The organism is Caballeronia sp. LjRoot29 (assembly GCF_964252755.1).
Classification (GTDB): domain Bacteria; phylum Pseudomonadota; class Gammaproteobacteria; order Burkholderiales; family Burkholderiaceae; genus Caballeronia.
Map to the genome: position 1 here is coordinate 113,060 of NZ_CAXUPU020000004.1, position 57,671 is coordinate 170,730.

A 57,671-nucleotide genomic window follows, 5' to 3' on the forward strand; every position below is an offset into this window, starting at 1 on the left:
GTTTTCAAACCCTGCGCGGCGAGATGCAAGGCGCTCGACAGACCGGTATAACCCGCCCCGACAATCAGCACATCGGTCTTGATGGAGGTATCGAGCGGCGGGGTATCGACGGCCGGTTCCGCAGTCGCGGCCCAGAGAGAGGGCGGCAACGGTCGTGCAACTTCAACAAGGCTCATGGTGGATATTCAGGTCGAAGGCGCATCGGAGGAGGTGAGCACCCGGCGCAGGAAATCGCGCGTGCGAGGATGTTGAGGACGTTCGAGCAGATCGGCTGCGGCGCCTTCCTCGCAGATCGTGCCGTCGTAGAGAAAGCACACCCTGTCGGCCACTTCGCGTGCAAAACTCATTTCGTGCGTGACGACAATCATCGTCATGCCGTCGTAGGCAAGTTGGCGCATCACGCTCAGGACTTCGCCGACCAACTCGGGATCGAGAGCAGAGGTCGGCTCGTCAAACAGAATGGCCTTGGGCTCCATGGCGAGCGCGCGGGCGATCGCCACGCGTTGCTGCTGTCCACCCGACAGCTCCGACGGATAGGCATCCATACGATGCCCCAGCCCGACCTTGTCGAGCAGATGACACGCCTTGTGGCGGGCTTGCACCCGGTCTTCTTTTTTCACGAACACCGGGCCTTCGCAGACATTTTCCAGCGCGGTACGGTGAGGCCACAGGTTGAAGCGCTGGAACACCATGCCTACTTGCATGCGCAATTCGTGAATGTGTTTCGAGCGGGCATCGACTGCATGGCCGTCCACGGTGATCGTGCCGGCGTCATGCGTTTCCAGGCCGTTGATGCAACGCAGGAGCGTCGATTTACCCGACCCCGACGGGCCGATCAGACAGACCACCTGACCCGCTTCAACGTTGAGGCTGACGCCCTTCAGCACTTCCTGATCGTGGAAACGCTTATGGATTGATTCGACCTTGATCATCGTTTCCCCTTGAGGCCGAGGCGGCGTTCGAGGCGGCGCAAGCCATAGACGAGCGGCAAGCTGAGCCCGAGGTACAGCAACGCGACGAGCGTGAATACCGTCATGTTCTGGAACGTCGACGATGCGATCAATTGTCCGGCACGCGTCATCTCAGCGACCGTGATGGTGGAGGCGAGCGACGAGTCTTTCAGCATCATCACGAGCGTGTTGCCGTAGGACGGCAGTGAAATCTTGAACGCCTGCGGCAACACTACGCGCCGCATGATCAGCGCGCCGCGCATGCCGATGGATTGCGCGGCCTCTATCTGCCCGTGATCGATCGCCTGGATGCCCGCACGAAAATTTTCGGCCTGATAGACGGAATAAGCGATCCCAAGCCCGATAAACCCCGCCTGGAACGCTGACAAACGCACGCCGAGATCGGGCAGCACGAAGTAGATATAGAAGAGCTGGACGATGATCGGCAGGCCGCGGATCACGTTGATGAACGTCGACGCCGCGTGCGAGGCGAACTTGTTCGACGACACGCGCATCAGCGCCAGCAGGAGCCCGAGCAGCGTGCTCAGGATGAACGAGCAGAAGGTGATCTCGATCGTGACGACCGCGCCTTTCAGCAGGATCGGCAGGAACTCGATGGCGTTCTGGAAGAACATGGCTCTATCCTCTATGTGCTGAGGATGTCTTTATTCCACCTGCCATTTCTTGATGATCTGCATCAGGGTGCCGTCCGCCTTGATCTTCTTGATGCCCGCGTTCAACTGGTCAAGCGTGGCCGTGTCGCCTTTGCGGACAACGAAGCACACCTGTCCCACCACTTCCGGCTGATACTCCTTGACCAGCCGCAATTGCGGATTCGGGTTGTGCTGAAGCTGGTAGGCAATGATCGGATGGTCGCCGAAGCCGGCCTTGATGCGCCCGAGCGCGACGTCGCGCATGATGTCGGCGACCGAATCGTAGGTACGCACTTCCTTGAAAATGCCCTTCTTGTTCAGCGCGTCGACGAACGCCGTGCCCACTTGAGCGCCGACCACTTCGCCTTTGAGCGAATCCATTGTCGGGTATTTGCCGGTGTCGTCGGCGCGCACGATGAGGCCTTCGCCATACGAATAAACGGTGTCAGAGAAGTCGACGACCTGCTGGCGCGCAGGCGTCTTCAGCATCGCGGCCGAAATGATGTCGATCTTCTTGGTCGTCAGCGACGGAATTAGTGAGGAGAACGTGGTTTGTTCAATGCTGACGTCAAAGCCTGACGCCTTCCCGGTCGCGGTGATCGCATCGACCAGCAAGCCCTGGATCGAGTTGGACTTGACGTCGAGGAAGGTGAACGGCACGCCCGTGGCAGTGGCTCCGACCGCATAACTAGGGGTGGCGGCCATCGACCGCGCCGGCGCGCCCGCGAGCAGCAATCCCGTTACGAAGACACAGGCGAAGCGTTTGACGAACTGGTACATGAGGCTCTCCACTCATTAGGAAGGAACAATTGGACAGACCAATCGAAAAATCGTTTATTGACGTTTTGAGTATCTTATTCGAGACAATAAAATCGTCAATCGAAATATGCGTATCGATATTCGATATGATAGTGTTGCATAATGATCTCGAAGCGTGAGCCACACAATTGGGTGAATCCATGAAGCGAAGCAAACCGGGCGTTCAAACGGACGTGCCTGCAATCACCGACGATGCACCCGACGCACTGTTTAATCAGTCGGTGGAGAAGGGCATTGCGGTGCTGCGCGCATTCAGCGCACAGCGGCGGACGATGACGCTTCCCGAAGTGGCGGAGGCGACGTCGATCACGAAGAGTTCGGCGCAGCGGATGATCTACACGCTGGAAAAGCTGGGGTATGTGAAGAAGCATCCGCGCACGAAGCGCTACCAGCTGGCGGCGAAGGCGATGCAGATCGGCTTTAACTATCTGGCCGCGGATACGCTGATTGATGTTGCCAATCCGTTCCTGTCGGAGCTGACAAACGTGACGGGAGAGACGACCAATCTGACGGAGCCTGATGGCGTCGAGATGGTGTATGTCGCGCGCTTTGTATGCACGAAATTCCTGCCGATTCACATGCCGATCGGCAGCCGCATCCCCATGTATTGCACTGCGTCAGGAAGGGCTTATCTGGCGGCATTGCCGGAGGACGAGTCACGTGCGCTGCTGGAGCGGAGTGACCGTGCGACGCATACGCAATACACGGTGACAGATCTCGGCGAGATTGATTTGCGGCTGGCGCAAGCACGGCTTAGCGGGTACGCGCCGAACAAGGAAGAGTTGTTTATCGGCGATATGACGATTGCCGCGGCCGTAGTTGATGGGGAGCGGCGGCCGGTGGGATCGGTGCATGTTGTTGCGCCCACGAGCCGCTGGACGCTCGCCGAAGCGGAACTGCGCCTGGCGCCGGCAGTCATTGATTGCGCGCGCGGAATCAGCAATTCGATCCGCACGCTGGGATAAGAATTTCGTTCGCACTCCACCAACAGAACCTCTCGACCGGGCGCGAACGAAATCAAGCTTTCTTCAATAGCCCGGCGGCGGAGGCGGCGGCATTCCCGGAGGCGGTGGCGGGGGCGGAGGCTGCGTCGAATAAACGCCCTGTGGCGGCGGTGCGCTCATCATGCGCCCACGCATTGGCACCCGGTCACCATTCGCATACATGCACTGCAGGTACGCGTAGTCGTAGCGGCGCTGCACGTCATAGGCCGAACCTTGTGCGTTAGACGCGCCAAACATGCTGCCGGCCAGCAAACCGGCGCCGGCACCCACCGCTGCGCCCGAACCGCCGCCGAACGCCGCGCCTGCTGCCGCGCCCAGCGCCGTACCAACCACCGCACTGCCCACCGCGCTATTGGTCGTGGATTGATTGGCCTGGTCGCCACCCACCTGTCCATAGGCGAACTGACGACATGAACCATCGTCTGCGCGGAACTGGTCGAAAGTCTTGCCAGTACCGGGGAGGGCCATCACGCTCGGTCCCGATGGCACGACGGCGCAACCGCCCAGAATGCCTAGCGAAACCCCCATTGAAACGAGTAATACAAGTCTTGGATACTTCATGACGCTTTGACCTTCCGTTCAAGAATTACTGAGAGTTGCCTGGTTGCGGCGCGACGGGGCGCCAGCCGGCCGGGCATTCCTTCACATATGGGTAATACGCTTTCGATGCCTCGCAGTAGTACCAGGAACCTCCTTGCTGTCCTGAGACATCAGCCGACGGGCCCGGACCCTGCATGGGTTCTTGCACCTGTCCCTGTTCGACATAATTGACCGGCGGAGGCGCCGGTACTGTCACGATTGCTGGCGCGTAGGGGTAGTAATACGGAACCGGCGCGACCGGGTAGTAATAAGGCACGCCCACCCCAACACCCACGAAAACCCGTGCATTCGCCGGCCCGCAAATGCAGGCCGCGGTTACTGCCACCGCCGCCAGCGGTAGCCAAGAATTCAGGCGTTTCACGACATTTCTCCCAACCTGGTTTGACGACAAGCTCCCTGACCCTTGCTTCGTACTCTTTCTACCATAAGCAGTTATTGGACCGACTCGAATCAGTGCATTAAGGGAGCACAACTGAACGCTAATTCAGTTGAACACGAAGTACCATTACAGACGTTACGCGTCATTTTTCCGATCGTTACAAAACTGCGTTTTATGCGTCTATTCGAAAGATATCCGACAGCGTTAAGTAATATGTTTTGGGTGAAAACCAGTCGGAAAATCATTTGTTTTTTCGCGCGGCGGCGCGGGTTGCAGGCATTCGCTTAAGCGATCCAGCAGCACGGGTCTTACAACTGACAACGATTATCTCGCCCGATAATTCCCGATGCGTAGTGTTGTTTACATGAGACGCTGAATAGCCTTCAGGCACAAGCGAGCGATTGGATAGGGAGAACGTGCTGATGCAGCGACTAACGCTGCTGTGGAAGACGCAAGACCGCGACGCCTTCTGGCGCCGGTAAAAAAATCGCTAGCCGAGGAGAGCGCAAAACGCGATAAAGCTGCGGCGCGGCAGCGGTTAGCCCGGCGATCCGCAGGCCAATGCTCCGCAGACCGCCGTTATCAAAGCCATGCGTTCGCGCTTACTGCCGCGTGCCGGCCCTAATTGCTTCAGCGAACCGCTTGACGTAGACCGAGGATGCATCGCTGATTGCCCAATACACCATGCCGTCCTGGCGCCACTCGACCAGCGAATATCCATCGTTGGATTGCGTGGTCAGAGGCGTGGACGACGGTCCGCTTTTGCCATGATCTTCAGGGAAGACATACAAATCGATCGGATGCTTCAGGTACCGGTAGATCATCACGGCAACCGGGCGATGATCCACGTAATCGAGCCGGCCGCCGACCAGCGGAAAGCCTTGCGCCTGCGGATCGACCACCGGCGGCGCATAGTCGATGCGGCCGTTGAACCAGGGCTTGACCGTGTGCTGATCGGTGGACACCACATCTATCGGGCGCTCCGATATCAGCGCCCGCACATGGCTCGATACGATCTCCTGTTGCAGGTCACCGCCACGGGTTGGCTGCTGGGTCCAGAGCAGCGTCAAGAAGACCAGCGAGCACAAGCCGATCCCCGCGACTCCTCCGCCGACGAACGGCAGTCCTGACATATGCCAGGACCAGTTCCAGGGCGACGGACTTTTCTTCGCTGTTTCCGCTTTCAACCGGGCTTGTACCTGCGCACGCAGGGATTCCGGAGCCCGTTCGTAAAGCGAGCCGTCACGCAGCTTTTCAGCGAGCGTTACATTGGACGATAAGTTGGATCTAGTTTCCACGCTTGGACTCCTCGGGACCGGCGGGTGGTTTTTTGACCAGACGTATTGCCTGCTGTTCCGGGCCGCCTTGCGCCGCTCGTACCGCCGCGCACAACAGGCGGCGCGCACGCGAAAGCCGCGACATGACGGTCCCCATGGGTATTCCCGCCACCGCCGCCACGTCCTTGTAGCTCATGTCTTCCAGCTCACGCAACACAATCACCTCACGATATTCAACCGGCAACGTAGCCAGCGCGCGATGCACGAGTTCGGTCTCGTCCTGCCGCACGGCGAGTTTCTCCGGATCGTCGCCGCTTTCATCGGCCCAGCCGGGAAGCTGATCGTCGACATTGAGCGAGTCGTCGTAGGGCGTGGCATCGGCGCGGTTATGTTGCCTGCGCCACTCGGTGAACCACGTGTTGCGCACGATCGCCAGCAGCCAGGCGCGCGGATTGTCGCCCTCGTAGCCATCGAAGAAACGAAAGGCTCTCAGGAAGGCTTCCTGCACGACGTCGTCGGCCTCCGTAGGACTGCCGCTCAACCAGCGGGCAAGGTTATACGCCGCGTCCAGATGCGGCAGCATCACCGCGTCAAAGCGATTCGGCGAGGGCTTCGCCATCGGTACTCTCCCTGGCAACCGATGTTGCCGCGGAACGTAATGAACAGGCGTCACGCGCTCATGCGAATGACGGGTCGCCGGTCGGCGCAGACCACGGTATTGCGGTACCGAAGCACCACGATGCAAGAGGCCGGCTCTCAATTGACCTTACCGGCCGGCTTCCCGATTTATTCCCGATTATGGGAGTTTGGCGAAAAAATTTACCGGGAATAAAGCGATGAACGCCTGAGTTTGGTGGGCATGGAGCGATACACACCGACGTGCAACTCCGTTTTGTACACCCACCCATCAGGAGCCGTTCATGCCCGACCTCGACAAGAAAATCCTACCACCGGAACCCCTCACGGAACACGGCGCCAGACGGCGCACCGCCCTGACTTGCATGGCGTGGGCCGGTGCGGGCATGCTGTGGACCATGAACGGCGGCGTGCCGGGCTCGAAGCTGATCAGCGGCACTGCGGAGGCCGCCGAAGTCAATCGTCATGCGTTTAGCTTCGTGCAGATCAGCGACAGTCATATCGGCTTCAACAAGGATCCGAACGTCGACCCGGCGGGTACCTTGAAAGAAGCCGTCGACAAGATCCGCACAAGCTCCGAGAAGCCCAAGTTCATCATTCATACCGGCGACATCAGTCATCTGTCCAAGCCCGACGAGTTCGATACCGCCACGCAGATCATCCAGAGCGCTGGGCTGGACGTGCACTACGTTCCGGGTGAACACGATGTTCTCGTCGACGACGGCGGTTCATATTTCGAGCGCTTCGCCAAACCGGCGGACCCGAAGTGGTACAGCTTCGACCAGGGCGGGGTGCATTTCATCGGCTTGACGAATGTGCTGGATCTGCGTGGCGGCGGCCTGGGATTTCTCGGCGATGAACAACTGACGTGGCTGAAGAAAGACCTGCAGGGGCGTACGAGCAGCACGCCAATTGTGGTGTTCGCGCATATCCCGCTTTGGTCTTTGTATCCGCAGTGGGGCTGGGGCACCGATGACAGCGCTCAGGCGTTGAGCATGATGAAGCGGTTCGGCTCGGTGACGGTGCTCAACGGCCACGTGCATCAGGTCGCGCAAAAGGTTGAAGGCGAGATCAGCTTTTACTCCGCGTTGTCGACCGCGTTCCCGCAGCCGGCGCCGGGCACGGCGGCAGGCCCCGGTCCGATGAAAGTCCCCGCCGACACGTTACGCAAGATGCTGGGCGTGCGTTCGGTCAACTATATCCCGGGCAAGGCTGATCTGGCCGTTGTCGACACGCGGCTCAGTGCATGAGCGCCAACGTGAACAAGTGGAGAACGGTGATGACAATGCCTGCGTCGCGGCGTGTGGGAATGGTTAAGCGGGTCGCTAAAACGATCACCGCATTGTGGGTTGCAATCGCACTGACGGCTGCGCCCGCATTCGCCGATACAAAACCGGCCACCGTGGTAATCGACAACTTTTCATTTAGTCCTGCTCAGTTGTCGGTTGCAGCCGGGTCGACCGTGACGTGGGAGAACCATGACGATATGCCTCATACCATTGTCGATGATGCAACGCCACGCGAGTTCAAATCGGCGCCGCTCGATTCCGGGGACCACTTCTCACAGACGTTTACGAAGCCCGGCACATACAAGTATTTCTGTTCGATCCACCCGCACATGACGGGCACGATCGTCGTGAAATAAGGGGCTATTGTTGTAGACCGAGCCGGTACCACGTGACTTGCCGGTACGGCTCACCGGGCCGCACGATCACGCTGCCCGCGTCCGCCATGTTGACCTGATTCGGGAACGCGCCGGCCTGGAGACAGAGGCCGGCGTGCTTGCCGTAACGCTGTCCATGCCGTCCCACGATGCCATCGAGATGATTGCCGGTGTAGAACTGAACACCGGGTGCGTTGGTGCCCATCGTCAATTCGCGGCCGCTGCCGGGGTCGTAGAGCCGCACGACAGGTTTGAGCGTCTTGCCGCTTTCGCCCACGACATAACAATGATCGAAACCGCCTGCGCGCGCGAGCTGATCGTGCGGCCAGTCGAGGCGTGCGCCAAGCGGAGCGCTGGCGCGAAAATCGAACGCATGGCCCGCGACCTGCGCGCGGCCTTCAGGGATCAGCGCGTCGTCGACTTCGAAGAACGTGTCGGCATCGATGGAGATGACGTGGCCGCGGATATCCGCGGTTTCATCGCCCGACAAGTTGAAGCACGCGTGGTTCGTCAGGTTGAGCGGCGTAGGCGCATCCGATACCGCCTCATATGCGAGCGTTAGCGTGCCGTCGTCGTCGAGCGTATAGCGCAATGTAGTCGATACGTTGCCAGGGAAACCCGCGTCGCCCTCCGGGGACTCATGGGTGAGGACCAGTGCGCCGTCTACTTCCTGTGCGTCCCACAGTGCGCGATGAAAACCTGCCGCGCCGCCATGCAGCAAGTTGTGGCCTTCGTTGCGATCGAGGGAATACGCGACGTTATCGAGTGCGAAACGCGCGTTCTCGATACGGTTTGCCCAGCGTCCGATCACGCCGCCCAGATAAGCATGGCCCGCGAAATATTCGGCAGGCGTGTCGTGACCGAGCAGGACATCGGCCACGCGTCCCGCGCGATCGGCGGTATTCCACGAGACCAACGTGGCACCGAGATCGCTGATTGCGACGCGCATGCCGTGCACATTGCGCAGCGTGAACAGGCGCGCAACATCGCCGCCGGGCAGCGCTCCCCAGCGTTCAACACTGACGCGCGCGGAGCCGGGGCGGAGAGGGGTGGGCATATCGGCGAGGTACATGAAGAGCGGGATCAGCCGGGTTGTGCACAGGGCGCGACCGGCAGGCGTTCCTGATATTCGCGCGGCGTGCAGTCCAGCTCGCGACGGAACACGGCGTACATGTATTGCAGCGACGTGAAGCCGCAGCGGATGGCTACTTCGGCACTCGATAGATCGTGACGCGCGAGGAGTTGCTTCGCGATATCGAGTTTGTGGTTCAGGATCTCCTGGTGGACGGTGCAGCCGAGTTCGCGGCGGAAGTGATCTTCCAGCGACGAGCGCGACACGCCGACGTAATCGGCCACTTGTTCAGTCTTGATGCCTTGACACCCGTATTGCCGGATGTAGTGCCGCGCACGCATGACATAGGGGCTTGAGACCGGTTGATGCTTGGTTGATTCAAGCACGTTGATACCGACCGGCGGCACGAGGATGCGCCTGCCGTGAAAGCGTGCGCCGCCCAGCATCTGGTGCAGCAGATGCGCTGCGGTCCGGCCCATTTCCTCGGTTCCCTGGATCACGGAAGACAGTGGAATGCGGGTGAGCGAGCGCGTCAGCGGGTCGTTGTCTATGCCGATGATGGCCACTTGCTCAGGCACGGGAATACCCGATATGAGGCACGCCTGCAGCAGATGCCGCGCGCGGGCATCGGTCACGGCGATCACGCCCACGGGCTTCGGCAAGCTCTCGAGCCACGAGGTCAGTTGCGCGCTTGCCTGGCTCCAGACTGGTGCGCTGGTGGGCAGGCCGCGATGGATATCTGCCTCCAGCCCATCGGCTGCCAGCAGCGCCTTGAAGGCCAGTTCTCGCTCTTGCGCCCAGCGGTTTTCGGGCGCTTCGGGCAGGCTGTAAAGCGCGAAACGCTGCAAGCCGGCGCCGATCAGATGCGTGTAGGCAAGCGACATCAGCTTTGCATTGTCGGTGGCGATATACGGCAGTCTGGCGGGATAACACGCCGGGTCCGCATAAGACGAACCTACGGCGACCACAGGCAATTGCGAATCGCCGAGCGCTTCGGCGACGGCTGGATCGTCGAAATCCGCGATGATGCCATCGCCTTCAAAACGTTCGATGCCGTTGAGCCGGCAGCGAAAATCCTCCTCGAGGAAGAGGTCCCATGCAACGCGCGTGGACAGCAAATAATTGCCGATGCCGGTAATGACCTCGCGGTCATACACCTTGTTCGCGTTGAACAGCAGTGCGATCCGGTGCGAAGCCTGAGCGGTCTGTGGTCGTGTCATCGGGCTCCAGGGGACTGTACGTGCCGCTGCGTTGCGATATCCACAATCGTCTCCGTTGCGGCGCAATATGCGCCTGTTATTTTTCGGGTGTTTTTAGTGTTGCTGATTTTAGGCCCGTGCGCCGGCTGACCGCTAGCCTGATTTTCACTTAGCGGTGTTGTGATATTGGGGGCGTTTGGGTCGGTTTGTGGGGGGCAGGGGATTTGGGTCAGCGGTCGGGGTCAATGGCGGGTTGCACGGGTTCTGCGTTCGCGGTCTGGTTCATTGCCGGGTTGCTGCTTTCCAGGTCTTCCCGCATTTAGTGTTGGCTTATTTCTTTACCACTATTAGCCACTGCGCGTGGCGGCGCGTCATTTCTTTGTCCAAAGCGACAAAGAAACGAAGCAAAGAAAGCGCTTTTAAAACACGCTACCCTAAGTGTCCACAGCGTGCAGTTTTCATTCATAGGTGCCCCAAAAGCACGGTGCTCGCCAGAGCCACGGATGTGTGAACCCCTCTTTCTCCGAACACGGATACCCCACGCTTCGCCACCAGTGACTGAACCTGCCAAGGAGCACCCCGCGCTATCCGCCTAGAACCATCCTCCGAATTTGTACGCATCCCGAACGACGACGCTAACCCACCTTGAAACAAGGCCTCCAAAATGCGTGGGGCCATACCTAACGAAAACGTCTATGCACCGGCCAACCGAGTCACCGCAATTTGAAGCAGTAAATGCACGTCAGGCTGTGATCCGCGAAGCTGGCCACGCGCCTCTGCTGCGCAGGCCACTCAACCATGCTCCTAAGAAACAAAGCCTCAAAAGCGCGTGAGGCCGTGCCGGTTTGTGGAACACTGGTGCTCGCCCGAGAGCGTACGGGGCGAAGCGTTTTACTGTCAGGATTCGCGAGAAGGAGGGTTTCACACATCCGTGGCTCTGGCGAGCACCGTGCTTTTGGGGCACCCATGAATCAAAACTGCACGCTGTGGACACTTAGGGTAGAGCGGTGAAAGCGTTTTCTTTGCTTCGTTTCTTTGTCGCTTTGGACAAAGAAATGACGCGCCGCCACGCGCAGTGGCTAATAGTGATAAAGAGAAAATCCGACTCTCGCAGACCACTAACTGTGAAAGCAGCAACCCGGCAATGACCCAGACCGCTAACCCAGAACCCGTGCCAACCCCAGAACCCGCGCACCCCGGCATAAACCCCAACCGCTAACCCAGCAACCTACCACTCCAACACTCCCCGACCGCCCCCCATCAAGAAACACCATGAACGCTGGCGGATTTCGCAATTGCCCACCCATCGACGATGCTGGCAGCATGGTGTCACATCAAAAAAGAAGGAGACGCCATGTCATATTTCGAACATCTGCCGGCCGTGCGGTACGAAGGCCCCGAGTCCAACAATCCTTTTGCCTTCCGTCATTACGACCGCGACAAGCTGGTACTCGGCAAGCGCATGGAGGATCACTTGCGGCTGGCGGTCTGCTACTGGCACACATTCGTATGGCCCGGCGTAGACATGTTTGGGCAGGGAACCTTTCACCGCCCGTGGCAGCAACCCGGCGACCCCATAGAACGAGCCCATGTAAAAGCCGACTCGGCGTTCGAGTTTTTCTCGAAACTGGGCGCGCCGTACTACACCTTCCATGACACAGATGTGTCACCCGAAGGTGACAGCATCAAGCACTACGTGAATAACTTCAAAGGCGTGACGGACTATCTGGCGGCCAAGCAGGAAGAGACAGGCATCAAGCTGTTATGGGGTACGGCGAACCTGTTCTCGCATCCGCGTTACGCAGCCGGCGCAGCCACCAATCCGAACCCAGAAGTGTTTGCGTTCGCGGCCACCCAGGTATTCCAGGCGCTTGAGGCCACCCACAGGCTCGGCGGCGAAAACTATGTGTTATGGGGCGGCCGGGAAGGATACGACACGTTGCTGAACACGGATCTCAAACGCGAACGCGATCAGCTTGGCCGCTTCCTCAACATGGTGGTGGAGCATAAGCACAAGACGGGTTTCAAAGGCGCCTTGCTGATCGAGCCGAAACCGCAAGAGCCGACCAAGCACCAATACGATTACGACGTCGCCACGGTCCACGGTTTCCTCGCGCAGTTCGGCTTGCAAAATGAAATCCGCGTGAACATCGAAGCGAATCACGCAACGCTTGCAGGACATTCGTTCCATCACGAGATCGCGACGGCTTACTCACTCGGCATCTTTGGCAGTGTCGACGCAAATCGAGGCGATCCGCAAAACGGCTGGGACACAGACCAGTTTCCGAACAGCGTCGAAGAGCTGACCCTGGCGCTCTATGAAATCCTGCGACACGGCGGCTTTAGCAGCGGCGGCATGAATTTCGATGCCAAGGTACGGCGCCAAAGCGTAGCGCCGGAGGATTTGTTCTTCGGGCACATCGGCGCCATCGATGTCATCGCCATCGCGCTTGAACGGGCAGCCACGCTGGTCGAAAACGACAAGCTCGCCGAGTTCAAGACCCAGCGTTATGCGGGTTGGGACACGGAATTTGGCCGCAAGATACTGTCGGGCGGTTACTCTCTCGAATCGCTGGCGATGGATGCGCTGGCACGCCGTGTTAACCCTCAGCATGTAAGCGGGCAACAAGAGCAACTCGAAAATATCGTCAACCGGGCTATATACAAGTAACCCGAACAAATAGTTAGTAAAACCAACGACCGCGAACATTCGATTCGTGGCGCAAGCAGCAGGCGCACGCAGTAGGTTCCGCCGACGTCCCTTCTCTCGCACATGCGTTGCCCTGACCGGCCGCGCAGGGAGACGTATCGGCCCGTCAACCATAAAAAAGGAGTGAGACATGAAGTCTGTGAAGCGGTCTGTGAAACGCCGTGCCGTACTCGGGACGCTGGTCTGTGGAGCGATGTTCGCCACGCTGACCGTGCTTCCTACCCTGGCTCATGCGAGCAAGGACAAGCCTGAAATCGGCTTCTGTATTGACGATTTGCGAGTCGAGCGCTGGTCGCGTGACCGGGATTATTTCGTGGCCGCCGCCACGAAGCTGGGCGCCAAGGTATCCGTCCAATCCGCCGATGCCAGCGAGGAACGGCAGATATCGCAGATTGAAAACCTGATCTCGCGCGGCGTCGATGTCATCGTGATCGTGCCGTTCAATTCGAAAACCCTCGGCAATGTAGTGGCCGAAGCGAAGAAGGCGGGCATCAAGGTGGTGTCGTATGACCGCCTGATCCTCGACGCGGATGTGGACGCCTATATCTCCTTCGACAACGAGAAGGTCGGCGAAATGCAGGCGCAAGGCGTATTCAATGCGCAGCCCAAGGGTAACTACTTCATGCTCGGCGGCGCACCCACCGACAACAACGCAAAGATGCTGCGTGAAGGGCAGTTGAAGATATTGAAGCCGGCCATTGATCGCGGCGACATCAAGATTGTCGGCCAGCAATGGGTGCCGGAATGGAGCGCCGCGACCGCGCTGCGCATCACGGAAGATGCCCTGACCGCGAACAACAACAAGATCGACGCCATTGTGGCGTCCAATGACGGCACCGCAGGCGGCGCCATTCAAGCGCTGGCCGCGCAGCACCTCTCGGGCAAGGTGCCTATCTCCGGACAGGATGCTGACCTGGCGGCAGTCAAGCGCCTGGTGGACGGCACGCAGACCATGACTGTCTATAAACCGCTGAAACTGATTGCGGGCGAAGCGGCCAAACTGGCGGTGGATCTGGCGAAAGGACAGCAACCGGCCTTTAACGCGAAATACGACAACGGCATGAAGCAGGTCAACACCGTGTTGCTGCAGCCGACGCTCCTGACCAAGAGCAATGTCGATACCGTGGTGAAGGACGGCTTCTATACGCAAGCCCAGTTGGCAGGGAACTAAGTACTCTGCCGGGTTATGCCGGGCGTGAGGGCTCCTTAACGTTCAACGTTTAACGTTTAACGCTTACGTTGGGGCCTTCACGCTGATTCACTGTCCAGGATAAAAACCGCATGGCAAACGCGCTGCTGGAAATGCACGGCATCGTCAAGACGTTTGGCGGTGTGAAGGCGCTTGATGGTATTGACCTCGTGGTCTCGCCCGGGGAATGCGTCGGTTTGTGCGGCGAAAACGGCGCAGGTAAATCGACGCTGATGAAAGTGCTGTCCGGCGTCTATCCGCACGGTACGTGGGAAGGAGAAATTCTCTGGGAAGGTAAGCCTTTGCAGGCATCGACTATCCGCGAAACAGAGGATGCCGGCATTGTCATCATCCACCAGGAATTGATGCTCGTGCCGCAGTTGTCCGTCGCGGAAAACATCTTCCTCGGCAATGAGATCACGCTGAGCGGCGGCCGGATGAACTACGCCGCCATGTATCAGCGTGCCGACGAATTGCTGCGCGAACTGAACATCAGCGGCATCAACGTGGCTCAGCCGGTGATGAACTATGGCGGCGGCCATCAGCAACTGATTGAGATCGCCAAGGCGTTGAACAAGCGCGCGAAGTTGCTGATCCTCGATGAACCATCGTCGTCGTTGACAGCGAGCGAAATCCGCATTTTGCTGGACATCGTGCGTGATCTCAAGAAGCGGGGCGTGGCTTGCGTGTACATCTCTCACAAGCTCGACGAGGTGGAAGCGGTCTGCGACACCATCACGGTAATCCGCGACGGCAGGCATGTCAGCACGCAGCCCATGAAGGATCTGAGCACCGACAAGATCATCGCGATGATGGTCGGCCGCGAGATCAAGAACCTGTTCCCGCGCGAGCCGCACGACATTGGCGAAGTGATCTTCGAAGCGCGTCATGTGACTTGCTTCGATGTGACCAACCCGCGGCGCAAGCGCGTTGACGACGTCTCGTTTTCGCTGCGCAAGGGCGAGATTCTCGGCGTTGCCGGACTGGTCGGCGCAGGGCGCACCGAGCTGATGCAGGCGATCTTCGGCGCGTACCCGGGCGTCAGCGAGGCTGAGGTTTATCTGAACGGCAAGCGCCTCAAGATCAAGACCCCCGCCAATGCAATTGATGCCGGTATCGGCATGGTGCCTGAAGACCGCAAGCGTCACGGCATCGTGCCGCAACTGGGTGTGGGGCATAACATCACGCTGGCCGTGCTAAACCGTTTTGCAAAGGGCGGCCGCATAGATTCCGCTGCCGAACTCGACACGATCCATACAGAAATGAAGCGGCTTTCCGTGCGTGCCGCGACGCCAATGCTCTCTATTGCCAGCCTTTCCGGCGGCAATCAGCAGAAGGCCGTGCTGACCAAGATGCTGCTGACCGACCCAGAAATTCTTATCCTCGATGAACCCACGCGAGGCGTCGACGTAGGCGCCAAGTTCGAGATCTACAAGCTCATGTTCGCGCTGGCCCGGCGCGGCGTGTCGATCATCGTGGTGTCGTCGGAACTGAACGAAGTGCTTGGCGTGAGCGACCGCGTGCTCGTCATAGGCGAAGGCCAGCTGCGCGGCGACTTCATCAATGAAGGGCTCACGCAGGAACACATCCTGGCGGCAGCCATCCGCGCGACCCCACAGACAAACTCTTTTCAAGCGAGCGTCGCATGACTCCTGACGTCACCTCGTCGCCTAAACGCAGCGCCACCGGCAGCTCCAACTCCACATCCGGGCAGCGCTTCAAGCAGCTTTTCACGCGATACAAGTTGCTCGCATTGCTACTGGCTGTCACGGTCATCTGGATCTTCTTTTCCTTCCTCACGGATGGCGCGTTTGTCACGCCACGCAACCTGTCGAACCTGCTGCGGCAGATGTCGATCACCGGCATGCTCGCGTGCGGCATGGTGTTCGTGATCATCTCGGGCGAGATCGATCTATCGGTTGGATCGCTGCTCGGACTGCTCGGCGGCGTGGCCGCCATTCTCGATGTCTCGCATCACTGGCCGATCCAGTTCACGGTGCCGGCGGTCATGCTGCTCGGCATCGCCATCGGCATGTTCAATGGCTGGTGGTCGACGTATCTGCGGGTGCCATCGTTCATCGTCGGGCTTGGCGGCATGCTGGCTTATCGGGGTGTGCTGCTCGGCGTGACTGGCGGTTCGACGATCGCGCCGGTGTCCAGCAATCTGGTGTTCATCGGCCAGGGATATTTGCCGCGCATGGCGGGCAATGCGCTGGCTGTCGTGCTGTTTGCGTTGCTCGTTTCGCTCACTGTGCGCCAGCGTCAGAACCGTCTGCGTTACAAGCTGCCGGTCGTGCCGCTGTGGCAGGACGGCGTGAAGATCGTAGCGGCGGGGCTCGTGCTGGTCGCGTTCGTGACTACGCTTAACCGGTACGGCGGTATTCCCGTACCGGTGTTGCTGCTGCTCGCGTTGCTCGGTATTTTCACCTATATCGCTACGCAGACCGTGTTCGGCCGACGCATTTATGCAGTCGGTTCAAACCTCGAAGCAACGCGTTTATCCGGCGTGAATACGAACCGAGTGAAGCTGATGATCTTCGCGTTGATGGGCCTGATGTGCGCGCTTGCCGGACTCGTCAACACGGCACGGCTGGCGGCCGGGTCGCCATCGGCGGGAACGATGGGCGAGCTCGACGCTATCGCCGCGTGCTTTATCGGCGGGACGTCCATGCGCGGCGGGTCAGGGACCGTCTATGGCGCGTTGATCGGGGCGCTGGTCATGGCGAGCCTGGACAATGGCATGTCCATGCTCGATGTGGATTCGTATTGGCAGATGATCGTGAAGGGCGGCATCCTCGTGCTCGCGGTATGGATCGATGTCGTGTCGGGCTCCAATCAGCGTTAGGGTCAACGTTAAGATTAAAGATAAGGTCAGCGTCTGAGGGTTTCCGCGGACGGTGCTTCTTGCGCTCAAGTGTCACAAAACTTGGCGCATAATTCGAGCACCGAACGCGCCAGACCGGGAGACGACATGCTGACCAAGAGCGAAGAACGCGTTGCGCACCTTCTCACCGACGTAGTCGACTTTGCACGGGGACGGCTTCCAGAGCCCGCGTTCAATGTCGTTGAGCCCCTCCTGAGCCACTACTACGAGCTTGCAGACCCAGAAGACGTCCAGAGCCGCGATATAGCCGATCTCTACGGTGCGGCCATGGCGCATTGGCAGACGGCGCAGAAATTCACGACGGGCCGCGAGGTCCTGCGGGTCTACAACCCCAACCTCGAACAACACGGCTGGCATTCCGATCACACGGTAGTCGAGATCGTCAACGACGACATGCCGTTCCTCGTCGACTCGGTCACCATGGCGGTCAACCGTCTCGGTCTCGCGATGCATTCAGCCATTCATCCGGTGTTCCGGGTCTCTCGCGACGCAAGCGGGGCGATCACGCGCATTGCGCTGGGACACGTCGACAACGGCGATCCGCAATCGCGCCTTGAATCGTTTATCCATTTTGAAGTGGACCGTTGCGGCGAAGCAGCAAAACTCGACGGGTTGCGCAGCGACATCGCGCGCGTACTGGGCGACGTACGTGCATCGGTTGAGGACTGGCCGAAGATCGTCGAGGTCGCGCGTGCAACCATAGGTGAGATGAAAGCGCGCGAGACGAGCGCGGACGGCGTGGAAGCGCGCGCGTTCCTGGAGTGGATGGTGGCGGATCATTTCACCTTCCTCGGTCACCGCGACTATGAACTCATCACGCAAGACAACGGCTTCGCGTTGCGCGGTGTGCCGGGCTCCGGCGCGGGACTGTTGCGTGAAAGCCTGCGCCCGTCTTCAGCTGATAACACCACGCCTCTGCCTCCAGCCGCCGCGGCCATCATCAACGGCACCGCGCCGATCTTTCTCACCAAGGCCAACTCACGCGCGACCGTACATAGGCCGGGTTATCTGGACTACGTTGGCGTGAAGCGCATTGGCGCGGACGGCAAGGTGATCGGCGAGCGGCGGTTCATTGGCTTGTACACGTCCACTGCGTACCTGGTTCCTACGTCCGAGATCCCGATCGTCCGGCGCAAATGCGCGAACATCTTCAGGCGTGCAGGGTTTCTTGCGAAGGGGCATCTGCATAAGTCGCTAGTGACCGTGCTCGAACAATATCCGCGCGAAGAACTCTTCGAAGCGGATGAAGACGACCTGTTCGATATCGCGCTCGGCGTGCTGCGTTTGCAGGAGCATCAGCGCACACGGTTATTCGTGCGGCGCGACCGGTTCGACCGCTTTGTTTCATGCCTTGTGTTCGTGCCGCGCGACAAGTTCAATACGGACTTGCGCAAGCGTATCGCGAAGGTGCTCATGGAGGCGTTCAACGGCAAGAGCATCGAGTTCACCCCGCTGTTGTCAGAGTCTCCACTCGCGCGCATCTACATTACGGTGCGCTCCGATAAAGGCACGATCCCCGAAGCCGATACGCGCGAACTCGAGCAGCGGATCGTGCAGGTCGCGCGCCGCTGGCAGGACGATCTGGCGGATGCGTTGATCGACAGCTTCGGCGAGGAGCAGGGCAACCGGCTTCTGAATCGATATGCGGATTCGTTTCCGGCGGGTTATCGCGAGGATTATCCGGCTCGCACAGCAGTACGCGACATCGAACTGATCGAGCAGACGCAAGTGAGGGAAGGCGGTCTGGCGATGAGCCTTTACAGGCCGATTGAAGCGGGACGCCGGGCGTTTCGATTCAAGGTGTACCGCGTGGGCGACCCGATTGCGTTGTCTCATAGCCTGCCTATGCTGGAGCATCTCGGCGTGCGTGTAGATGAAGAACGGCCGTACCGGATCGAACCGCTAGGCGCGCCGCACGCGTGGATACACGACTTCGGCCTGGAGCTTGCCGACGACGTGGAATTCGATATCGATCGCGTCAAGGAGCTGTTCGAGAACGCGTTCGCCAGCGTCTGGACGGGTGAAGTCGAGAACGACGGATTCAACAGACTGGTCCTGCGCGCGCAACTCGGCGCCCGTGACGTGACTATCCTGCGGGCTTACGCGAAGTATCTGCGGCAAGTGGGGTCTACCTTCAGCGACGCCTATATAGAACGCGCGCTCACCGGCAACCCGGCGATTGCGCGCAAGTTGCTTGAACTGTTTTTGGTGCGCTTCAATCCAGCGCTTCCCGGGGTGGTCGGTGATAACCCTCAAAGCCGTGAGCTTCGCGACACGCGCACGGAACACGTGCTGGCCGAAATAGAAACCGCGCTCGACAACGTACCGAATCTCGACGAAGACCGCATCCTGCGGCAGTTCCTTGGCGTGATCAACGCGACCGTCCGAACCAACCACTTTCGTAAGGATGCCGAAGGTAAGCCCAAGCATTATTTGTCGTTCAAGCTCGATCCGTCGATGGTGCCGGGTCTGCCCGAACCCAAGCCGATGTTCGAGATCTGGGTCTATGCGCCGCGCGTTGAAGGCGTGCACTTGCGAGGCGGCAAGGTGGCGCGAGGCGGCTTGCGATGGTCGGATCGGCGAGAAGATTTTCGCACTGAAGTGCTCGGCCTCATGAAAGCGCAGATGGTGAAAAACACCGTGATCGTGCCGGTAGGATCGAAGGGCGGCTTTGTGGTGAAGAACCCGCCGCCGGTCACGGATCGCGAGGCATTCGCGCGCGAAGGCGTGGCGTGCTACCAGATGTTCCTGCGTGGTCTGCTCGACGTGACGGACAACCGCGTGGCCGGCGTAATCGTGCCGCCACCGGATACCGTGCGTCATGATCCCGATGACCCCTACCTTGTTGTCGCCGCCGACAAGGGCACAGCCACCTTCTCCGATTATGCGAACGCCATCGCGCACGAATACGGCTTCTGGCTCGACGACGCATTCGCGTCGGGCGGGTCGGTAGGCTACGACCACAAGAGAATGGCGATCACCGCGCGCGGCGCGTGGGAATCGGTCAAGCGCCATTCGCGCGAGATGGGCGTGGATACGCAGACGACCGATTTTTCGGTGGTTGGCATTGGCGATATGTCAGGCGATGTGTTCGGCAACGGCATGCTGCTCTCGCGCCATATCCGCCTGATCGCGGCATTTGATCATCGTCATATCTTCCTCGATCCGAACCCCGATACCGCAGCCAGTTTCAACGAACGCGAGCGGCTGTTCGCGCTGCCGCGATCGAGCTGGGCGGACTACGATGCCTCGCTGGTTTCGGCCGGAGGCGGAATATTCCCGCGCACCGCAAAGACCATTGCACTGTCGCCGCAAGTCCAGGCCGCGCTCGACGTAACCGCGACCACGCTTGCGCCAAACGAGTTGATCCGCGCGATCCTGTTGGCCGATGTACATCTGCTCTACAACGGCGGCGTGGGCACGTACGTCAAGTCGACGCGCGAGACGCCTGCACAAGTTGGTGATCGTACGAACGACGCCGTGCGCGTCAACGGTTCCGAACTGCGTTGCAAGGTGCTTGCCGAAGGGGGCAACCTTGGCGTGACGCAGCTTGGCCGTATCGAATACGCACAGCATGGCGGGCGTATCAACACGGACGCCATCGACAACTCCGCCGGCGTCGATTGCTCGGACCACGAAGTCAACATCAAGATCCTGCTGGGCCTGGTCGTAGCCGACGGCGAAATGACTGAAAAGCAGCGTAACGCGCTGCTGGCCGAGATGACCGATGAAGTCGGCTTGCTCGTCCTGAACGATAACTACGCGCAGACGCAGGCGTTATCGATTGCGAACCGCTACGTGGCCGAGATGCTCGACGGCGAGGCGCGGCTGATGCGCTGGCTCGAACGCGCAGGGCGGTTGAAGCGCAAGATCGAGTTCCTGCCGTCGGATGAAGACATCACCGAACGTCAGGCGGCAAAGCTTGGGCTCACGTCGCCCGAGCGCGCCGTGCTGCTGGCTTACAGCAAGATGTGGCTGTATGACGAACTGCTCGCCTCCGATGTTCCCGAGGACGTGCTCGTCGCAGGCATGCTGCCTGACTATTTTCCGCTGCCCCTGCAGGCGCGTTACAGCGAGCCGATGCAACGCCATCCGCTCCGGCGCGAGATCCTGGCCACGCACCTGACGAATGCGCTGATCAACCGGGTTGGCTGCACCTTCGTGCATCGGCTGATGGAAGAAACCGATGCGTGTCCGAGCGAGATCGTGCGCGCCTGCATCATGGGGCGCGATGTATTCGGCCTGAACGAGGTATGGCGCAATATCGACGCGCTCGACAATCGCGTGGCAGACGAAGTGCAGGCGAAAATGTTCGTCGATGTCGTGCGTTTGCTGGAGGGCGCGACGCTCTGGTTCCTGCGTCATCTGAAGGTCTCGACGCAGGACACGTGTCTCGCGACTGAACGTGTCGCGCGTTGTCGCGAAGCGGCTCAGAGGCTTGCGCCGCAGTTGCCGCATTTACTGCCTGCCGATGAACTCGATGGATGGACGGAGCGGCGTCGCGTGCTGGAGGAGGCGGGAGTTGAAAGTCCGCTGGCGGCGCTGGTGGCGAGCGGCGGGTTATCGACTGCGGTGCTGGACAGCGCTGAAGTGGCGGCCAGTTGTGACCGTAGCCTGGAGACCGTCGCGAGCGTTTATTTCGCCATCGGCACGTTGCTGAATTACAGCTGGATCGCCGAGCGGGCGATGGCGTTGCCGGCATCCACGCATTGGGATTTGCTGGCTCGCGCGGCTGCGTTGGAAGAGCTGGCTCGGCTGAAGCGTGCGTTGACGGTCAGTGCGCTCGAACAAACACGCGATATCGATACGCCGGAAGTGATCGTGGAAAACTGGCGGGCTAAAAGAGAAGCGGCGGTCGAACGCTATGCGCGTTTGCTGGCGGAATTGCGTGCAACAAGCGGCGCGAGTCTTTCGATGCTGCTGGTGGTGGTGCGTGAGATAGCGACGCTGGAACGTGCGTAGCTGCACCGGGCTGGAATCTCGCAGACATGACTCCAGCCCGGCAAAATCAAACCGTCCAGTCCAGAATCACCTTGCCGCTCTGGCCTGAGAGCATGGTCGCAAACGCCTCTTCATAGTCGTCCACCGCGAAGCTGTGCGTGAGGATAGGAGAGAGATCGAGTCCGCTCTGCAGCATGGCGACCATCTTGTACCAGGTCTCGAACATTTCCCGGCCATAGATGCCCTTGATCTCCAGCCCCTTGAATATCACCTGGGTCCAGTCGATCGCCATGTTCGCGGGCGGGATGCCCAGCAATGCGACCTTGCCGCCGTGATTCATCGCTTCGAGCAAGCCCGTGAACGCGCTCGGCACGCCGGACATTTCCAGCCCAACGTCAAATCCTTCGGTCATGTGCAGTTCGGCCATGACGTCGCGCAGTGACGTCTCGGACACATTCACCGCCTGGGTCGCCCCCATTTTGCGTGCGAGTTCCAGCCGGTAATCGTTCACATCGGTGATCACCACATTGCGCGCACCCACATGCTTGGCAATGGCCACTGCCATGATGCCGATGGGCCCTGCGCCCGTGATCAACACGTCCTCGCCGACGAGATTGAACGACAGCGCTGTATGCGTCGCGTTGCCGAACGGATCGAAGATAGCGGCGAGGTCGTCGGAGATTTCCGGTGGAATCTTGAACGCGTTGAACGCCGGAATGACGAGAAATTCAGCGAACGCGCCGGGACGATTCACACCCACGCCCACCGTATTGCGGCACAGATGCCGACGTCCCGCTCGACAGTTCCTGCAAAATCCGCAGGTGATGTGACCTTCACCCGACACGCGGTCGCCGATGGCGAAGCCGCGCACTTCCTGCCCCATCTCCACGATCTCGCCAACGTATTCGTGACCCACATGCATGGGCACGGGAATGGTCTTCTGCGCCCACTCGTCCCACTTCCAGATATGGATGTCGGTGCCGCAGATCGCCGTGCGCGTGATGCGGATCATCACATCGTTATGCCCGACTTCAGGCTTCTTGACGCGCGTCAGCGTCAGCCCCGGGCCACGTTCCAGTTTTGCGAGTGCTTTCATGATTGTCCGATATGTCCCGATGTTTCAGATGATGCCCAGTGAACGGCCGACGCGCGCAAACGCATCGACCGCGCGATCGATCTGCGCCGGTGTATGCGCGGCGCTCATCTGCGTGCGGATACGGGCGCGTCCTTTCGGCACCACGGGGAACGAAAACCCGATGACGTAGACGCCTTCATGCAGCAGCGCGTCCGCCATGCGCGACGCGACCTGGGCGTCGCCGAGCATCACGGGGATGATCGGATGTTGGCCGGGCACAAGCGTGAAACCGAGCTTGCTCATGGCATCGCGGAAATGCGCGCCGTTCGCGGCCACGCTCGCGCGCAACCGGGCGCCTTCGTCGCTCGCCAGCAGTTCGAGCACCTTGAGCGTGGCGGCGGCAATGCTGGGTGTCAGCGTGTTCGAGAACAGATACGGGCGCGAGCGTTGCCGCAACAGTTCGACAATCTCGCGGCGCGCAGCCACATACCCGCCGGACGCACCGCCCAGCGCTTTGCCCAATGTGCCGGTGATGATGTCGATGCGGGACAGCACGCCGCAATGCTCTGGCGTGCCGCGTCCATGCTCGCCGATAAAGCCCACCGCGTGCGAGTCGTCGACCATGACCAGCGCGCCGTATCGATCGGCGAGGTCGCAGATGCCGGCAAGATTCGCGATGATGCCGTCCATCGAAAACACGCCGTCGGTGGCGATCAGCTTGAAGCGCGCACCGGCAGCATCGGCTTCGCGAAGCTTCGTTTCAAGATCGGACAGATCGTTGTTCTTGTAGCGATAGCGCTTGGCCTTCGACAAACGCACGCCGTCGATAATGCTCGCATGATTGAGTTCGTCGCTGATGATGGCGTCGGATTCATCGAGCAAGGTTTCGAACAGGCCGCCGTTGGCATCGAAGCAACTCGAGTACAGGATGCAATCGTCGGTCTGCAGGAAGCTGGCGAGTGCTTGCTCCAGTTCCTTGTGAACAGTTTGCGTGCCGCAGATAAACCGCACTGACGCCATGCCGAAACCGTCTCGGTCGAGGCCTTGTTTGGCGGCTTCGATCAGGCGGGCGTCGTTCGCAAGACCGAGGTAATTGTTCGCGCAGAAGTTCAGCATGTCGCTGCCGTCCGCCAGGCGGATATCGGCCGACTGCGGACTTGAGATCACGCGCTCGGACTTGTAAAAACCGTCGGCGCGAATTTGATCGAGCGTGCTGCGCACATGCGCAAGATAAGAATCATGCATGGATCATGCTCCTAAGTAATACGACTACCGCATACGACTACCGCATACGACGACCGCACGGCAACGCCGTTTCGATGCTGAGGCTGCCAGTATGAAGGAAAATGCCATTCGCGCGAATAGTCACCGTAGTGCCGTTCACATGACTTGACGCCTGTGGCGAGAGACGCGCCGCGGTGCCAACGAGCCATTCGGGTTTGCCCCGGCGTTGCGAATCAATCTGGCGCGACTGCGCGCACAAGGGAACGCCAGGCATCATGCCGATGCCTGGCGTCTGCTTGGAGAATCGGCCCCACGTTGTAGGACCGGTAACGAAATGCTCTTACTTCACGACCACTTTCACGTCGAAGTATTTCGAACCAAGTTTGTCGATAGTGCCGTCGGACTTGAGATCCGTCAGCGCCTGATCGAGGGCGTCTTTTAGCGCGTGGTTGTTCTTCGCCACGCCGAAACCCACACCCGCGCCGAGCAGCTTTTCATCGACCACGGCCGGTCCGGCGAACGCGAAGCCCGCACCCTGCGGCGTCTTCAGAAAGCCCTTCGATGCCGCTTCCGCATCCTGGAACGCAGCATCCAGACGACCGGCTGCGAGATCCGCATAGACCTGGTCTTGCGCCTGATACGACACTACATCGATACCGGCCGTCGCCCACTTGGCCTTCGCGTAGGTTTCCTGGATCGACCCTTGCAGAACGCCGACGTGCGCGCCCTTCAGTCCATCGACCGTGGGCAGGATCCTGGTGCCTTTCTTCGCGATCAACTGGTTCGGAATGGCGTAGATCGGATTGGTGAAATTGATGGCGGCCTTGCGCTGGTCGGTGATAGTCATGTCCGAGTTGATCGCGTCGAACTTGCGTGCTTGCAAGGCCGGGATCAGGCCGTCGAATGAGTTCTCGACCCAGACACATTTGACCTTGAGCTTCGCGCAGACGGCGTTGCCGACATCGATATCAAAACCAATCAGCTCGCCGCTTGGCGACTTCGATTCGAACGGTGCATACGACGCCTCGACGCCAAAGCGGATTTCCTTGATATCCGCTGCATGCGCGCTTGACGCGGCGAATGAGGCGGCGAATGCCGTGCTGGCGGCAAGTGCGAAAGCAGCGACTTTATGATTCATCTGATAAACCTTCTTCAATGCATACCTCTCAGGAGTGGGGCGATGATTTTACGCGTTTGCATGATTGGTGCCGGCGAACGGGAGATGGGTGCGATGCGCGAGCTGGCGAAAAGAGCTTCAAACAGGCTCACGTAATGAACCGAGCAATGCGCCGCCGCGTGGTTCGTCGGGGGCTTGTCCGCTATGTTTTTCGATCCAGTTGCGGCGTTCTTCGCGGGGTGTCACACCGAAGCGGTCGCGATAAGCATTGGAGAAATGCGCCGCCGATGCAAATCCGCACGCGAGGCTGATCTGCACCACCGACTTGCTGGTGCGCTGCAATTGCGTGCGTGCTTTGGTGAGGCGCAGGTTGACGTAATACTTCGATGGCATTGCGCCGAGGTACTGTCGAAACAGGCGTTCGAGCTGGCGTCGCGAGATGCCGACAAGGCCGGCGATTTCATCGGTGGCGAGCGGATCTTCTATGTTTGCTTCCATGAGTTGCAGTGCGTCGTTGAGCTTTGGATGACGTTCGCCGGGCGCTGTCACGAACGGAATGCGCTGGCGTTCTTCGCCCGAGCGCAATACGCCGATGCCCAGCGAATCGGCGATCCGTTCCGCCAGATCCGCGCCTTGGTCGCGCGCGATCATGGCGAGCATGAAGTCGACGGTCGCCTGACCGCCGGTGCAGGTCGAGCGATCGCGATCGATTTCGAAGATCTGCTGCGTGACGATCGAACGCTCGAACTCCTCGGCGAATTGCTGGTAGGTTTCCCAGTTCACCGCCACGCGGTAGGCGCTCAACTGGCCTGCCATTGCGAGCCACCATACGCCGTGGTGAATGCCGGTCACGCGAGGCGTGCGGCTGCCTACGCGAGCGAGGCTTTGGAGGAATAACCGATAGTCGGCGAATTGCTGATAGCGTTCGCTGACTACGATCAGCCAGTCGCAGCTGATGGCGTCGCCGAATGCGGTGTCGGCGTGGAGTTGCGCGCCGCCTGCGAAGGTGAGGGGGCGGCCGTCCCATGAGCAGATTTGCCAGTCGTAGAGTGCGTGGCCGTCGATCTCGTTGGCGAGGCGCAGGCTGTCGAGGATCATGCCGATGCCGCTCATGGAGCAGGGGGGCAGCACTGCTATTGCGACTTTGAGAGGTTTGGCGCCCGGGCCGGGGTTAGTGCTCATTTGCTTTTCGTTCGCACCAGGGATCGGGGGAGGTTACGGGGCGTAGGGCGGGGGCGTGGGGTGGTCGGTTTGGCGTGCGGGGGCGGGGTGGTCGTTTTGGTGTGAGCGGTCGGGGTCAGTGCCGGGTTGCTGCTGCTTAGCTTGGTGGTCTGCGTGACTTGGATATTCTCTTTATCACTATTAGCCACTGCGCGTGGCAGCGCGTCATTTCTTTGTCCAAAGCGACAAAGAAACGAAGCAAAGAAAGCGCTTTTAAAACACGCTACCCTAAGTGTCCACAGCGTGCAGTTTTCATTCATAGGTGCCCCAAAAGCACGGTGCTCGCCAGAGCCACGGATGTGTGAACCCCTCTTTCTCCGAACACGGATACCCCACGCTTCGCCACCAGTGACTGAACCTACCCAACGTGTATCCTGCGCTATCCGCGGAAAACCATCACCGAATTTGTATGCATGCCGAATCACCTCGTCAACCCACCCGGAAAACGAAGTCACCAAAATTTGTGCGGCCGTACCCGATGAAAAAATATCCATGCAACCCCACCCACCGACTCACCATAAACTGAAGCAATAGATACATCACGCCATTATCCGCGAAGCCGCCAAGAAGCCATTTACCCAACCCATTTCGCGCGGGCCAACCAATCATCCAACCTTTCAAGGAACAAAGGCTTGTGCGAGCGTGGGGCCGTGCCGGTCCGTGGGGCACCGGTGCTTGCCCGAGAGCGTACGGGGCGAAGCGTTTTACTGTCAGGATTCGCGAGAAGGAGGGTTTCACACATCCGGTGCTCTTGCGAGCACCGTGCTTTTGGGGCACCCATGAATGAAAACTGCACGCTGTGGACACTTAGGGTAGAGCGGTGAAAGCGCTTTCTTTGCTTCGTTTCTTTGTCGCTAAGGACCAAGAAATGACGCGCCGCCACGCGCAGTGGCTAATAGTGATAAAGAAATCCGCTAACGTAAAACGCGCGAAGACCTGGAAAGCAGCAACCCGGCAATGACCCTGACCGCTAACGCAAGAACCTAGCATCCCGGCATCCCTCGACCGCCAACCCAAAATCCCCGCCCCCTATCCCCAAGTGCCAACGACTCACTTCAAACTTCCAGAAAGAAACTGCCGCAACCTCTCACTCCTCGGCGCACTGAGCACCTCCCCCGGCGCACCTTCCTCCTCAGTGCGCCCTTGATGCAAGAACATCACATGATTCGAAACATTGCGCGCAAAACCCATCTCGTGCGTAACGACAATCATCGTGCGACCCTCTTCAGCAAGCTTCTGCATCACCTTCAGCACTTCACCAACCAGCTCCGGATCCAGCGCCGAAGTAGGTTCATCGAACAGCATCACATCCGGATGCATCGCCAGCGCACGCGCAATCGCCACACGCTGCTGCTGCCCACCCGACATATGCGAAGGATATTGCTTCTCGATGCGAGGCGCGAGACCCACCTTCTCAAGGTACATCCGTGCCCGCTCTTCCGCCTCTTTCTTCGATAGACCCAGCACATGCCGCGGCGCTTCCATCACATTTTCAATGGCGGTCATATGCGACCACAAATTGAAATGCTGGAACACCATCGCCAGCTTCGTGCGCACACGCTGCAACTGCTTGCGATCAGCCACCTCATAGTTGCCCGCGCGATCGGCCTTGACTTGCACCGTCTCGCCATCCACCTCGATCTGCCCCGCGTTCGGCCGCTCAAGGAAGTTGATGCATCGCAAGAACGTACTCTTGCCCGAACCACTCGCGCCGATAATGCTGATGACGTCGCCGGCTCGCGCGGAAAGCGACACGCCCTTGAGCACCTCATTGTCGCCGTAGCGCTTGTGAATGTCTTGCGCGACCAGCTTTGTCGCAGCATCTTTGGCTGTTGGCTCCAACTCATACTCCCGGGATAGTTGACTGAACTGCAATCCAAACCAGCATAACGCTCTAGCTGGCGGATTTTAAACGATGACCTCAAGCACCGACCTGCAATGCAAACCCCTAACGCCGGCTCGTGCCCAGATATCCAAGCCAGCGCTTTTCCGCCCGCCGGAACGCGCCGATCAACACAAACGACACCGCCAGGTAGATCAGCGCCGCAAAGCCGAACGATTCGAACGATTGATACGTGGCCGAATTGGCATCGCGTGCGACCTTCAGGATGTCCGGGACGGTGGCGGTGAAGGCGACCGTCGTAGCGTGCAGCATAAGGATCACTTCGTTGCTGTACAGCGGCAACGCGCGCCGCAGCGCCGACGGCAGGATCACGCGCCGATACACCGTGAAAGTACTCATGCCATACGCGCGCGCGGCTTCCACTTCACCGTATGGAGTCGAGCGGATCGCCCCGGCGAAAATCTCGGTGGTGTACGCGCAGGTATTGAGCGCGAAGGCCAAAATCGCGCAGTTGAAACCGCTGCGAAAGAAGGCTTCGAGCAGCGACTGCGAGCGCACGAACTCGAGACCATACACACCCGTGTAGAGCAGCAGTAACTGCACGTAGAGCGGCGTGCCGCGAAACACGTAAGTGTAAAGGCCTACCGGCGTGGCGAGCCATCGGTTCTTCGATACGCGCGCGCACGCAAGCGGAACCGCCGCGATAAAACCGAGTGCAAGCGAGCTCGCCAACAGCCACAAAGTGACGACAAGTCCCGAGGCGCGCATGCCGTCGGAGTAAAGAAACGGGCGCCAGTAATCGGCAAGTATCTGGATCATGATCGGTCGCGTTTCCCTGTTTGCTGAGACGTCGCTGAGAGAAGTAGCTGAGAAGTAGCCGAGGCAGCTTAGAGGTCGGCGTGCCGCACGCCCGTCGAATAGCGGCGTTCGAGATACAACAGGACGATGTTCGAGACAGTCGTGATGACGAGATAGGCCGCCGCTGCAACCATGATGAAGAAAAACATCTTGTAGGTGCTCTTGCCGGCGTCTTGCGCGGCCTTGACGATATCGGCGAGACCAATGATCGACACTAGCGCCGTCGCCTTGATCATCACTTGCCAGTTGTTGCCGATCCCCGGCAGCGCGAAGCGCATCATCTGCGGAAACAGGATGCGCACGAACACCCGCGCACCGCTCATGCCGTAGGCGCTGCCGGCTTCCAGCTGGCCGCGCGGCACCGCGAGAAATGCGCCGCGAAACGTTTCGGTGAAGTAGGCGCCGTAGATAAACCCGAGCGTAAGGACGCCGGCCGTGAAGGGATCAATATCGAATTGATCCAGGCCCAGCGCATCGGTCAGGTTGTTGATCGCGATCTGGATGCTGTAGAAAAGCAGCAGCATCAGGACCAGGTCGGGCACCGCGCGAATCAGCGTGGTGTAGGCTGTGGCAATGCCGCGCGTGACGCGATTGGCCGATAGCTTCGCGCTTGCACCGGCGAGCCCAAGCAGGATGGATACCGCGAGAGACAGGACCGCGAGCGCAATCGTCTGTTTCGCGCCCGCCAGCAGCAGTGGACCGTAGCCGTATAGGAACAAGTGCGTGTCTCCGTCCGTTGAAGGGATCGTCTGGACACGCGCCTTATGACGGCGTGTTGCCCGGACGACTGGCGCCGATAATCACCAACGAAAATTAATTGCTCAAACGCGGTACGGATGTTTTATTGCGCCGCAACAATCGACCCGATCCACGCAGATGGCAAGCAATGAACCATGGGGCAGGGCCTTCAGGTGCTTCGCGGCTATTGTTCGACGTGACAGTCGACATTGGCCGGCGAGCGGAATGCACAGGTTTTGCGTCGCTTTTCCGATAGAAACAAAGTGGTCAGAAAGGGCGTTGGCCGTGGCTAAGTTATGAAATTCCGTTGATCCGATCATGTGCGGACGAAAGGTCGATGGCGTCGGTATGCTCTTTTATCGCGCGTTTGTCCGGCTATCAGAGCGCGTGAAGCAGCCTGAGGCCGACCACGCTATGAAACCAGACATGGTCTACCGCCACGGCCGCCGCGATCCATGCCGCGCCGACGATCAACGCGTCGCATCGACCGCTGTTCCACCAGTTCAGGGAGTGTCGCGAGACGAGCCAGGGTACGCCCAGCGGATTGGGCCAGTCGGCGAAGAGATGCATCAAGCCGCCGCAGGCAAAGCCGAAACTGACGGCAGCCCATGGATGAACGCCGAGAAAATGGTATGAAACTCCGAGCAACGCGAACCAGCCGACACCCCAATGCGTGAGCGTGCGATGCGTGATCCATAACCTTCGCGCCCGCGTCCACCATGCCACTTCGAGCCAGTCCGGCGCAGTGCCGCCAAACACGCCCGCACAAAAACTCAGTACGCCCCAGAGGTGATACGGACCGGCCGCGCCGGCCTTGCTGACGACCGCGGCAGCGATTAAACCTGCTGCCCAACCGGTCGCGTGATGCGCGTTGCTCGAAGCCATGAAAGAGATGCCGCGTGTCGCGAAAGAAATGAAGTCGCGCATGTTGACACAATAGTTGCGTACTGTGCGCACTGTCCGGGAGGCGACACGGCCGAATGTTCGAGGATGGATGGTGAGCCGCAGTGCGAGTACCAGCCGGCTGTCATCCGGTCAAGCGTCGTCAGGTACTCAAATCCCTGCCCAGGCACCTGGCAACAGGGGCTGGCGCGCGATTTGCTGAGCAAGCAATATCGCTACCTTTTGTCCACGCCTATGTCCCGTTTTGTCTTCACCGCTGTTTCTTTACTTGGAATTCTGATGGGTAGCACGGCGTTTGCCGCGACCCGCGACGAGCAGACCGCGGCCTGCAAAGGCGACGCGCTTCACTACTGCGCGGCGGAAATTCCGAACGAGCAGAAAATCACCGTCTGCATGAAGGCGCATCTTCAGCAACTCAGTCCTGAATGCAAGGCGATGTTCAAGCAACCGGCATCGAGCAAACACAAGAAGGTGCTCAAGCCCGCATGAACAAGGAGTAATGATGCTGACGCAGACGTTCGAAACGGTTCTTGCGCTGTTATCGCCAGGATTTATTCGCCTGTCGGCGCTTACACCGGTAAGTGTCGCGCAGGTGTTTGGATCGGTACTGGGGATCGTCGTTGGCATTGCGATTCCGCTGGGAATAGCAATGACGACGCGCAAGCAGTTGGAAAGGCTTTGAAAATTTGACGGATGTTCGATTGGTTAAGCAGGGCAGCGAGCGGGGTGTTCTCCGGCGTTGCCCGGCCTTCAAATAGTGCGCGGCCGCAGCCGTGGTGTGCCGGATCGCGCAACGATCTTTCAACCGTCCCGCACCATTCTTCAGGCACGCGCGGCTGCGTAACGGCGCTCAACTTCCGGCCAGTGGATCACGTGATAGAACGCGGCGATGTACTCAGGCCTGCGGTTCTCATACTTCAAATAGTACGCATGCTCCCAGACATCCAGCCCGAGAATAGGGTGGTTGCCTGACATCGATCCAGCCATTAACGGGCTGTCCTGGTTGCCCGTATTTTCGACAACCAGACGGCCTTGCTTATCGACACAAAGCCAGGCCCAGCCGCTACCAAAACGCGTCAACGCCGCCTTGGTAAAAGCCTCCTTGAAAGCCGCAAATCCGCCGAGATCCGCATCGATGGCTTCTTTGAGTTCACCATCGGGTTCGCCGCCGCCCTGAGGCGACATGACCGTCCAGAACAAGCTGTGATTCGCATGGCCGCCGCCGTTATTGCGCACCGGCAATTTCAGTGGTTCAGGCAGCGAATCGATTTGCGCCACTAGCGACTCAACCGGCACGTCTTGGTACTCCGTGTCCTTCACCGCTGCATTCAGATTGTTGACGTAGGTCTGGTGATGCTTCGTGTGGTGAACCTCCATCGTGCGGGCATCGATGTGGGGTTCGAGTGCATCGAAAGAATAGGGCAAGGCGGGCAACGTGTAGGGCATCGCGAGTTTCCTTTTCCGGTTTGGGTTTGTGAGTTTGAGTGTTTGAGAATCAGTGCGGTGTCGAGTGGGCTGTGCTCAAGGCAAGGCAACCTGCGCCAAGTGCGCGGGTCGCGAGCGGATGCGCTCCATGCGCGCGGACGTGGTTCAGCAACGCGAAGTGTGTTTCGCGGCTGTGGCGCAATGCGGCTTGTTGCAGGCTTCTGTCCCGACTAACGTCCAGAAACGAGCGGATGAGGGTCTCGTGAGCGCGGCAAAGATGGTCGGCGGCGCTGTCGATATCGCCTTGTTCAGCGTGTACGTCGGCTAGATTGTGATGTGAAACGACCAGTGCGGCGACGCAGTCGTCGGCTCGGCCTGGAGGCGGTTGCCCGATCAATCGATACGCAATTTCAAGCGCTTGCTGGTAAGTGTTCAGCATGACATTGCTTGGCGCAGCGCGAGAGGTTCGCACGGCTTCTCGCATTACGTTCTCCCACACGGACAGATTTGATCCGTGGTCAGAAGAAGATGCGTTTTCCGCAGGATTGACGATTTGCTGGTGCATGAAAAGGGCTCCTGTTCTGCACCCTTTTCGTTGACGGACGCCTGCGGACTCGGGATGTCAAATGGTAATCATTCGCGTTAGAGATGTCCAGTTATGTCGATGGCGGCGAGTCGGCGGGAGGAATTTTGAAGGCCGATGCCGCATGAACAGCTTTCGCCGATCCGTTTGCCGCGCGTTTCCCGGTAATCTTCAGGGGTGTGCTAGCGCCAAGCCGCGCTGGAATTTCATCGATCATCTGGAGACCGCATTGGAGTTTCTAACACCTGAAGTCTTGACTGCGGCATTACAGCAGCACGCGGCGATGGCCGTGTTTGTCGCGGGCAAAAACGTGCCGAACCCATGGGGAGTTGCGGCGGGAATAGCGGACGCGTCCACTTCCCGATTGCTTACCACTGATACGCCGATGCGCGTTGCCAGCAACACCAAGACTTTCGTCGCCGCGACGGTGCTGCGGCTTTGGGAGCAGGGACTTATTTCGCTCGATGCCCCCATCGCTTCGTTGCTTGCGCCAACACTGGAACGCTTGCTGACGTCGCGCGGATATCGCACTGACAAGATCACGGTTCGCCATCTGTTGAACCATAGCGCTGGCATCTACGATCACGCCGATGACCCGCGCTATTTCGAGGCGGTGCTCGCCGACCCTACGCATCATTGGACCCGCGAGGAGCAAGTCGAGCTTTCGTGCCGATACGCAGGTCCGGCCGGCGAGCCTGGCCAACGGTACGAGTATTCCGATACCGGATACGTGTTGCTCGGCGACATTGTCGAGCGTGTGACTCAAGCGCCGCTGGCTCATAGCGTCCGGCATCAGTTGCGTCTTGATGAGCGCGGGCTGGCATCGACATGGTGGGAACTGGTCGAGCCACAACCTGCGCAAGCGCAACCGCGAGCGCGCCAGTTTCTCGACGACGTCGCTGGCACTGATGTAACTAATCTGAGCGCGACGCTGGATCTTTATGGTGGTGGAGGTCTCGTCATGTCGGTCCGTGATCTTGCTATGTTTCAGCGGGACCTTTTCGAGCATCGCGTATTCGATAACCCCGCCACGCTCGCCGAAATGCTGCGCAAAGATGAGCATGACGGCGCTGAAGAATATCGGTTGGGAATTTTAGTGAAGCGCGTGGATGGGCGCGAATGTTATTTGCACACGGGCTATTGGGGAACCGCGGTGTATTACTCGCGGGACGCTGGCGTATCGATTGCGGGCTTTACTACACACCGGGCATCGCGACCGGCATTGGTCAAGGTTTTGGAGGACGCGCTAAGGGCGGCCGCGCGTGGGCTTGGTTCGGGTGGTTGAGACGAGCGAAGTTTCGACTTTGTCGCAACTCGCCTTGGGGCTATCGTTTGATGGCGGCGCGGGTCTGCCTGGTCGTTCGAGACGGCTAGGCATGTAGGACGGGACGCTCTGCATCAGAATGGCCACCCGGACCGTGTCACGCGACGGCCGTGCTGCGTTCGCCGAGACGCGCCGTACCGTGGTTCCGACGTATATGCGCGTGATGCTGGATTCCTCCGTTGAGAGGGCCTTGCTCTCGCGACTCAATACGTCATCAACGTCCGGTCGTCAATTCGCCGACGCCGGCGAAGGGCGCCCTGCTGATCCAGGCGTCCAGTTCGAACCTGCCGGCGATTCCCAACGGGAAACCGGTACTGGGTGCGTTGCGCGCAATTCCCGCAGTGCGTCTTGCATTTGAAAGCCGAGCGAAAATATCTGATCGGCGTAATCAGCCGCGATGCGACCCGCATCGGTCAACTGGATGTTACGGCCGTTGCGCTCGAATAACTCGCAGCCCAGCCGCTCCTGGAGCAGCTTGATCTGTGCACTCAGGGTCTGCGGCGTCACGTGCAGGTGCACTCCGGCCCGATTTATGCCTCCTATGCGAGCGGTCATCCAGAAGTAGTACAGATGCTTGAAATTCATTCAATGCTCCATAACAAGATCGATGAGTAGCCGCGGGCGACAAGCTCTTCAACCGTTCTTTCATACCGGACAGTGGTGCCGCGCAAAGAAGGCTGCAGCCGAAAGCGATTCGTCGCCGCACATACGGGCGGCTGATCACTGGAGTCCATCGTATAGGTCGAAAATGAGAAGGGAATGAGCGCGCCGCGAGCGCCGTCATAGGGCTGACAGACTGTAAATAAAAATCGAATATTCGGATCGCTGACCTTTTCCTAAAATCGCTTCTGTCAACGGCCACCATCGATTAGGAGATTCCTGTGGAAATCAGCATTCAGACATCCGGCATCCAACTTTCCCGCAATGAGATGGAGATCTTTCGCGAGCACGTGCGTCAGCGCGTCGAGGAGAGCTTCGCGCGTCTCAAACGACGCATAACCCATGTCGCTGTTCATCTTAAGGATGACAACGGTCCGCGCGGAGGCGTGGACAAGCACTGCATGGTGAAGGTAAGCCTGGGCCGAGCGACAGCCGCCCTCGCGCAAGGACGTGACAGCAATCTGTTTGCGGTAGTCAACCGGGTCTCGGCCTGCGCCGCGCACGTGACGCTCAAGCGTCTCAAGCGGCGCAGCAATTACGCGAAGAATGGCAAGACTGTTAGTAATGCTGAAATTTGAAATTGCATGCGACGGCTCGCGCGCCTCCTTCGCAATGTTGCCTTTTACGATCGGCGCCCGGGCAGTTGGATTGAGAGAAATGGATGCCTCTACGCCATATTCGCGATATGACTTTTCTGCGGGGTACCGAGCACGCCGAACGGGAGCCTGCCTTGACAGGGCAGCAGTTTGCCCTATGGGTCTCGGGGCTCCCCTTCTGTGTCAAAAGCCGTCCTTGATGCGACATCCAACGCTCACGGCGCGTTGGCTATTGCCATCGGTCAAGGGATGCTCCCGGCATATCACGCGATGAGTTGAGCGCATCTTTACTCGTAGCGGGCCATCAAGTCCCGGTGAGATGACCGAATTCGCGCGGTATGCGAGCCCGCAGGCGCGGCGTGACAAAGTCAAGGAAAGCACGCAGCTTCAGCGGTAGCGGCACTTGTCCCGTATGCAGCAGACTGACCGGCAACGGCGCGGGTTCGAAGGTGTCGAGCACCACGCGAAGTGCATTGCTGCGCACGGGGTCCGCGACCTGGTAGTACAGGACCCGTGTCAGTCCAGCGCCGTGAATCGCAGCTTCGATCGCCGCCTCGGCCGTGTTGGTGACAAGTCGTGAATGAATGGGTACGGCTTGCTCTGTTTTGCCTGACCCGAATCGCCACGCGCGAGCCGATTCAAGACCTTCGAACGTGATGCATTGCTGGCTGGCGAGATCACGGGGCTTTGCCGGCTCGCCATGGATATCCAGGTACGCCGGACTCGCGCAGACCACACGCCGGATTGCCCCAATGCCGGTCGCAACCAGCGCGCTATCCGGCAGACGGCCAATCCGGACCGCGACGTCGACATGCTCCTCCATAAGATGCACGACGCGATCCGCGAGTACGAGGCGAATATCGATCTCAGGATACTGGGCGAGAAATTCCGCAACGACGGGCACGACATGCAGGCGCCCGAAAACCACTGGCGCCGTGACGGCGAGATCGCCTTTGGGGACCGTGTATTCACCCGTCGCCGCGCGCTCGGCTTCCTCAATTTCCTCGAGAATGCGCCGGCATGCGGCCACGTATGACCGCCCGGTTTCGGTGAGCGAAAGCTGTCGCGTTGTGCGGTGAAGCAGGCGCGTCTTCAGATGCGATTCGAGTTCTGCCACCTTGCGGCTGAGCGTCGCCAGCGGCATGCCGAGCCGACGCGAGGCAGCCGAAAGACTGCCCGACTCGACAACGGCGACGACAATAGACATGGATTCAAGCCGGTCCATTCGACTCTCTCATATATTGGCAGGATGATTCCCGATATTGCTGGATTCTCTTCGGAACTGGAAGCGCGTAACGTTCGGCCTGTCGTTATCCCTGTCGTTACCTCTGTTCTTTCTTCCACAGGAAATTGCCATGTCCCGTCTCCATACGCCCGCCACGATCGCCGATACGCCTGCTGCTTCCCAGCCGCTTCTGGAGGCCGTCAACAAGCAGTTGGGCGTCGTGCCCAACCTGTTCCGGCTTGTCGCCAACAGCCCGGCGGCGCTCGAAGGCTACCTGAGTCTTTCCGGTGCGCTTGCAAAAGGTAAGCTTGCGGCCCCGACGCGCGAGCGTATTGCGCTTGCCGTCGCCGAAGTCAATGGCTGCGACTATTGCCTGTCGGCTCACACGTATCTGGCCAAGAACCTCGCGAAACTCGACGATGCGGAAATCGCCGCGAATCGTAGCGGCGGTTCGAACGAACCGAAAGCGGATGCGGCAGTGAAGTTCGCGAAGCAGGTCGCCGAGGCTCGTGGCCGTGTATCGGATGCCGATTTGCAAGCAGTCAAGTCCGCTGGATACGACGACGCACAGATCATCGAGATCATTCAGCACGTTGCGTTGAATGTGTGGACGAATTACCTCAACGTAGTCGCGGACACGGACATCGACTTTCCGGTCGTGCACGCGCATTAAGTTGCCTGAACGTCATATTTCAGGCACCCACACCGCTGACCCGTAGTGACGGCGGTGTGGGTTTTGGGTCGCGCCAGCGACGCGGCCTGCCGGACAGCTTCCCGTATTGGCCGTCGACGTTCGCCATAACATTCGCTCAGGGCGTTCTGCAGGGACACAGGAAACACGCTTGCACGAAGCGACGATGGCCTGTCAATGTTCAAAGATAGTCATTCTGGCCGATAGGGTGGAGCGCAAGGTATAACCATAGAATCGCCAGCCGTGCAAGGCGCGCCTTCAATGCACGGCGTGTCCGCTCGGCACGCGTCGGCGATACTCCAAATCTATGTGATAACGGATCATTCAACTATAGTTGAGTGAAGCTTTTCCGACGGCGATAAGGCTGCGGTTCATCGATCGCGGAGGTCGGAAAAGGCCGTCATCGCTCGCGTCTCAATCGACGATGGCCCGATAGCCGACGCCGTCGTTGATGAACGAAGACTCCACGTTCCTGCTGTCAAGGGCATGGCGCCAGCGCCAAATTGCGCTTAAGGCGGATGTTTTTGTGCTCGCGCCCGATCGGGCTCGAGCACCAGGGGCGCGAGCCTTGACATCCGGATCGCTTGGACGTGCCGTCCCATTGTGCAACTCGCGATGCGGGTGCAACAGGACAAGGAGGCGCGGCGTACTTCATCAACTTGCTAATCAAATACGCCGGAAGTCGATGTTAAGGAGTGCTTCATCACCGTCACCTGCCAGAGAGCGTGGTCGGTCTGTTGATGGTTCATATCGCTGATCCAACTGCTCGATGACCAAGGAGCGCATGACCGTTTTGGCGTCCCATGTGACCACCGGCATTGCGCGGACCGGTGACCTTTGCGAAACGACTTGAACTTCCAACGTCGCTAAAAGCGACACATCCCACGTACCCGGGTATATCCGCCCGCTGATTGCCGTTAACGCGCGGCATGCCGTAACTCAGCATCAGCGAGAACGGGGCTGTCAATGTCCATCTCCGTCATCGGCATCGTGACATGCGATACCTCGACGTCCGCCGGCCAGTGCTCTGCTGCTTGCAATGGATGAGCCGTTTTAACATTTCATGCATTCCTTTGGGTCGTGTAGACGAAGTTCCAACGCTACGGCAGCATTTCGGTTCAGGAAACGGCGTCCACTTCATTGTTCCAGAGATCCGTGATCGCTTTAGTGATCACCCGGCCAATGAGCGCAGCGTGAGGCTCGTCCAGTAACTCGCCGTGGGTTGCAGTGACCTGACAATTGCGAATGTCACCGCAGACGTAAGGAGCCCATAGCTCGGGGCATTGCCGTGGCCCGTCCTGCTTTTGCTCTGTTGCTTCAAAGAATGAGACGTTTTCTTGAAAGACGGCTGGCGAGTACTCGTACATCAGACGCGTGTTGTTGACTGTAATGTCGATGACCGCGTCAAGCTGCCGGTCGCTACCGATACCGATTTTTTGCAGCCCAAGCGTGTGAATCTGTTCGCGCAACTGATCCCGGCGGTCATCGAAGTTGATGGTGTTGCCTGGTTCAGTCCCCGACGGAAATCATCGAGAAGGCCGAGATGGGCGACGGTGTGCCCCTGTTGCTGCAGACGAGCGGCCATAGCGTGCGCGGCCACCGCGCCAAATGACCAGCCGAGCAAGTGATAGGGGCCCGCCGGTTGAAAGCGCTGGATCATAATTTTACATAAGATAAATTATCAACATTTTTAATGTAGGTCCCAAGTTCAGATGTCGCGTTTCCGCTAAATAGAAATGTCGGGTTTGGGCGTAGTTTCATTGCCAGGCAAGCACGTGTGGAGCGTGGGCGATGAACACCAATGGGACGATCACGATGTCGATGCGTGAGTTGGATCGGTTAAAGGTCATTGAAGCAGTTGCCGAGGCGCGACTCAAGCCCGGTCGTGCCGCAGAACGGCTGGGCTTAAGCGTGCGCCAGATCGAGCGACTGGTGCTTCGGTACAAACAAGCTGGCGCGGCCGGCGTTGGGTCGGCTGCCCAAGGACGTCCGGGCAATCGCAAGCTCGATGAGGCAACGGCGTACCGCGCGCTGATTTTGATTCGAGACCGCTATGCCGATTTCGGCCCGACGCTCGCCTGCGAGAAGCTGCGCGAATGCCACGGTTTGACGCTTTCAAAGGAAACCGTCCGGCACCTGATGACTGACGCGGGCCTATGGATTCCGCGCAAGCAGCGTCCGCCCAAGATTCACCAGCCGAGGAACCGGCGTTCGTGCCTAGGCGAGCTGATCCAGATCGACGGCAGCGATCACCGGTGGTTTGAAGAACGCGCACCGGCGTGCACTTTACTCGTGTTTATTGACGACGCCACCAGCCGGCTGATGACTTTGCACTTCACCGCGACCGAGTCGACCTTCAGTTATTTCGAAGCGACACGTTATAGTTCATTGCACGCTCGATTTCCGTTTTTGATAGTTCACATATTGTTCTTTGCGTAGCCTGCGTTGCGAACAGGTTGACGCAATCCGGAATCGTTCACATGCAGACTCCCGATCAAGATGCTTACCTGTCCTTCTGGCGCAGTAACTTCGAGCACGGGAACGGTCGGTGCCGGTCGCATAGCGGCCGATTGAACTAAGTGAAACCCCCAGCCAATACAATCACCACTAAACGGCCCGTTATCGTCATCCGTCGGCCGGCTCTCATTTCTTTAACGTGCATGCGTTGACTCATGGCGGAGCTGACCCGCTATCGCCGACACTACGGTCTCGCTCCCCCGCCCTATGGCGGCGAAACGACACCGCGGCTGTTGCCGATCGGTGGCACACACCGAATGCTACGCGCGGCGCCGTGCACCTGATCATCAAACAGGTGTTCGACAACGCAATCGACCATCTCCAATCAACTGGCGAAGCACATGAACGCGCAACGGAACGATTGCGCCAGGCGTCGGCTCATTGGCTGCGGCACACGACGGGCTCTCGCATGATGGATGGTCAAGTCGATTTACGATACGTGCGGGATAACCTCGGTCATACCTCGATCTCGAGGACCAGCGAATACCTGCATGCGGACGACGACGATCGGCATCGCGCCAAAGAGGCCGGACTGAGAGTCAACTGGTAGCAGACTACCGGTCGAAAGTCGGCATAAGCGGGTCCGTGACTGGCAGGCAATGAGCGGCCGATCTTGAGCGCACGGAATGCCGCAAGTCGCCCCCCTATAATCAATTCTGCTTCGGCGATATAAGCATCGCCTGGCATATCAATCTAGTTCGTCTCTCAACTCCTCACTTTTCCGAGACCTCTCCGTGCCCGTCAGGCCACCACATGAAAACCGGCGTCGGCGTAGATGGTCGAACCGGTCAACGTCATCCCAGCATCGCTGGCGAGCACGGCCGCGATACGCCCGACTTCCTCGATCGTGACCAGATGTTGCGCCGGCGTGCGTGCGCGGACCTCGTCGAGAAGCGCATCGAAGTGGTCAATCCCGGACGCTGCGCGGGTCATCACCGCGCCGGCGGAGATGGCGTGAACATGAACCCTGCGAGTCGCGAGATCGGCCGCCAGATAACGCACGCTTGATTCGAGCGCAGCCTTGACCGGACCCATCAGGTTGTAATGGTCGACTGCCCGCTCGGCGCCGTAGAAACTCACCGTCATCAGGCTCCCGCCGTCAGTCATCAGCGGCAGCGCCAGCTTCGCCATGCGGATGAATGAATGGCAGGACACATCCATCGCGAGCGCGAAGCCCTCGGCCGAGCAATCGACAAGGCTCGCGTGAAGATCGGCACCGGGCGCGAAGGCGATCGAATGAAGCACGAAGTCGAGCTTTCCCCATTCCCGCTTGATGCGCTCGAAGACGGCTTCGAGCTGACCCGGCACGCTCACGTCGCACGCCATGATGAGGGCGGCCGGCAGCGTCTCGGCGACAGCGCGCACGTACGGTTCGGCTTTTTCGTTAAGGTAGGTGATCGCGAGATCGGCGCCGGCCTCGCGGAACTTGTGAGCACATCCTGCGGCGATGCTGTGTTCATTAGCAATGCCAACGACCAGACCATGTTTTCCGGATAGATCGATGATGCCATTCATGCTGTTGCTCCCGGGTCATGAAGAATGGAAATAGCTTCGTCCGCGATGATCTGCTCCTCGTCGGTCGCGAGCACCAACACGGTCACGCGGCTGCCAGCAGCGCTGATAATGGTCGCATTGGCGGCGTTCGCGTGGTCGTCCAGTTCGACGCCGATCCACGCGAGACGCCCGCATACCGCAGCACGGACCTCAGGCTGGTGTTCGCCGATCCCGGCGGTGAATACAAGGCAGTCCAGGCCACCGAGCGTGGTCGCGAGCCGAGCTGCTTCGCCTGCGATTCGAAACGCGAAGAGCTCGAGCGCTTCACGCGCTTCTGGCCGCGTACTGGCCGCGAGTTCGCGGCTGTCTGCACTGATGCCCGAAACGCCGAGCAAGCCGGACTGTTCGTACAGGATCTTTTCAATCGCTGCTGCGCTCAAGCCTTGCTGCTGCAGTAAATGAAGAACGACGCCCGCATCGAGCGCGCCGCAGCGCGTGGCCATGGGAATGCCGTCAAGGGTCGAAAATCCCATGCTGGTGTCGCGGCTTTCGCCTGCGTTCATCGCGCACAGGCTCGCGCCGCTGCCAAGGTGTGCCGCGATCAACTTGCTATGGGCAAGCTGAGGAAACTGAAGCGCGAGCGCGCCGGTTATAAAGCGATACGAGAGACCATGAAAGCCGTAACGTTTGACACCGGTATCGAAGAAATGGCGCGGCAGAGCGAAGCGGCGCACGAGACCCGTTTGCGTGCGATGAAACGCGGTGTCGAATGAGGCCGACTGCACGAGGTGAGGCCGAAGGTGTCGAATCGCACGAATCAGCCGCACGCTTTGCGGCTGATGCAACGGTGCGAGCGGCGTGAGCTGGACAATCACGGCAAGCGTTTCATCGGTGATGGCAACCGGTCCGGAGAAAGTGTCACCGCCATGCACGACGCGATGCCCCACCGAGACCAGATCCGTCAGCGAAAAGTGCGTCGCAAACCAATTGAGCGTTTCGTCCAGCACTTCGTGCAAGTTTTCTGTGACGACTGCCTTCAACCCGATGTCGTGAACGACGCCATCGTTCTCCAGACGCAGCGACAGCGGCGCGTGCCGGAAGTCGATCATGCCTTGGCCAATCCTCGTCGCGCCATTGGACGAGACGCTGAACAGCCCGATCTTGATCGACGATGAGCCGGGGTTGAAGGTCAGCAACAGCGGAGCGCTCATGATGGCGACGACATGCTGAGCAGCGTGCGTTGCGCGACCATCCTGGCCAGCGCAACCGACGCCAGCCGCACGCGCAGGCTGTCAGAGCGGCTGGTCAGGATGATCGGCAGGCGCGCGCCGAGTACCAGCCCGGCGGCATCGGCTCCGCCAAAGTACATCAATTGCTTGGCAAGCATGTTGCCCGCCTCCAGGTCGGGTACCAACAGGATGTCCGCCTGCCCCGCAACCGGCGAGACGATCCCCTTCGTCGTGGCCGCTGCCACGCTGATGGCGTTATCGAAGGCAAGCGGGCCGTCGACAATCGCGCCGCTAATCTGGCCGCGTGCAGCCATCACGGTGAGCGCGGCCGCGTCGAGCGTGGTCTGCATGCGCGGATTAACGAGTTCCACCGCGGCGAGCACAGCGACTCGCGGCTGCCCGATGCCGAGCAGATGCAGCAGGTCGATCGTGTTCTGGCAGATATCGCGCTTCTGTTCTAGTGAGGGCGTGACATTGACAGCGGCATCGGTGATGAACAAGGGCTTGGGATAGGCGGGCACGTCCATCGCGTAGACATGGCTGATGCGCCGCCCGGTTCGAAGGCCGGACGCCGAACTCACGATCGCCGCGAGCAATTCGTCCGTTTCCAGGCTGCCCTTCATAAGGGCTGCGACCTTCCCCGCCGCGCCCATTTCGACGGCGCGCGCAGCGGCTGCATGGCTGTGTTCGACCGCCTCGATCGTCACTCCGACGAGGCTCACTTGTGCCAGTTCGGCGGCCGCACGAATCTTCGCTTCCGGGCCGATCAGCACGGGATCGATCATCCCTTCGTTGCGGGCCTCGATCGCGGCCTTGATCGCCTCCGCGGAGCACGGGTGCACGATCGCCGTGCGCAGGGAAGGCATGGCCTGGGCTTCGCGGATAAAAGCGTCGTAGCGACCGTGGTTTCGCACCGAGACCTCCGGACGGGCGATCCGTGGCCATACGATAGTTTCGGCCGGCGCAATCACCGTGGCCAGACCGATCAGGACCGCCTCGCCCCGCTGGTTGGTACAGCGCGTATCGAGCAGCACGATCCGCTTGTCCGCGCGTTTTTCCTTGACGCTCACCGTCGCGGTCACGACATCGCCAGGTACGACCGGATGGCGGAACTGCAGGTCCTGGTCGAGATATATCGTGCCTGGTCCAGGCAGTCTCGTGCCCAGCAATGCAGAGATGAGACCCGCCGTCCACATGCCCTGCACGACGACATGACCGAACATGTCGTGAGCGGCGAAAGCCGCATCGACGTGGGCGGGATTCACGTCGCCCGACATGGCGGCAAACAACTGGATATCGTCGAGCCCGGCGGTGCGCACGAGCGAGGCCGACTCACCGATCGTGAGTTCATCGAAGGTACGGTTGCGAAGCAGGTTGTCGTCCATGGGTCGCTCTCAGTTTTGAAGTACGTAGGTGCCGGGTGCATCGACGAGGGTCACGGGTTCTTCAGCAGCGAGCCCCATGTGTGGTGGTGCGACGAGCCCCTTCGCCGAACGGCCGGCGAGCCAGGCGGACCATGCTGTCCACCATGAACCGTCGCGCGGCTCAACTGCAGCGATCCATTCGTCCGGGCCGACGCGAAGATCCGCCGCCGCTGCGTATTCAATCCTGAACTGCCGGTTCGCGTGACCCGGTTCGCTGACGATGCCGGCATTGTGGCCGCCGCTCGTCAGCACGAACGTGATCTCCGTGCTGGACAGGTAGTGGATCTTGTAGACCGAGCGCCACGGCGCGATATGGTCGCGATCGGTGCCGACCACGAACATTGGCGCGCGGATGTTGCGCAGCGAGATGGGCCGTCCGTCGACTTGATACCGGCTCGACGCGAGGTCGTTGTCGAGGAATAACTTGCGCAAATACTCCGAGTGCATCCTGTAAGGCATGCGGGTCGAATCGGCGTCCCACGCCATCAGGTCGAACATGGGCGTGCGGTCGCCCAGCATGTAGTCGTGAATGACATGCGACCAGATCAGGTCGTTCGACTCCAGCATCTGAAACGCGCCCGACATCTGGCTGGTATCAAGATAGCCCTTCGACCACATCATGCTTTCGATGAAGTAGACCTCGCTGTCGTCGATGAACAATTGCAGCGCGCCGGGTTCCGTGAAATCCGTTTGCGCGGCAAGGAGCGATACGGATGCGAGCCGTTCGTCGCCGACACCCGCCATCGCCGCTGCGGCTATTGACAACAGTGTGCCGCCGAGGCAATAACCCGCCGCATGGACTCGCTGGTCCGGCACGATTTCGGCGATGGTATCAAGCGCGGACATGACACCGGACGTGCGGTAATCCTCAAGACTCAGGTCCCGGTCTTCTGCGCCCACGTTGCGCCACGAAATGCAGAACACAGTGTAGCCCTGGCCGACCAGGAAGCGGATCAGCGAGTTGTGCGGTGAGAGATCCAGTATGTAGTACTTCATGATCCATGCAGGCACGATCAGGATCGGCTCTGCGAAGACCTTTTCTGTCGTGGGACTGTACTGAATGAGCTCAATCAGATGGTTGCGAAAGACCACCTTGCCAGGCGTCACCGCGAGCGTAACGCCGACCTTGAAATGATCGACGCCGGCGGGAGGCTGGCCGTTCGCCTCGCGTCGCGCGTCTTCGAGCAAGTTGCACGCGCCCTGCAAAAGATTGGCGCCCAGCGTGGCCTGGGTTCGCCGTACAACCTCAGGGTTGGTGAACGGCGAATTCGTCGGCGAAACCATGTCGAGCAATTGACGTGCGCCGAAACCCACGACGTTTTCGTGATGTTTCGTCGTGCCCGGCACGTCACGAGTCGCGGCCTGCCACCATTGTTCGGTCAGCAGGAACGTTTGCTGCAAAAGTCGATAAGGCTCGGTCTGCCAGAGCTCGGCGCGAAAGCGGTGGTCTCCGGGTGCTGGCTCCGCAAGTGGCGCGGCAGCGTGACCCGTCAGACTGCGAAACACGTAGTCACCAATCTGCCCTGCATTCGCGGCGGCTAGCGATACCAGCTCTGCCCTTTTTCCGGGCGCCGACGTGAGATGGATGAACCAGTCGGCAAAAGCCAGTGATTGCGCGGCAGGGGACAGACCACCCGTGAAACGAGCAATCGCTGCTTCCTTCGTGTAGTCCAGCACGCGAAAAGCGTCCGCGGCAGAGTGGGCGACCGGTTGCTGCGGGAGCATGGGGTTGCCGGTGGAAACAGTCCTGGAGCGAGTGTCCATGAAAATCCTTCAGGTCAGTATGCTTGCCTTACAGCGGCGTGTACGAATCAATGCGAGAGTCTTCTTCAAAACCCGAATGACTCGGCGCCGAGGGTGATGTTTTTCGTGAGAGCGTCAGGGGCTAGAACCACGAGCCCACGCGTCGCGGCCGTTATGGCTTGCCCGTGGAACAGCGACTTAAAAAGACTGTAGCGGTATCTGTTTCGGCAGAGTTGATCTGCGTCAAGTCGAACGTGTCGAAGTTTTCGTTGGGCCGATGCCGCATTTTCTTATTGAGGATTGCTGGAAGACAATGGTCGACAGCCTGAATCCGCCGCTCGCGCTTGCGATCGCCGGACGTGGTCTGCCCGGTGCCGAGGTCAAGCAACTCATCAAGACGGCTGCGTAGCTACGGCCTCTTCAATGCCGGCCGCCGTTGCATCGATCGATGTCCCGGCATTGCCGGCGATCATTGCCTCGATGTCGCTCAACGCACCAATGACCGAGCGCCGACCCGTGCGGCTTGCAAAATCGCACGCGGCTTCGACTTTTGGCGCCATTGATCCAGCCGAGAAAGCCAGCTCGCCAAGCACTGCTGGAGTCGCACGCGCGACCAAGCGCAACGACGGCTTGCCCCAGTCGAGATAAATCCCTTGCACGTCAGTCGCGATGACGAACAGATCCGCCTTCAGTTCGGCCGCCAGCATCGCAGCGCTGCGGTCCTTGTCGACCACTGACTTGACACCGCGATGCCGCCCTTCTGCGTCGGCGACTACCGGTATCCCGCCGCCCCCCCGCGCAGATCACCACACAACTGTGTTCGAGCAACCAGCGTACAGGCTCTATCTCGAGCATGCGCACCGGCTTTGGACTCGGTACGACACGCTGTAACTTGTCGCCTTGCGCGGTCACGGTCCAGCCTTTTCCCTGCGATGCAACCGCCGCTTCGGCGACCGCGTACCTGGACCCGATCGGTTTGTCGGGGTGTTCGAAAGCCGGATCGGACGCGCTCACTTCAACCATGCTCAGCAAGCTCACGCAAGCCCGTCCCGCAGGCAGCAGGTTGCGCATTTCCTGCTCGATCATGTAACCGATCATGCCTTCCGTTTCCGCATCGAGGACGTCGAGCGGGAAGCTGCCCGCCTGGAGCGCGAGCATGCCAACCTGCGGTCCGTTGCCATGCACGATGACGAGGTCGTTGCCGGCCGCTGCCTTCGCGAGCTGTGCGGCAGCATCCGTACGTTGTTGCGCTGTGCTTCGGCGCTGACCGCCTCACCGTGCTTGAGCAATGCGTTACCGCCCAATGCGATTACCATCAGCATTGCGTTCTCCTCACTCGGCCAGCGTGGCGACGAGAACAGCCTTGATCGTATGGAGACGGTTTTCCGCCTGCTCGAAAACAATCGATGCGTCCGATTCGAACACGTCGTCCGTCACTTCCACGCCATTCAGCAAGCCGTATTTATCGCCGATCTGTTTGCCAATTTCTGTCTTCGTGTCATGCAGCGCAGGCAGGCAATGCATGAACTTCACACGCGGATTGCCGCTGGCCGCAAGCAAGGCCGCATTCACCTGGAAGGGCAGTAACTCCTCGATTCGTTCGCCCCATTTTTCGAACGGCTCACCCATCGATACCCAGACGTCGGTATAGATGAAATCGACACCCTTCACCGCTTCCGCCGGTGTTTCCGTTAGCGTCAAACGACCTCCGCTAGCCGCCGCAAACGTACGGCATTGCGCGATCAGGTCATCGTGCGGCCACAATCGGCGCGGTGCACACAGGCGTACGTCCATGCCGAGCTTCGTGCCCACGATCATCAACGAATTGCCCGTGTTGTTATGGGCATCGCCTATATAGCAGTAGCTGATTTCATGGATGGGCTTGTCGCGGAATTCGTGCATGGTCAGCACGTCGGCGAGCATCTGCGTCGGGTGGAACTCGTCAGTGAGCCCGTTGTACACGGGTACCCCTGCGTACTTGGCGAGTTCATCCACGATCTCCTGCCCGTAGCCCCGGTATTCGATCGCGTCGTACATGCGGCCAAGTACGCGGGCGGTATCTTTCATCGACTCCTTATGACCGATCCGGGACGCGCCCGGATCGATATAGGTGACATGGGCACCCTGATCATGAGCCGCAACTTCGAATGCGCATCGCGTACGAGTCGAGGTCTTTTCGAAGATCAGCGCAATGTTCTTACCCACCAGCCGCGCGATTTCCGTGCCGGCGTATTTGGCGCGTTTGAGATCTCGCGACAGGTCGAGCAGGTAGCGAATCTGACGTGGCGTGTATTCGATCAGCGTCAGGAAACTGCGGTTATGTACATTGAAAGCGCCGCCGCCGATCATCGAGGCGATCACAACGCCCGTAAGAAGCGGCAAGCTCAGCTTGCGGCCTCCGGGTTGAGCGGCAGGTTGAGCAATGACCGTATCGGCGGCAACGGGCTTGAGCGGCAAACTGCTATGCGTCTGGTCCGTGAGTGTTTTCTCCCTGCTGCCGGTGTGCCGGCGGTGTTACGTCTGTGCGTCTGCCAAGGCTCTTCGACGTTTAACCTGTTTCAGCATAGGGACCGCATCGCCCCGCTCGTTGATCTGTATCAGCCCCGGTTTAAGTGGGACCGCTACCTTTCAAAGCGGTGCCTTCCTGCCCGTCGGTCAACATCGTTCAACACAATCTCAACGAGGGTGATTCCATGCAACGTGCGTACACGGGCGGCACGGCCAAGCCGTTCTTCTCCGAAGACAGCAAGTTCTATCTGGTGGGAGGCGGCATTGCATCGCTGGCCGCGGCCGCGTTCCTGATCCGCGATGCCGATGTTCCGGGCCGCAATATCACGATCCTCGAAGCGCTTGGCGTGGCAGGCGGAAGTCTGGACGCAGCGGGCTCGGCGCAAGATGGTTATGTACTGCGGGGCGGCCGCATGCTCGAGAGCAAGTACGTATGTACGTTTGACCTGTTTTCATCGATCCCTACGCTCGATGAAAGCAAGACGGTCACGCAGGAAATCCTGGACTGGAATGAAACGATGAAGACTTCGTCGAAGTCTCGTCTGGTACGCGACGGCCACCGGATCAACAAACCGAGTTCGGGCTCGCTGAACGAGACATCCTCACGCTCGAACGCCTCGCGATCGAACCGGAGCACTTGCTCGGCCGCAGCCGTATAGCGGACCACTTCTCCCCTGCCTTCTTCAAGACCCACTTCTGGCTGATGTGGTGCACGACCTTCGCATTCCAGCCGTGGCATAGCGCGGTTGAATTCAAGCGCTACCTGTTGCGCTTCGTGCACATGGTGTCGGGGTTCAACCCGTTGCACGGGATCATGCGCACGGTCTACAACCAATACGACTCGATGGTCCGGCCGCTGAGCAAATGGCTCGACGACCGTGGTGTCCAGTTCCAGTTCGGCACGCGTGTGAGTGATCTGGTGCTCAACGAAGCCAATGGCGAAACGCGCGTGGAGGGAATCGTCTGCGAGCGCGAGGGGCGTAGCGTTTCGATCCCCGTCGGGCCGCGCGATGCGGTGATCGTCACGCTGGGTTCAATGACCGAAGGCTCGACGCTCGGCGGTATGGATCGCGCCGCCGTGCTGAACAGTAAGGTTGTCGTGATCGATCCACGCGAAGAGTTTGGCGCATCGTTCGAGGTACCTGGCATCACGCTGTCGCGCGGCATGCCCGACGATGTCATCGCCGAACTGCAAATTGATGTTCATACCGCGATTGTCGGGCTGACCCATGATCCGAAGCTCGATGACATGGCCTTGATGGAAGCGTTGAAATCACCTGCTTTCTATGTGGGCGCGCTGGGCAGCCGCATCAACACCGAAAAACGCAAGGAACGTCTGCTGGAATTCGATCTGACACGTGCTCAGGTCGACCGGTTGCAGGGACCGACGGGCCTCTTCATCGGCTCGCGCACGCCGGCGGAGATGGCGATCTCCATTCTCGCGGAGATAACCGCCGCCAAATATCAGGTGCCGGTCTTGCAGCGCCGATCGATTCCAGAGCCGCAATTAATAGAGCGCGCGCGTTGCATCGACTCGCTTTCAACTGCATAGCAGAGGCTACGATCGCGGCGTGCGGCAGACTCGATCACTCGGCGTTGAACGCCGATGACGGACTTGTCACCAGATAGGTTAGCCCGTGCAACTCGCCTGCAACACGCTGGCGCAACTCACATGTCGCGGGCGGATGCGTCATCAGCGCCCAATAAGCGCCAGCCGTATCGCCGCTTCGGTGCACCGCACTCCACAGTTGACGCAGCTCATGTTCATTGCGCGCCGTTTCGAAGCGCCAGATTTCCGTCTTGTAACGATTGTCCAATACCTCCTGCAGGGCGTCGGCACCCGGGCCGCCTTCGGCGGCGATCTGTAGCGCGGCATGATGCACCTCGAAGTCGCTCGCCTCACGGAAGTCGAACGCCGAAAAGCGCACAACGATGTCGCGTAGATCGGCGTTGGCAAGACAGGTGCCGATCACCGAACAGTGCATATATGAATCGAGGTCGGCCAGCCGCGCGCGCTGGCCGTCGCTGCCGGGCACGTGCTCAGATGCATCCTGTTCCATGTACTCCGCAGTGAGCGGCTGGGCACGAACAAATGGTTGAACACGCATAGGACTTCTCGCTTCAGATGACCGAGGTGAACCGGAGCATGACACCGTAATATATATCCGGATATAGCGATTTGTACAGACTCCGTAATAGCGCCACGTGGCCCGGGCGATCTTGCTTATCCTTGGTTCAGACGCGGGATTTTCGCGGCGCTGTTGGCGCAGCAAGACTACACAAGTTCGGATGGCGTTGACCGAGGCCCCTCAATCCCGAGAGGGAAATCCGTGGAATGACCGCTCGCTGGCTCAGGTGGCTGTGGTGTGGTCATCCCGTTCTCGAACAACGCTACGCCAATCCGAAATGGGTATGTTCGCACCGTAATGTCGCGTTTCCGGCACCGTGTTGGGGAGTTTTAAGCAGAGGCTAAAGAAGTTCTTAAACTGGTCGATAGCGTGATTGGGGGCCGACTTCAAACCTGACCTGGGTCCGAGGTTCCCGCACGGAGAAACGCAGTGAAACGTCTCGTTTACGGCGCCCGGTGCGAACGCTTCGCAGTCGAGCGGCAGCACCCATGAAACGCAACCTGTTATTCCGGTTCCTCGCGCGCCTTCGCGTCGGCCGCAAGCTGTTGCTGATCTATCTGCTCGACCTGAGCGCGGTGCTGTACATCAGCGGCATCCTGATCCACGAGAAGTACATCGCGATTGACTTCTCCGACAAGGAGCTGATCGGCAATGCCTACGTCGCGGCTGCGCATGACGCACTCATCGACTTTGCACTTGCGGGGGCCGGACAGCATCAGACGACCGATCGATTGCAACGGACGGCGAGCCAGCTGACCGACGCGGAGCGCCGCTATGGCGCGAACATGCAGAGCGCCGAACTCAATGCCCGCGTGCTCGCCTCGCTTGCGGCCAGTGCGATGCCGCAAGCCAGCGCCGCGACAGTGGACGGTGGCCTTGAAGCGACACGCGAACTGGTGACGCGGGTCGGCAACCAGTCGAACCTGATTCTAGACCCGGACCTCGACAGCTACTATTCGATGTCGCTGTCGATCCTGCGCTATCCAGAGCTGCTTGGCGACATCAACCGAATCGGCCGGCACCTGCACGATGCCGGCGCGAGCCGTCGCGCCAAGCCGATGAGCCGTGACGAGATGCGCACCCGCTACCTCGTGCTCGAAGGGCAGCTCGACGCAGTATTGCAGGGGCTGCGTTCCGACTATGCCGAAGCGTCGGCCGCGAACGCCCTGCTCGCAGGTACGATTGGGCCGCCGGTCGAGCGCATGCTCGCCGCGATCGACGCGTATCGCCGTGTGGCCGGCGCCGCTGTCGATGCCGGCTCGGCTGTGGACACGCTTGCCGCGCTCGATGGCGCGCAACAGCGCGTGGTGGCGAGCGTGAGCGACGCGTGGAGTGTGACCGGCAATCAGCTCGAAAGACTGCTGCGTGAGCGCGTGCGCGGCCTCTTTGAGCGGATGTGGCTGCATCTCGGCACAGCGCTATTTCTGCTGTGCGCGATCCTGAGCATGGTGTACTTCGTCGCACAGCAGATCTCGCGGCCACTGCGCCAGCTCGCGCGCGTGATGGACACGGTGCGGCGCACGGGCGACCATTCGCTGCGTGCCAGTTGGCATAGCCAGGACGAGATCGGCCAGCTCGTGCGTGGCTTCAACGACATGCTCGCGCAGCTCGACCGCGAGCGCGACGTGCAGAAGGAACTCGCGGCGACAGCGCGCGCGTCGGCCGCGCAGCATGCGCTCGTCGAGGCGACCCCCGTGCCGATGGTCGTCACGGCGATCCCCGGGCACGAGGTGCTGCACGTGAACAAGCCCGCACTTTACTGGCTGAATGGCTGCACGGTCGACCCGTGGGCCTTCGGTCTCGACTCCGAGGTTCGCGCGCGTTTCTTCCAGCAACTCTCCGATCGCGAGGCAGTCGACGAATTCGAGGTGCACTGGAAAGCCGCCAACGAACCCACCTGGGCCATGTTGTCAGCGCGGCGCTTCAACTTCCAGGGACGTGACGCCGTGTTGACCGCATTCACGCCGATCAACCAGATCAAGCTGATGGAGCAACGCCTCGAGCTGTGGGGCAAGGTATTCGAGGCGTCATCCGAGGCGATCCTGATTCTCGATGCACAGCGACGGCTCGTGACTGCCAACGCGTCGTTCTATCGTGCGACGGGGTATCGTGCCGACGACGTGGCGGGCCGGGAACCCGCTTTTCTCTTCGGCGCGCAGGAGCATGACGACATTTTCCCGACCGTTATCGATTCCGTCGATCGCTTGAGCGCATGGCATGGCGAAGCGCACGTGCGGCGGCGCGCGGGCAGCGACTATCCGGCGTGGCTGATGCTGAGCGCGGTACGCGATCGACGCGCAAACGTGTCTCACTACATCTGTACGCTGATCGACATCACGGACCGCAAGAAGAGCGAGGCGCGCATCCAGTTCCTTGCCGAGCACGACGTGCTGACGGAGTTGCCGAACCGCGAGCTGTTCGTGAAGCGCCTTGCCATCGCGCTCGGCAACGCGCGCCGCACGGAACAGCGCATCGCGGTGCTGTTCATCGATCTCGACCGCTTCAAGAACGTCAACGATTCGCTGGGCCATCACATCGGCGACAACCTCCTGCGCTCAGTCTCGCGGCGCCTGTTGCAGGCCGTGCGCAGCAAAGACACGGTTAGCCGCCTCGGAGGCGACGAATTCACCGTGATCCTGAACGGCGTCAGCAACGCGGCTGATGTCATGCGCACGATCGATGAGCGTTTGCTGCCGCTGGTGCGCCAGCCGCACGAACTCGGCGGCCACACGCTACAGGTGTCGTGCAGCGTCGGCGTGGCACTTTTCCCCGACGACGGCGAGGACATCGAGACGCTGATGCAGAATGCCGATGCAGCGATGTACCAAGCGAAGGGGGCGGGACGCAATCTTGTCAAGTTCTTCACGCCCGACATGGCCGAACGCGCCCGCTACCGGTTGACACTCGAAGCGTGCCTGCGCACCGCCATCGCGACGCACGAGTTCCGGCTCGAGTACCAGCCGTGCGTCGATGCGCACACGGGCGCACTGGTAGCCGTCGAAGGGTTGCTGCGCTGGAACAGCCCGCAGATCGGCAAGGTGTCGCCCGCGCAGTTCATTCCGGTCGCGGAAGATACGCGGCTCATCATTCCGATCGGCGCGTGGGTGATAGAAGAAGCATGCCGGCAGGTCGCCGCGTGGGATGCGGAGGGACTGATGCCGGTGCGCGTCTCGATCAACGTGTCAGCGATCCAGCTGAGCGGGCCGGACCTGATCGGGACGCTCGCTGACAGTCTCGCGCGGCATCGCGTCGACCCGTGGCGTCTCGAACTCGAGATCACCGAGACCGTCCTGATAGATAACGCGGAGAACTATCTGGCCACGATCAACGCGATCCGCGCGCTCGGGGTCAAGCTATCGCTCGACGATTTCGGCACCGGTTACTCAAGCCTCAGCTATCTGAACCGCTTTCCGCTTGACCGGCTCAAGATCGATCGTGCGTTCGTGCTCGACATGCTCGACGCCCCCGCGGATCTCGCCATCATCCGGGCGATCATCGAGCTTGGCCACGAACTGGGCCTGAGCGTGGTCGCCGAGGGTGTCGAGAGCGAGCATCAGGCCCGCATCTTACGTACGATCGGTTGCGACGAGCTGCAAGGCTTCCTGTTCTCGAAGGCATTGTCGCCCGCCGATTTGTGGTCCTGGACCCACGCGCGAGGCGGCGTGAACGGCTCGCCCCGCATCGCGGCAGCCGTACCGGCTCGCGAGGATCGCGGTTACGATCCGTTGATAGCGGTTGGAGAGTCGATGAACGATACGTAACGGAATCTTTGATACGGCGGCCACGCCCTGCTATATCGCGGTCGAAGATGACGCTAAATAGAGATGTCGTGTTTGGGCAAGATAGGATGAGTAATTTCCCCGTCAGTGCACTTCGATTTCCTCGACCTCACGCACGCCGATCAAATCGCAAAGCATGTCGCGATAAGCAGCAAACTCGACGGTCGACATGCGCGACAACGAAATCGTGATCAGTTCCTGCTGTTCGTTGTCGCCGTCCTCGCTTACGCGGATCTGTCTGATACGAGGCCCGTCGTCACCGAATACACGGCACAACACCGGCAGCGTGATCGCCCCCCGATCCACTTGAAGGCGCAGCTCCCGGCGCAGCTTGCCTTTGGTGCGCAACTGGCGCGCCATCGGTTTGACCCACGTGAGCGTCGTCAGGATGATCACTGTTGCCGCCAGCGCCAACACATAGAGCCCGCCACCCGCCGCGAGCCCGATCCCTGCGACGGCCCAGACACTTGCCGCCGTCGTCAGCCCGCGCACCACCTCGCCGCGCAGCAGAATCGCGCCAGCGCCGAGAAATCCGATTCCCGACACAACCTGCGCCGCTACGCGTGATGGATCGAGGGCGACGTTTGGCATCGAGCGGGTGTCTTCGAAACCGAACGCCGAAACGATCATCACGAGAGACGAGGCCACGCACACCAGCATATGCGTGCGCAGACCGGCCGGAAACGCAAACCGCTCTCGCTCGAAGCCGATGACGCCGCCCAGCACCGCAGCAAAAAGCAGCCTTGCAATCAGTTCGATATTCCCCGGCATATCGCGTTCTCCCCCGTGTCAGCCCCATGGCAAGGTAAAGGTCTTCACGTTCGTGAAGCTCTTCATCGCTTCCTGGACACCCTCCTTATGGCCCAGCCCCGAATCCTTTATGCCGCCGAACGGCGTCAACTCGATCCGGTAGCCGGGCACTTCCCAGACGTTCACCGTTCCCACGTTGAGTTCATTCGCGAAACGCGTGACATTGTCGAGGCTGTCCGTGCAGACGCCCGACGACAAGCCATAGGCTGTGCCGTTGGCTATCCGGATGGCATCGTCGAGATCGTTGAATGCAATGATCGGCGAGACCGGGCCGAACGTTTCTTGCGCGACCAGTTCCATCGACGGTGTGACGCGGTCCAGCACGGTCGGCGGAAAGAGCGCACCCCGACGCTCATTGCCGGTCAGCAGGCGCGCGCCTTGTGCAATCGCGTCATTGACCCGTGCTTCGAACAGCGACGCAGCTGCTTCGTCGATGACCGTACCCATGTCGGAGTCGGCGTCTCCCGGGTCACCGCACTTCCAGGCCCTGGTCTTCTCGACCACCAGTTCGGTGAAGCGATCAGCCACCGTCCGCTGCACCAGAATTCGCTTGATGGCCGTGCAGCGTTGCCCGGAATTCTTGTACGAACCGAGCACCGCAAGCTCAGAAGCACGTTCAAGATCAGCATCGTCCATCACGATCAGCGGATCATTGCCGCCGAGCTCGAGCACCACGCGCCGATAGCCGGCCCGCGCGGCGATGTATTTACCGATAGCGACGCCTCCCGTAAAGGTCACGAGCGCGACATTCTGGTTCGTGATCAGCTCGTCGGCAATCTCGCCCGGGTCGCCGGTCACCACCTGGAGCATCGGCGGCGGCAGCCCTGCTTCGTACAACAGATCCGCCAGATAGTAAGCAGACAGCGGAACCTTTTCCGACGGCTTCAGCACGATACGGTTGTTGGTGGCGATCGCCGGCGCGATCTTGTGCGCCACCTGGTTCATCGGGTGATTGAACGGCGTGATCGCCGTAATGACCCCGAGGAGCGGCTCGCGCTGTGTAATGACGCGGCGCTTCTTCCCGTGAGGCGTCAGGTCGCACGAGAATACCTGGCCGTCGTCACGCAACGCCTCGCTCGCGGAGAAGTTGAACACATCTGCCACGCGTCCGATCTCGTAGCGAGAGTCCTTCAGGCACAGCCCCGATTCCAGCGTGATGAGCGCCGCCGCCTCTTCGGTCCGGGTGCGCAGCAGTTCTGCGGCGCGATTGAGAATAGACGCGCGCTCAAAGCGCGACAGTGTCGGCTTGTATCGAAGGGCCGCCTCGTACGCCATGCGTACATCATCGACTGAAGCCTTCGCTACGGTGCCTACCACGTCCCCGGTGTACGGGTTGATCACCTCGATCACGCGGTCTCGCGTCAACCTGTTGCCGTCGATCCGCAGAGCCTCCTCGCGGAACTGCGGCGGTTTGAGATCGATAGAGTTCATGCGTGCTGCTCCGGAAGATATGCAACGGCAGGTTGTTCCTGAAGTTCGTTCAACGCGATATGGAATACATCGAAATTGCGCAAGGTCCGGCCTTCGACGGTTCGCGCGAGCGGACGGTTGAACAGCAACGGCACGGTCTGCTCCGACAATCCGCCGTGTGAACGCAACGGCACCGTCAGTCCGGAAAGGTCGTGCGCCGCAGCGCTGCTGCCGAGCACGAACGACTTGTCGCTGATGACGACCAGATCCCCTACCCGATCAGGCGGCAATTCGAAGCGCATGCAAGCTTCACGGCGGGTCAGCACCGCCTCGATGTGCGGAAGTCGTGCGAGCCGTTCACGTAGCGCGACGCCGTCGTTACCGGCCGGCAGATACACCGTCGCGTACGAGCCTAGCGCCCCGTGGTGGCGTACATACGGGTCCGTGATCGGCAGGATCACGCGAACGCCACCGTCATTGACGCCACATTCCAGCCAGTCGTCGAGCAGATCCTGCAGATAGATGATGTTCGGCTCGCCCGTCTTCGGATCGTGCTTGGCGTTCATGCCGTGATCCGCAGTGACGCCGAGCACCGCGCCCAGTTCGTGCAGACGCGACAGATACCGGTCCATCATTGCGTAAAACGCGTTCGCGCCATCGGTACCCGGGGCAAACTTGTGCTGGACGTAGTCGGTTGTCGACAGATACATCAGATCCGCGCGATCGTTTTCGAGCAGCCACACGCCGGTCGCGAAGACGAATTCGGAGAGGTCCGCGCTGTACACCTCGGGCAACGGCATGCCGACGCGCTCCAGCACCCGGTCGATACCGTTCGCCTCGACGGTGGCCTCGTCCGCTTTTTCCGCGGACAGGCAGATTCCGCGCAGACCATGGCCAAGCAATGCGCGCAGCTTGTCCTTCGCCGTGACCACGGCTACCCGCGAGCCGGCTTCGGCCGCGGCTGCCAGGAGGGTGCCGGCCCGCAGATAACGCGGGTCGTTCATGAGCACCTCGCGGCCGCGGCCCTCATCCGCGTCGCGGTCGTAGAAGTAGTTCCCGCAGATGCCGTGCACGGCTGGCGGAGCGCCGCATACGATCGACAGGTTGTTCGGGTTGGTGAACGACGGCATCACGCATTGCGCGTGCAGCGCCGTACCGTTTTCGAGCAG

General features: G+C 60.0%; 48 protein-coding genes and 4 pseudogenes (2 of these 52 running past the window's edge). 18 read left to right on the forward strand and 34 right to left on the reverse strand.

Going from position 1 to position 57,671, the window contains the following annotated elements; all coding sequences use genetic code 11:
• The 4 genes in view from ACSQ83_RS06300 to ACSQ83_RS06315 are tightly spaced (at most 30 nt apart) and all read right to left on the reverse strand, a layout consistent with a single transcriptional unit that may run on beyond the window.
• Nucleotides 1-176, reverse strand: the 5' end (the start) of a protein-coding gene (locus tag ACSQ83_RS06300; protein ID WP_436227547.1) for an NAD(P)/FAD-dependent oxidoreductase. The gene continues 1,117 nt to the left of window position 1, outside the view; 176 of the gene's 1,293 nt are visible here — the first part of the coding sequence; its start codon is at nt 174-176; its stop codon lies beyond the left edge, outside the window.
• Nucleotides 177-185: 9 nt separating this feature from the next.
• On the reverse strand, nt 186-932 hold the full coding sequence (locus ACSQ83_RS06305; protein ID WP_414966682.1) for an amino acid ABC transporter ATP-binding protein: 747 nt from the start codon (nt 930-932) through the stop codon (nt 186-188).
• Complete coding sequence (locus ACSQ83_RS06310; RefSeq protein WP_414966681.1) at nt 929-1,585, reverse strand: amino acid ABC transporter permease; 657 nt, start codon at nt 1,583-1,585, stop codon at nt 929-931. The genes ACSQ83_RS06305 and ACSQ83_RS06310 overlap by 4 nt, the downstream gene beginning before the upstream one ends.
• Nucleotides 1,586-1,615: 30 nt before the next feature.
• On the reverse strand, nt 1,616-2,383 hold the full coding sequence (locus ACSQ83_RS06315) for an ABC transporter substrate-binding protein (RefSeq protein ID WP_436227548.1): 768 nt from the start codon (nt 2,381-2,383) through the stop codon (nt 1,616-1,618).
• Nucleotides 2,384-2,562: 179 nt separating this feature from the next.
• Between ACSQ83_RS06315 and ACSQ83_RS06320 the strand changes: the two genes are divergently transcribed.
• Entirely contained in the window at nt 2,563-3,387 is an 825-nt protein-coding gene (locus ACSQ83_RS06320) for an IclR family transcriptional regulator (RefSeq protein ID WP_414952898.1), read from the forward strand.
• Nucleotides 3,388-3,450: 63 nt separating this feature from the next.
• Here the strand turns inward: ACSQ83_RS06320 and ACSQ83_RS06325 are convergent, their stop codons facing one another.
• From ACSQ83_RS06325 to ACSQ83_RS06340, 4 genes are all read right to left on the reverse strand, one after another.
• Nucleotides 3,451-3,987, reverse strand: a complete 537-nt coding sequence (locus ACSQ83_RS06325) for a YMGG-like glycine zipper-containing protein (protein WP_436227549.1) — start codon at nt 3,985-3,987, stop codon at nt 3,451-3,453.
• 25 nt (nt 3,988-4,012) lie between these two features.
• Complete coding sequence (locus ACSQ83_RS06330) at nt 4,013-4,387, reverse strand: hypothetical protein (protein WP_414966677.1); 375 nt, start codon at nt 4,385-4,387, stop codon at nt 4,013-4,015.
• Between the two features lie 620 nt (nt 4,388-5,007).
• On the reverse strand, nt 5,008-5,703 hold the full coding sequence (locus tag ACSQ83_RS06335; RefSeq protein WP_414966676.1) for an anti-sigma factor family protein: 696 nt from the start codon (nt 5,701-5,703) through the stop codon (nt 5,008-5,010).
• The gene (locus ACSQ83_RS06340; protein WP_436227550.1) at nt 5,693-6,301 is read right to left on the reverse strand and encodes an RNA polymerase sigma factor; all 609 of its coding nucleotides are present in this window, start codon (nt 6,299-6,301) and stop codon (nt 5,693-5,695) included. The genes ACSQ83_RS06335 and ACSQ83_RS06340 overlap by 11 nt, the downstream gene beginning before the upstream one ends.
• A gap of 301 nt (nt 6,302-6,602) precedes the next feature.
• Between ACSQ83_RS06340 and ACSQ83_RS06345 the strand changes: the two genes are divergently transcribed.
• Nucleotides 6,603-7,568, forward strand: a complete 966-nt coding sequence (locus tag ACSQ83_RS06345; protein ID WP_436227551.1) for a metallophosphoesterase family protein — start codon at nt 6,603-6,605, stop codon at nt 7,566-7,568.
• A gap of 8 nt (nt 7,569-7,576) precedes the next feature.
• A complete protein-coding gene (locus tag ACSQ83_RS06350; protein WP_414966673.1) occupies nt 7,577-7,963 on the forward strand; it encodes a cupredoxin domain-containing protein in 387 nt (128 codons plus the stop codon).
• Between the two features lie 4 nt (nt 7,964-7,967).
• On the opposite strand, the gene ACSQ83_RS06355 is transcribed toward ACSQ83_RS06350, so the two are convergent.
• Nucleotides 7,968-9,053 carry an aldose epimerase family protein gene (locus ACSQ83_RS06355; RefSeq protein WP_414952905.1) on the reverse strand — a complete coding sequence of 362 codons (1,086 nt, stop codon included), beginning with the start codon at nt 9,051-9,053 and terminating at the stop codon, nt 7,968-7,970.
• Between the two features lie 11 nt (nt 9,054-9,064).
• Nucleotides 9,065-10,273 carry a XylR family transcriptional regulator gene (locus tag ACSQ83_RS06360; protein ID WP_299704489.1) on the reverse strand — a complete coding sequence of 403 codons (1,209 nt, stop codon included), beginning with the start codon at nt 10,271-10,273 and terminating at the stop codon, nt 9,065-9,067.
• A 1,333-nt stretch (nt 10,274-11,606) separates the two neighbouring features.
• Here ACSQ83_RS06360 and xylA point away from each other — a divergent pair.
• The 5 genes from xylA to ACSQ83_RS06385 all read left to right on the forward strand — a co-directional run bounded on the left by xylA (nt 11,607) and on the right by ACSQ83_RS06385 (nt 21,997).
• Entirely contained in the window at nt 11,607-12,923 is a 1,317-nt protein-coding gene (gene xylA, locus ACSQ83_RS06365) for a xylose isomerase (RefSeq protein WP_414966671.1), read from the forward strand.
• A gap of 169 nt (nt 12,924-13,092) precedes the next feature.
• The gene (gene xylF, locus ACSQ83_RS06370) at nt 13,093-14,133 is read left to right on the forward strand and encodes a D-xylose ABC transporter substrate-binding protein (RefSeq protein WP_414952907.1); all 1,041 of its coding nucleotides are present in this window, start codon (nt 13,093-13,095) and stop codon (nt 14,131-14,133) included.
• A 110-nt stretch (nt 14,134-14,243) separates the two neighbouring features.
• A complete protein-coding gene (xylG, locus tag ACSQ83_RS06375) occupies nt 14,244-15,800 on the forward strand; it encodes a D-xylose ABC transporter ATP-binding protein (protein WP_414952908.1) in 1,557 nt (518 codons plus the stop codon).
• The gene (locus ACSQ83_RS06380) at nt 15,797-16,996 is read left to right on the forward strand and encodes a sugar ABC transporter permease (RefSeq protein WP_414952909.1); all 1,200 of its coding nucleotides are present in this window, start codon (nt 15,797-15,799) and stop codon (nt 16,994-16,996) included. Before xylG ends, ACSQ83_RS06380 begins: the two co-directional genes overlap by 4 nt.
• A 126-nt stretch (nt 16,997-17,122) precedes the next feature.
• Entirely contained in the window at nt 17,123-21,997 is a 4,875-nt protein-coding gene (locus ACSQ83_RS06385; protein WP_436227552.1) for an NAD-glutamate dehydrogenase, read from the forward strand.
• 46 nt (nt 21,998-22,043) lie between these two features.
• On the opposite strand, the gene tdh is transcribed toward ACSQ83_RS06385, so the two are convergent.
• The 8 genes from tdh to ACSQ83_RS06425 all read right to left on the reverse strand — a co-directional run bounded on the left by tdh (nt 22,044) and on the right by ACSQ83_RS06425 (nt 30,937).
• On the reverse strand, nt 22,044-23,072 hold the full coding sequence (tdh, locus tag ACSQ83_RS06390; protein ID WP_414952911.1) for an L-threonine 3-dehydrogenase: 1,029 nt from the start codon (nt 23,070-23,072) through the stop codon (nt 22,044-22,046).
• 24 nt (nt 23,073-23,096) lie between these two features.
• Entirely contained in the window at nt 23,097-24,296 is a 1,200-nt protein-coding gene (locus tag ACSQ83_RS06395; RefSeq protein ID WP_414952912.1) for a glycine C-acetyltransferase, read from the reverse strand.
• A gap of 319 nt (nt 24,297-24,615) precedes the next feature.
• On the reverse strand, nt 24,616-25,413 hold the full coding sequence (locus tag ACSQ83_RS06400; RefSeq protein WP_414952913.1) for an ABC transporter substrate-binding protein: 798 nt from the start codon (nt 25,411-25,413) through the stop codon (nt 24,616-24,618).
• Between the two features lie 117 nt (nt 25,414-25,530).
• Nucleotides 25,531-26,574, reverse strand: coding sequence for a GlxA family transcriptional regulator (locus tag ACSQ83_RS06405; protein ID WP_414952914.1), 1,044 nt, complete (start codon nt 26,572-26,574; stop codon nt 25,531-25,533).
• Between the two features lie 1,089 nt (nt 26,575-27,663).
• On the reverse strand, nt 27,664-28,455 hold the full coding sequence (locus ACSQ83_RS06410; RefSeq protein WP_414952915.1) for an ABC transporter ATP-binding protein: 792 nt from the start codon (nt 28,453-28,455) through the stop codon (nt 27,664-27,666).
• Nucleotides 28,456-28,561: 106 nt separating this feature from the next.
• Nucleotides 28,562-29,275 (reverse strand): ABC transporter permease, encoded by a 714-nt coding sequence (locus tag ACSQ83_RS06415; protein ID WP_436227553.1) that lies wholly within the window; start codon nt 29,273-29,275, stop codon nt 28,562-28,564.
• A 68-nt stretch (nt 29,276-29,343) separates the two neighbouring features.
• Nucleotides 29,344-30,033: an ABC transporter permease gene (locus ACSQ83_RS06420; RefSeq protein ID WP_414952917.1), complete on the reverse strand. Its 690-nt coding sequence runs from the start codon at nt 30,031-30,033 to the stop codon at nt 29,344-29,346.
• A 397-nt stretch (nt 30,034-30,430) separates the two neighbouring features.
• Nucleotides 30,431-30,937, reverse strand: coding sequence for a metal-dependent hydrolase (locus ACSQ83_RS06425; RefSeq protein WP_436227554.1), 507 nt, complete (start codon nt 30,935-30,937; stop codon nt 30,431-30,433).
• Nucleotides 30,938-31,042: 105 nt separating this feature from the next.
• On the opposite strand from ACSQ83_RS06425, the gene ACSQ83_RS06430 reads away from it, so the two are divergent.
• Nucleotides 31,043-31,444, forward strand: a complete 402-nt coding sequence (locus tag ACSQ83_RS06430; RefSeq protein WP_436227555.1) for a hypothetical protein — start codon at nt 31,043-31,045, stop codon at nt 31,442-31,444.
• Between the two features lie 10 nt (nt 31,445-31,454).
• The gene (locus ACSQ83_RS06435) at nt 31,455-31,637 is read left to right on the forward strand and encodes a hypothetical protein (protein ID WP_414952920.1); all 183 of its coding nucleotides are present in this window, start codon (nt 31,455-31,457) and stop codon (nt 31,635-31,637) included.
• Nucleotides 31,638-31,777: 140 nt separating this feature from the next.
• Here the strand turns inward: ACSQ83_RS06435 and ACSQ83_RS06440 are convergent, their stop codons facing one another.
• The gene (locus tag ACSQ83_RS06440; protein WP_436227556.1) at nt 31,778-32,401 is read right to left on the reverse strand and encodes a superoxide dismutase; all 624 of its coding nucleotides are present in this window, start codon (nt 32,399-32,401) and stop codon (nt 31,778-31,780) included.
• A 49-nt stretch (nt 32,402-32,450) separates the two neighbouring features.
• Nucleotides 32,451-32,819, reverse strand: a complete 369-nt coding sequence (locus ACSQ83_RS06445; protein ID WP_436227557.1) for a hypothetical protein — start codon at nt 32,817-32,819, stop codon at nt 32,451-32,453.
• 268 nt (nt 32,820-33,087) lie between these two features.
• Here ACSQ83_RS06445 and ACSQ83_RS06450 point away from each other — a divergent pair, with 268 nt between their 5' ends.
• On the forward strand, nt 33,088-34,248 hold the full coding sequence (locus ACSQ83_RS06450) for a serine hydrolase domain-containing protein (RefSeq protein ID WP_436227558.1): 1,161 nt from the start codon (nt 33,088-33,090) through the stop codon (nt 34,246-34,248).
• 372 nt (nt 34,249-34,620) lie between these two features.
• Here the strand turns inward: ACSQ83_RS06450 and ACSQ83_RS06455 are convergent.
• Nucleotides 34,621-34,872 (reverse strand): annotated as a pseudogene (locus tag ACSQ83_RS06455) (LysR family transcriptional regulator); the annotation flags it as partial.
• 296 nt (nt 34,873-35,168) lie between these two features.
• Between ACSQ83_RS06455 and ACSQ83_RS06460 the strand changes: the two are divergent.
• The gene (locus tag ACSQ83_RS06460) at nt 35,169-35,525 is read left to right on the forward strand and encodes an HPF/RaiA family ribosome-associated protein (RefSeq protein ID WP_436227559.1); all 357 of its coding nucleotides are present in this window, start codon (nt 35,169-35,171) and stop codon (nt 35,523-35,525) included.
• A gap of 322 nt (nt 35,526-35,847) precedes the next feature.
• Here the strand turns inward: ACSQ83_RS06460 and ACSQ83_RS06465 are convergent, their stop codons facing one another.
• Nucleotides 35,848-36,768: a LysR family transcriptional regulator gene (locus ACSQ83_RS06465; protein WP_436227560.1), complete on the reverse strand. Its 921-nt coding sequence runs from the start codon at nt 36,766-36,768 to the stop codon at nt 35,848-35,850.
• 130 nt (nt 36,769-36,898) lie between these two features.
• On the opposite strand from ACSQ83_RS06465, the gene ACSQ83_RS06470 reads away from it, so the two are divergent.
• Nucleotides 36,899-37,441 (forward strand): carboxymuconolactone decarboxylase family protein, encoded by a 543-nt coding sequence (locus tag ACSQ83_RS06470; protein ID WP_414952926.1) that lies wholly within the window; start codon nt 36,899-36,901, stop codon nt 37,439-37,441.
• 1,136 nt (nt 37,442-38,577) lie between these two features.
• Here the strand turns inward: ACSQ83_RS06470 and ACSQ83_RS06475 are convergent.
• Both ACSQ83_RS06475 and ACSQ83_RS06480 read right to left on the reverse strand, forming a co-directional pair.
• Nucleotides 38,578-38,928, reverse strand: a complete 351-nt coding sequence (locus ACSQ83_RS06475; RefSeq protein WP_436227694.1) for a hypothetical protein — start codon at nt 38,926-38,928, stop codon at nt 38,578-38,580.
• The gene (locus ACSQ83_RS06480) at nt 38,826-39,119 is read right to left on the reverse strand and encodes a thioesterase domain-containing protein (RefSeq protein WP_436227561.1); all 294 of its coding nucleotides are present in this window, start codon (nt 39,117-39,119) and stop codon (nt 38,826-38,828) included. The genes ACSQ83_RS06475 and ACSQ83_RS06480 overlap by 103 nt, the downstream gene beginning before the upstream one ends.
• A 131-nt stretch (nt 39,120-39,250) precedes the next feature.
• On the opposite strand from ACSQ83_RS06480, the pseudogene ACSQ83_RS06485 reads away from it, so the two are divergent.
• Together ACSQ83_RS06485 and ACSQ83_RS06490 are read left to right on the forward strand one after the other, a co-directional pair.
• Nucleotides 39,251-39,859, forward strand: a pseudogene (locus tag ACSQ83_RS06485) (helix-turn-helix domain-containing protein); the annotation flags it as partial.
• A gap of 391 nt (nt 39,860-40,250) precedes the next feature.
• The gene (locus tag ACSQ83_RS06490) at nt 40,251-40,526 is read left to right on the forward strand and encodes a tyrosine-type recombinase/integrase (RefSeq protein WP_436227562.1); all 276 of its coding nucleotides are present in this window, start codon (nt 40,251-40,253) and stop codon (nt 40,524-40,526) included.
• Between the two features lie 191 nt (nt 40,527-40,717).
• On the opposite strand, the gene fabI is transcribed toward ACSQ83_RS06490, so the two are convergent.
• The 6 genes and pseudogenes from fabI to ACSQ83_RS06520 all read right to left on the reverse strand — a co-directional run bounded on the left by fabI (nt 40,718) and on the right by ACSQ83_RS06520 (nt 48,215).
• Complete coding sequence (gene fabI / locus ACSQ83_RS06495) at nt 40,718-41,491, reverse strand: enoyl-ACP reductase FabI (RefSeq protein ID WP_436227563.1); 774 nt, start codon at nt 41,489-41,491, stop codon at nt 40,718-40,720.
• On the reverse strand, nt 41,488-42,681 hold the full coding sequence (locus ACSQ83_RS06500; protein WP_436227564.1) for an acetate/propionate family kinase: 1,194 nt from the start codon (nt 42,679-42,681) through the stop codon (nt 41,488-41,490). The genes fabI and ACSQ83_RS06500 overlap by 4 nt, the downstream gene beginning before the upstream one ends.
• On the reverse strand, nt 42,678-44,084 hold the full coding sequence (locus ACSQ83_RS06505; RefSeq protein ID WP_436227565.1) for a bifunctional enoyl-CoA hydratase/phosphate acetyltransferase: 1,407 nt from the start codon (nt 44,082-44,084) through the stop codon (nt 42,678-42,680). Before ACSQ83_RS06505 ends, ACSQ83_RS06500 begins: the two co-directional genes overlap by 4 nt.
• A gap of 9 nt (nt 44,085-44,093) precedes the next feature.
• Nucleotides 44,094-45,887: a PHA/PHB synthase family protein gene (locus tag ACSQ83_RS06510; protein ID WP_436227566.1), complete on the reverse strand. Its 1,794-nt coding sequence runs from the start codon at nt 45,885-45,887 to the stop codon at nt 44,094-44,096.
• Between the two features lie 371 nt (nt 45,888-46,258).
• Nucleotides 46,259-47,188 (reverse strand): annotated as a pseudogene (locus ACSQ83_RS06515) (carbamate kinase).
• 10 nt (nt 47,189-47,198) lie between these two features.
• Nucleotides 47,199-48,215: an ornithine carbamoyltransferase gene (locus ACSQ83_RS06520; RefSeq protein ID WP_436227688.1), complete on the reverse strand. Its 1,017-nt coding sequence runs from the start codon at nt 48,213-48,215 to the stop codon at nt 47,199-47,201.
• 344 nt (nt 48,216-48,559) lie between these two features.
• On the opposite strand from ACSQ83_RS06520, the pseudogene ACSQ83_RS06525 reads away from it, so the two are divergent.
• Nucleotides 48,560-49,407 (forward strand): annotated as a pseudogene (locus tag ACSQ83_RS06525) (oleate hydratase); the annotation flags it as partial.
• Nucleotides 49,408-49,437: 30 nt separating this feature from the next.
• Nucleotides 49,438-49,926 (forward strand): XdhC family protein, encoded by a 489-nt coding sequence (locus ACSQ83_RS06530; RefSeq protein WP_436227689.1) that lies wholly within the window; start codon nt 49,438-49,440, stop codon nt 49,924-49,926.
• A 34-nt stretch (nt 49,927-49,960) separates the two neighbouring features.
• Here ACSQ83_RS06530 and ACSQ83_RS06535 read toward each other — a convergent pair whose 3' ends face one another.
• The gene (locus ACSQ83_RS06535) at nt 49,961-50,482 is read right to left on the reverse strand and encodes a hypothetical protein (RefSeq protein WP_436227567.1); all 522 of its coding nucleotides are present in this window, start codon (nt 50,480-50,482) and stop codon (nt 49,961-49,963) included.
• A 509-nt stretch (nt 50,483-50,991) separates the two neighbouring features.
• Here ACSQ83_RS06535 and ACSQ83_RS06540 point away from each other — a divergent pair.
• Entirely contained in the window at nt 50,992-54,264 is a 3,273-nt protein-coding gene (locus tag ACSQ83_RS06540) for an EAL domain-containing protein (protein ID WP_436227568.1), read from the forward strand.
• A 102-nt stretch (nt 54,265-54,366) separates the two neighbouring features.
• On the opposite strand, the gene ACSQ83_RS06545 is transcribed toward ACSQ83_RS06540, so the two are convergent.
• The 3 genes in view from ACSQ83_RS06545 to phnA are tightly spaced (at most 18 nt apart) and all read right to left on the reverse strand, a layout consistent with a single transcriptional unit that may run on beyond the window.
• Complete coding sequence (locus tag ACSQ83_RS06545) at nt 54,367-55,053, reverse strand: MgtC/SapB family protein (protein ID WP_436227569.1); 687 nt, start codon at nt 55,051-55,053, stop codon at nt 54,367-54,369.
• An 18-nt stretch (nt 55,054-55,071) separates the two neighbouring features.
• Complete coding sequence (gene phnY / locus ACSQ83_RS06550) at nt 55,072-56,523, reverse strand: phosphonoacetaldehyde dehydrogenase (protein WP_436227570.1); 1,452 nt, start codon at nt 56,521-56,523, stop codon at nt 55,072-55,074.
• Nucleotides 56,520-57,671 carry the 3' portion of a phosphonoacetate hydrolase gene (gene phnA, locus ACSQ83_RS06555; RefSeq protein ID WP_436227571.1) on the reverse strand. The gene runs 144 nt beyond the window's last position, so 1,152 of the gene's 1,296 nt are visible here — the last part of the coding sequence; the start codon falls outside the window, past its right edge — the gene reads right to left on this strand; its stop codon occupies nt 56,520-56,522. Before phnA ends, phnY begins: the two co-directional genes overlap by 4 nt.

Bases quoted from the DNA above. Each gene is read 5' to 3' on its own strand.
- ACSQ83_RS06540 (WP_436227568.1), top strand. From the start codon at position 50,992: ATGAAACGCAACCTGTTATTCCGGTTCCTCGCGCGCCTTCGCGTCGGC.
- ACSQ83_RS06405 (WP_414952914.1), bottom strand. From the start codon at position 26,574: ATGAGCACTAACCCCGGCCCGGGCGCCAAACCTCTCAAAGTCGCAATA.
- ACSQ83_RS06500 (WP_436227564.1), bottom strand. From the start codon at position 42,681: ATGAGCGCTCCGCTGTTGCTGACCTTCAACCCCGGCTCATCGTCGATC.
- fabI (WP_436227563.1), bottom strand. From the start codon at position 41,491: ATGAATGGCATCATCGATCTATCCGGAAAACATGGTCTGGTCGTTGGC.
- ACSQ83_RS06530 (WP_436227689.1), top strand. From the start codon at position 49,438: ATGGATCGCGCCGCCGTGCTGAACAGTAAGGTTGTCGTGATCGATCCA.
- ACSQ83_RS06320 (WP_414952898.1), top strand. From the start codon at position 2,563: ATGAAGCGAAGCAAACCGGGCGTTCAAACGGACGTGCCTGCAATCACC.
- ACSQ83_RS06325 (WP_436227549.1), bottom strand. From the start codon at position 3,987: ATGAAGTATCCAAGACTTGTATTACTCGTTTCAATGGGGGTTTCGCTA.
- ACSQ83_RS06510 (WP_436227566.1), bottom strand. From the start codon at position 45,887: ATGGACACTCGCTCCAGGACTGTTTCCACCGGCAACCCCATGCTCCCG.
- ACSQ83_RS06315 (WP_436227548.1), bottom strand. From the start codon at position 2,383: ATGTACCAGTTCGTCAAACGCTTCGCCTGTGTCTTCGTAACGGGATTG.
- ACSQ83_RS06360 (WP_299704489.1), bottom strand. From the start codon at position 10,273: ATGACACGACCACAGACCGCTCAGGCTTCGCACCGGATCGCACTGCTG.
- xylA (WP_414966671.1), top strand. From the start codon at position 11,607: ATGTCATATTTCGAACATCTGCCGGCCGTGCGGTACGAAGGCCCCGAG.
- ACSQ83_RS06345 (WP_436227551.1), top strand. From the start codon at position 6,603: ATGCCCGACCTCGACAAGAAAATCCTACCACCGGAACCCCTCACGGAA.
- ACSQ83_RS06310 (WP_414966681.1), bottom strand. From the start codon at position 1,585: ATGTTCTTCCAGAACGCCATCGAGTTCCTGCCGATCCTGCTGAAAGGC.
- xylF (WP_414952907.1), top strand. From the start codon at position 13,093: ATGAAGTCTGTGAAGCGGTCTGTGAAACGCCGTGCCGTACTCGGGACG.
- ACSQ83_RS06435 (WP_414952920.1), top strand. From the start codon at position 31,455: ATGATGCTGACGCAGACGTTCGAAACGGTTCTTGCGCTGTTATCGCCA.
- ACSQ83_RS06450 (WP_436227558.1), top strand. From the start codon at position 33,088: ATGAACAGCTTTCGCCGATCCGTTTGCCGCGCGTTTCCCGGTAATCTT.
- ACSQ83_RS06535 (WP_436227567.1), bottom strand. From the start codon at position 50,482: ATGCGTGTTCAACCATTTGTTCGTGCCCAGCCGCTCACTGCGGAGTAC.
- ACSQ83_RS06355 (WP_414952905.1), bottom strand. From the start codon at position 9,053: ATGTACCTCGCCGATATGCCCACCCCTCTCCGCCCCGGCTCCGCGCGC.
- ACSQ83_RS06545 (WP_436227569.1), bottom strand. From the start codon at position 55,053: ATGCCGGGGAATATCGAACTGATTGCAAGGCTGCTTTTTGCTGCGGTG.
- ACSQ83_RS06470 (WP_414952926.1), top strand. From the start codon at position 36,899: ATGTCCCGTCTCCATACGCCCGCCACGATCGCCGATACGCCTGCTGCT.
- ACSQ83_RS06340 (WP_436227550.1), bottom strand. From the start codon at position 6,301: ATGGCGAAGCCCTCGCCGAATCGCTTTGACGCGGTGATGCTGCCGCAT.
- ACSQ83_RS06415 (WP_436227553.1), bottom strand. From the start codon at position 29,275: ATGATCCAGATACTTGCCGATTACTGGCGCCCGTTTCTTTACTCCGAC.
- ACSQ83_RS06520 (WP_436227688.1), bottom strand. From the start codon at position 48,215: ATGATCGGCGGCGGCGCTTTCAATGTACATAACCGCAGTTTCCTGACG.
- tdh (WP_414952911.1), bottom strand. From the start codon at position 23,072: ATGAAAGCACTCGCAAAACTGGAACGTGGCCCGGGGCTGACGCTGACG.
- xylG (WP_414952908.1), top strand. From the start codon at position 14,244: ATGGCAAACGCGCTGCTGGAAATGCACGGCATCGTCAAGACGTTTGGC.
- ACSQ83_RS06305 (WP_414966682.1), bottom strand. From the start codon at position 932: ATGATCAAGGTCGAATCAATCCATAAGCGTTTCCACGATCAGGAAGTG.
- ACSQ83_RS06380 (WP_414952909.1), top strand. From the start codon at position 15,797: ATGACTCCTGACGTCACCTCGTCGCCTAAACGCAGCGCCACCGGCAGC.
- ACSQ83_RS06395 (WP_414952912.1), bottom strand. From the start codon at position 24,296: ATGCATGATTCTTATCTTGCGCATGTGCGCAGCACGCTCGATCAAATT.
- ACSQ83_RS06400 (WP_414952913.1), bottom strand. From the start codon at position 25,413: ATGAATCATAAAGTCGCTGCTTTCGCACTTGCCGCCAGCACGGCATTC.
- ACSQ83_RS06430 (WP_436227555.1), top strand. From the start codon at position 31,043: ATGGATGGTGAGCCGCAGTGCGAGTACCAGCCGGCTGTCATCCGGTCA.
- ACSQ83_RS06445 (WP_436227557.1), bottom strand. From the start codon at position 32,819: ATGCTGAACACTTACCAGCAAGCGCTTGAAATTGCGTATCGATTGATC.
- ACSQ83_RS06385 (WP_436227552.1), top strand. From the start codon at position 17,123: ATGCTGACCAAGAGCGAAGAACGCGTTGCGCACCTTCTCACCGACGTA.
- phnY (WP_436227570.1), bottom strand. From the start codon at position 56,523: ATGAACTCTATCGATCTCAAACCGCCGCAGTTCCGCGAGGAGGCTCTG.
- ACSQ83_RS06465 (WP_436227560.1), bottom strand. From the start codon at position 36,768: ATGGACCGGCTTGAATCCATGTCTATTGTCGTCGCCGTTGTCGAGTCG.
- ACSQ83_RS06440 (WP_436227556.1), bottom strand. From the start codon at position 32,401: ATGCCCTACACGTTGCCCGCCTTGCCCTATTCTTTCGATGCACTCGAA.
- ACSQ83_RS06425 (WP_436227554.1), bottom strand. From the start codon at position 30,937: ATGGCTTCGAGCAACGCGCATCACGCGACCGGTTGGGCAGCAGGTTTA.
- ACSQ83_RS06480 (WP_436227561.1), bottom strand. From the start codon at position 39,119: ATGATCCAGCGCTTTCAACCGGCGGGCCCCTATCACTTGCTCGGCTGG.
- ACSQ83_RS06505 (WP_436227565.1), bottom strand. From the start codon at position 44,084: ATGGACGACAACCTGCTTCGCAACCGTACCTTCGATGAACTCACGATC.